Here is a 57,447-nt window from a genome sequence, read left to right as displayed (position 1 = left end):
AATCGGCCGCCGGTTGGGCGCAGCCCGCCTGCGCTCAGCCGTTCAGCCAGGCTTCCCGGGCGTTGCGCGCGGCGGCCGGCTTCGCGGCCGCGGTCAGCCGGTAGCGCGTGACGTCCGGGCCGTCGAGCTTCAGCTTCACGGTCCGCAGCTCGTCGCGCCGGAACGCGTGGATCTCGACCTTGTCGCCCGGCCGGTAGCGCGCGAGCAGCGCGTCGAGGTTCGTGCCGGTGATGCGCAGGCCGTCGAGCGCGATCAGCGTGTCGCCGGCCGACAGCCCTGCGCGGTGCGCGCCGCCGCCTTCGTAGACGGCCGCCAGCGTGCAGTCCGCGCCGCCGCGCAGGCGCGCGCCGATGCTCGGCTTCGCGGCCGCGCCGTTCGCGACTTCCGGCACGAGCGTCACGCCGAACGGCGCGAACAGTTCGGCGAGCGGCAGGTCGCGCGTGCCGTGCACGGCGTCGGCGAACAGGCGGCCGAGCGCGACGCCGGTGGCTTCCTCGATCAGCGCGTCGACTTCGTCCTCGCCGACGCCCGCCTGCTTGCCGCGATAGAAGTCGCGCCCGTAGCGCTGCCACAGCAGGCGCATCACGTCGTCGAGCGACTTGCGGTTGCGCGTTTGCGCGCGAATCGCCAGATCGAACGCGAGCGCGACGAGCGAACCCTTCGTGTAGTAGCTGACGATCGCGTTGGTCGCGTTCTCGTCCTGCCGGTAATACTTGATCCACGCGTCGAACGAGCTGTCGGCGACGCTCTGCTTCAGGCGGCCCGTGCCGCGCAGCACGCCGCCGATGGTGCGGCCGAGCGCGGCGAAGTATTCGTCCTGCGACATCAGCCCGCTGCGCACCAGCATCAGGTCGTCGTAATACGACGTGAAGCCCTCGAACAGCCACAGCAGCGACGTGTAGTTCTCGCGCCCGAGGTCGTACGGCACGAACGCGGCCGGCTTGATGCGCTTCACGTTCCACGTGTGGAAGTATTCGTGGCTGCACAGGCCGAGGTAGGTACGATAGCCCTCGGTCGTTTCCGGCCGTCCCTTCACCGGCAGGTCGGTGCGGTTGCAGATCAGCGCGGTCGACGCACGGTGCTCGAGGCCGCCGTAGCCGTCGCTGACCGCGAGGGTCATGAACACGTAGCGGTCCATCGGCGCCTTCTTCGACTTCGGCTCGAACAGCGCGATCTGCGCTTCGCACACGCGCTTGAGGTCGGTACGCAGGCGCTCCATGTCGAGCTGCGTCACGCGCCCGGCGATCACGATGTCGTGCGGCACGCCGTGCGCTTCGAACGTCGCCAGCGCGAATTCGCCGATCGTGACCGGATGGTCGGCCAATTCGTCATAGTTCGCCGCGCGATAGGCGCCGAACCCGTACCGCCGCGTGCCGCGCGCCTCGGGCAGCGACGTGCCGACGCGCCACGTGCGGAACGCCGGGCCGGCCGGCTTCGCGATGTCGACCTCGCACGGTGCGTCCTCGCGGCCGGCGACGCTCAGAAACACCGCGGTGGCGTTGAAGAAGCCGCCCGCTTCGTCGAGATACGCGGAGCGCACCGACAGGTCCCACGCATAGACGTCGTAGCGCAGCGTCAGCGCGCCGCTCACCGGCGCGGCCTGCCACGTGTTCTTGTCGGTCTTGGCGATCCGCACCTTGCGGCCGGCGTCGTTGAACGCGGCGAGCGTGACGATGTTGCGTGCGAACTCGCGCACGAGATAGCTGCCCGGAATCCAGACCGGCAGCGCGAAGCGCTGGCCTGCGGGATCGGGGTCGGCGACCGTCACCGAGACTTCGAACAGGTGCGCGGCAAGATCTTTCGGGGCAATCGAATAGCGGATCGGCTGGGTCATCGTGGCAATCGGTCGGAGATCGAACGGGATAAGGCGGCGAAAACGACGAGAGGCGCCGGCGGGTGTCGCGGGCGCCCCTCGCTGGCCGGGCGTTGCGGCCCGGCGTGTCGGTCGGTTACTTGCTCGACGCGAGCGCCTGGTTCAACTGCTCGGCCGAAACGGCGCCCGGCAGGCGGCGACCGTCCGGCAGGAAGATCGTCGGCGTGCCGGTGACGTTCATCCCGTGGCCGAGCGCGAGGTTCTTGTCGAGCGCGGTGGTGTCGCAGGTGCCGGCGCCGGACGGCGCGCGATGGTCGATCATCCAGCTTTCCCACGTCTTCGCGCGATCGCTCGCGCACCAGATCGCCTTCGACTTCGCGGTCGAATCCGGCGACAGCACCGGGTACAGGAACGTGTAGACGGTCACGTTGTCGATCGACTGCAGCGTCGTCTCGAGCCGCTTGCAGTACGGGCAGTTGGGGTCGGAGAACACCGCGATCTTGCGTGCGCCGTTGCCCTTCACGACCTTGATCGCGTTCGCGAACGGCAGGCTCGCGAAATCGATCCGGTTCAGATCGGACAGGCGTGCGTCGGTCAGGTTCTTGTGCGTCTTGGTGTCGACGAGATCACCGAGCAGCACGTAGTCGCCCGCTGCGTCGCTATAGATGATCTGCGAGCCGAGGTTCACCTCGTAGAGGCCCGCGACCGGCGATTTCGACACGCTCTTGATCGGCGCGTCGCTGCCGAGACGCGCCTGCAGCGTGGCTTTCAGCTTGTCGGTGGTTTGGTCGGCCTGCGCGGTACAGCCAAGCGTCGCCATCGTGACGGCGAGCGCCAGCGAGGCGATGCGGATCGTTCTTTTCATCGGGTTGGTCCTTCAGCTCAATCGAAGTGCACGTCACAGTGTACGCCGTAACGGGCACCTGTCCGACAGGACCGCCATGCGAGGGTTCGATCAGCCGAGCGCGGCCGACACCAGCCAGCGCTTCACGAGCGGCTGCGCGCCGACGAACGCCATGCCCGCGTTGCGCACCGCCTTCGCGAGCGGGCCGGGCACCGAGAACAGCCGCTGCAGCCCGTCGGTCGCGACCATCAGCGCGCGGATGTCCTCGCGGCGCGCGCGCTCGTAGCGGCGCAGCAGCACCGTATCGCCGAGGTTGCGGAAGCTCTCCTTGCTCGCGATCGCATCGGCGAGCGACGCGACGTCGCGCAGCCCGAGGTTCATCCCCTGCCCCGCGAGCGGGTGGATCAGATGCGCGGCGTCGCCGACGAGCGCGACGCGCGGCGCGATCAGCTTGTCGACCGTCTGCAGCGCGAGCGGGAAACCGGCCGCCGGCGTCACGCATTCGAGCGTGCCGACCTGACCGTGCGACACGCGTTCGACTTCGGCGGCGAGCTGCGCGGGATCGAGCGCGAGCAGCTGATCGGCGTGCGCGGTCTGCGCGGACCACACGAGCGACACGTGGCCGTCGGGCAGCGGCAACAACGCGATGATCTCGCCTTCGTGGAACCACTGGTACGCGGTCTCGCGGTGCGGCAGCGACGCCTTGAAGTTCGCGACGACGCCCGTCTGCCGGTAATCGCGGCGCTCGACCTTGGCGCCCATTTGGGAGCGCACCCACGAATGGGCGCCGTCCGCGCCGACCACGAGGTCCGCCTCGACCACGTGCCCGGACGACAGCGTCAGGACGGCCGCATCGTCGCGCACGTCGAAGCCCTGTGCGCGCGCGTCGAACCACGTGAGATTCGGCTGGAACCGCAGCGCGGCGTCGAGCGACGTCTCGATCAGCGACGATTCGACGATCCATGCGAGCTGCGGCACCGACGCCTGGTACGCGGAGAAATGCAGCTCCGCGTGGGCATCGCCGTACACGCGCATGTCGTACACCGGCGCGAGCCGCCCGTGGTCGAGCGCCTGCCAGACCCGCAGCCGTTCGAGCAACGCCTGCGAACTGGAGGACAGCGCGTAGATGCGCGTATCGAACGCGAGATCGGCGGGGCGCGGGGTCGCCGGCTGGGCGAGCAACGCGGTCTTGTAGCCGGACTGGGTCAGCGCGAGCGCGGCCGTCTTGCCGACGAGCCCGCCGCCGACCACGGCGACGTCGAAGGTGTGGTGGGCAGTCATGGCGCGCATTATAGCCGCGGGGCCGAGCCCTTACGCGGCCGGACTTTGCGGGAAATCAGCAGAATCGCCCGTGGCTGCGCCAATGCGGCGGCCGGTCGCGTCGGGGCGTTCCGGCCAAGGCCGGAAACCGGGGCGTCGGCACGGTACAATAGCGCCTTTGAACGTCGGCCCGCCGCGCCTCGCGCGCCGGCCGTCCCTATTTTCCCGCGCCGCCGCGCTCCGTCCGGCCGCGCCGCCCCACCCGTCCGAAGGATTCCATGAGCCTCAAATGCGGCATCGTCGGCTTGCCCAACGTCGGCAAGTCCACACTGTTCAATGCGTTGACGAAGGCCGGCATCGCCGCCGAGAACTACCCGTTCTGCACGATCGAGCCGAACGTCGGCATCGTCGAAGTCCCCGACACGCGCCTGAAGGCGCTGGCCGAAATCGTGAAGCCCGAGCGCGTCCTGCCGGCCGTCGTCGAATTCGTCGACATCGCGGGCCTCGTCGCCGGCGCGAGCAAGGGCGAAGGCCTCGGCAACCAGTTCCTCGCGAACATCCGCGAAACCGACGCGATCACGCACGTCGTGCGCTGCTTCGAAGACGACAACGTGATCCACGTCGCCGGCAAGGTCAGCCCGATCGACGACATCGAAGTGATCAACACCGAGCTCGCGCTCGCCGATCTCGGCACCGTCGAGAAGGCGCTCACGCGCTACTCGAAGGCCGCGAAGTCGGGCAACGACAAGGAAGCGGTGAAGCTCGCGGCGGTGCTCGAGAAAGTGCGCGCGCAGCTCGACCAGGGCAAGGCCGTGCGCAGCCTCGACCTGTCGGACGACGAGCAGGCGCTGCTCAAGCCGTTCTGCCTGATCACGGCGAAGCCCGCGATGTACGTCGCGAACGTCAAGGACGACGGCTTCGACAACAACCCGCACCTCGAAGCGGTGCGCAAGTACGCGGAAAGCGAGAACTCGCCGGTGGTCGCCGTGTGCGCCGCGATCGAGGCGGAAATCGCCGATCTCGACGACGCCGACAAGGAAGCGTTCCTCGCGGACATGGGCATGGAAGAGCCGGGCCTCGACCGCGTGATCCGCGCGGGCTTCAAGCTGCTGGGCCTGCAGACCTACTTCACCGCGGGCGTGAAGGAAGTGCGCGCGTGGACGATCCATATCGGCGACACGGCGCCGCAGGCGGCCGGCGTGATCCACACCGACTTCGAGCGCGGCTTCATCCGCGCGCAGACGATCTCGTTCGACGACTTCGTCGCGTACAAGGGCGAACAGGGTGCGAAGGAAGCCGGCAAGATGCGCGCGGAAGGCAAGGAATACGTCGTGCACGACGGCGATGTGATGAACTTCCTGTTCAACGTCTGATACCTGACCGCCGATGCCGGGCGAGCGCCCCGGCATCGCGCCACGCGGATCCGTCGCGAAACGCAAATGGGCCGATCGGCAAGTGCCGATCGGCCCATTTTCATCACGCGGCCTGCCCGCGTGCCGGCGGCGGGCAGCGCGCCCGCCATCCGGTCGTCACGTCGTCAAGTCGCCGACACTCGCCCGCCGGCCACCGCGCGCGCGTCACGCGCACGCTTGTTCAGCCACGAAGCGAACAGCACCAGCAGCGCCAGCACGGCCGTCGCGCCCACTTCCATCCGGTGCGCCTCGCTCACGAACATCACGGTCAGCGTGCCGCAGATGAACAGGATCACCGCCCACGTGAGCCACGGGAACAGCCACATCCGCAGCGCCAGGTCCGCGCCGGTCGATTCGAGCGTCTTGCGCATCCGCAACTGCGAGATCGCGATCACGAGATACACGAGCAGCGCGATCGCGCCCGAGGTCGCGAGCAGGAAGCCGAACACCTGCTCCGGCATCAGATAGTTCGCGATCACCGTCAGGAAGCCGAACGCGGTCGACGCCAGCACGGCCGCGCGCGGCGTGCCGGTCGAATCGGTGCGGTGCAGGAACGCGGGCGCGTCCTTGCGCTTGGACAGCGAGAACAGCATCCGCGACGCCGTGTACAGCGCCGAATTCAGGCAGCTCGCGACCGACACCAGCACGATCACGTCGATGATTGCCTTCGCGTTCGGCACGCCGATCAGCTCCATCGCACGCTGATACGAGCCGTGCTTCGGCAGCAGCGGATCGTTCCACGGCACGATGGCGGCGACGACGAGAATCGAGCCGAGGTAGAACAGCGTGATACGCCAGATCACCGAGTTCGTCGCGCGGACGATCTGGCGCTGCGGGTTGTCCGATTCCGCGGCCGCGATCGTCACGATCTCGGTGCCGAGGAACGAGAACATCGTCGTCAGCATCGCAGCCAGCACCGCGCCCGCGCCGTTCGGCATGAAGCCCTGATGCGCGAACAGGTTCGACACGCCCGACACCGCCGGCGCCGGAACGATGCCGAGGATCGCGGCACCGCCGATGCACAGGAACACGACGATCGCGACCACCTTGATCAGCGCGAACCAGAATTCGAATTCGCCGTAGTTCTTGACCGAAAAGAGATTGGTGATCGTCAGCAGCAGCGTGATGCCGAGCGCGAAGATCCAGGTCGCGACGCCGGGGAACCACGCATTGAGAATGGTCGCGGCGGCCGTTGCCTCGATCGGAATCACCAGCACCCAGAACCACCAGTACAGCCAGCCGATCGAGAAGCCGGCCCAATGGCCGATCGCGCGATCGGCATAGGTCGAGAACGAACCGCTGTCCGGATGCGCGACGGCCATCTCGCCGAGCATGCGCATCACCAGCACGACCAGCACGCCCGCGATCGCATACGCGAGGATGGAAGCCGGGCCGGCCTCCGCGATGGCGTGGCCGGAGCCCACGAACAAGCCCGCGCCGATGACGCCGGCAATCGACATCATCGTCACGTGCCGCTGTTTCAGACCCGTGCCGAGGCCTGTGTTGCTTCCACTCATATGTCTCTCTCCAAAAAACGGTGCCGGTACGACCGGTTGTGGCATGAAGGCGGCGAGGGAGTTGTCGTTGTTGTATCCGCTGCCCGCCGCGCATGCGTCGCATGCGGACCAGGAGCCGGATCGGCCGGTCTGGTCGGTGCGCGACGCAGTCTGCGAAGCTGCGGGTGCGATGCGGCGCTCAGCGCGCCGGCGCATCGCGTGCGCCCGTTCCGTCGGCCGTCGGTCGGCCGCCTTCGAAGCGAAGGAGTGTAAGCATCAAACGGTTCTGAACTAAGAACCAATTGAAGAATTTCGATGGAACCACTGGTTGCATCGATGGTCGTCGATGCAACGCTTGGTGTCGGTTCGGCGGCCGGGCGAGCGGCGCGAGCGCGCTATCGGGCGCTCGCCATGGGGCCGTCACCCTATCGTGCGGCAGACGGGCGACGCGAGCGTTGCCGCGTGCCGGTTCGCGGCAGCGGCGACGGCCTTCGCGTAGCATCGCGGCGTCGGCGCGCGGTCCGCGGCAATGCTTCGCGCCCCGCCCGCTCGACCTGCGAGCCGCCATCGACCACCTCATCCGGAGAACCACCATGCCCGCCACGCTGCGCCGCGCTACCCGCATCGCGACCGTCGCGGCCGCGCTGTTCGTCGCGTGCATCGCGCTGCCGCCCGCCGCACACGCGTATCGCGCGTCGCCCGGTTACGGCAGCGAAGCGGATCTCGACCGGCACGACACGTACCGCAATCGCGACGGCGACACCGTGCATGCGCCCGCGCATTCGAGATCGGGCCGCGTGCCCGACGGCGCGAGCGCACGTTGCCGCGACGGCACGTACAGCTTCAGCCGCCATCGGCGCGGCACGTGTTCGGGGCACGGCGGCGTCGCCGCATGGTTGTGAAGGCGGGTCGGCCGAATGGCCGGCGCCGCGCCAGCGGCAGGCGGCGGCGAAGTACAATACGCGCTCGCGCCGCCGCCACGCGGCGCCACGGCCGCGCCGCGCGCCGCGCGCTCCGTACCGACTCATCCGACGCCACGCTCGCCCATGCGCCGCGCGGCAGTCTCAACCCTCTGACTTTCACACCCAAATGGCCCAATACGTTTTCACGATGAACCGGGTCGGCAAGATCGTGCCGCCCAAGCGCCAGATCCTGAAGGACATCTCGCTGTCGTTCTTTCCGGGCGCGAAGATCGGCGTGCTCGGCCTGAACGGCTCGGGCAAGTCGACGCTGATCCGCATCATGGCGGGCGTCGACAAGGACATCGAAGGCGAAGCGACGCCGATGCCGAACCTGAACATCGGCTATCTGCCGCAGGAACCGCAGCTCGACCCGACGAAGACGGTGCGCGAGGCGGTCGAGGACGGCCTCGGCGACCTGTTCCAGGCGAACAAGAAGCTCGAGGAAATCTACGCCGCGTATGCGGAACCCGACGCCGACTTCGACGCGCTCGCGGCCGAGCAGGCCAAATACGAAGCGATCCTCGCGTCGAGCGACGGCGGCAGCCCCGAGCAGCAGCTCGAAGTGGCCGCCGACGCGCTGCGTCTGCCGCCGTGGGACGCGAAGATCGAACACCTGTCGGGCGGCGAAAAGCGCCGCGTCGCGCTGTGCAAGCTGCTGCTCGAAAAGCCCGACATGCTGCTGCTCGACGAGCCGACCAACCACCTCGACGCCGAGTCGGTCGACTGGCTCGAGCAGTTCCTGGTGCGCTTCCCCGGCACCGTCGTCGCCGTCACGCACGATCGCTACTTCCTCGACAACGCGGCCGAGTGGATTCTCGAACTCGACCGCGGCCACGGCATTCCGTGGAAGGGCAACTACAGCAGCTGGCTCGACCAGAAGGAAGAGCGCCTGAAGCAGGAGGAAGCGTCGGAATCGGCGCGCCAAAAGGCGATCAAGAAGGAACTGGAGTGGGTGCGCCAGAACCCGAAGGGCCGTCAGGCGAAGTCGAAGGCGCGGATCGCGCGCTTCGAGGAACTGAACAGCCAGGAATACCAGAAGCGCAACGAAACGCAGGAAATCTTCATTCCGGTCGGCGATCGCCTCGGCAATGAAGTGATCGAGTTCAAGAACGTCAGCAAGTCGTTCGGCGATCGCCTGCTGATCGACAACCTGAGCCTGAAGATCCCGGCCGGCGCGATCGTCGGCATCATCGGCCCGAACGGCGCCGGCAAGTCGACGCTGTTCAAGATGCTGACCGGCAAGGAGCAGCCGGATTCCGGCGAAGTCGTGCTCGGGCCGACGGTGAAGCTCGCGTACGTCGACCAGAGCCGCGATGCGCTCGACGGCTCGAAGACGGTGTTCGAGGAAATCTCCGGCGGCGCCGACGTGCTGACGGTCGGCAAGTACGAAACGCCGTCGCGCGCGTACATCGGCCGCTTCAACTTCAAGGGCGGCGACCAGCAGAAGATCGTCGGCAACCTGTCGGGCGGCGAGCGCGGCCGCCTGCACCTCGCGAAGACGCTGATCTCCGGCGGTAACGTGCTGCTGCTCGACGAACCGTCGAACGACCTCGATGTCGAAACGCTGCGCGCGCTGGAAGACGCGCTGCTGGAGTTCGCGGGCTCGGTGCTGGTGATCTCGCACGATCGCTGGTTCCTCGACCGGATCGCGACGCACATCCTCGCCTTCGAAGGCGATTCGCAGGTCACGTTCTTCGACGGCAACTACCAGGAGTACGAAGCCGACAAGCGTGCGCGCCTCGGCGAGGAAGCGGCGAAGCCGAAGCGTCTGCGCTACAAGCCGATCAGCCGCTGATCGGCACGGGGCGGCGTCCGGCGCGGTGCGCGGCAACGCGGGGCCGCACGCCCGCGCCGCCGCTTCGGGATCGCCAAAACGAAAGCGGGCCACTGGCCCGCTTTTCTATTGGCTCAACGCCCGACGCTCGCCTACGTGAGCGCGCCCAGCTCGCGCAGGCGCGCCTCGGTCGCCGCCGCGCTCGTGTGATGGATGCCGTGCCAGCCGAGCGCGGTCGCGGCCGCCGCGTTGTTCGCGTTGTCGTCGATGAACACGAGTTCATGCGGCGCGACACCCGGCAGATGCGGTTCGATCCGCGCGTGCATTGCGCGGTAGATCGCCGGATCGGGCTTCACGAGCTTCACGTGGCCCGACACGACGATGTCCTTGAAGCGTCGCAGCACCGGGAAGTTGTCCCACGCATACGGAAACGTCTGCGCCGACCAATTGGTCAGCCCGAACAGCGGCATGCGCTGCGCATCGAGCCGCTCGACCAGCGCCGCGCCTTCTTCGAGCACGCCGCCGATCATCTCGTGCCAGCGTGCGTAGAACGCGCGAATCAGCGCCTCGTGTTCCGGAAACTTCGCGACGAGTTCGTCGGTTCCTTCGTCGATCGTCTGCCCGCCGTCCTGGCGGACCACCCAGTCCATCGCGCACACGTGCGTGAGGAACCAGCGGCGCTGCGCTTCGTCGGGAATCAGTTGCCGGTACAGATACTCGGGGCTCCAGTCGATCAGCACGCCGCCGAAATCGAATACCACTGCCTTGATCGTCATGCGAACTCCGTTGCGAGCACGTCCGCGAGCGGACGCGGCGTCACCGCGTTGCCCGACAGCGTGCTGTTTTCCCACACGAACTGATGGTGCGCGACGATCTGCGCGGCCGACAGATGCGTGCGCTCGTTGGTCGTATGCAGGTCCGACACGACGCTCGTCCGGTAGCCGAGCAGCGCCGCGCGGCGCGCGGCCGCATCGACGCAGAACTCGGTCGCATAGCCGCAGATCAGCACCGACCGGATGCCGTGCCCGTCGAGCTGCGCGGCGAGCGGCGTGTCGTGGAACGCATCGCTCATCTGCTTGCGGATGCGCCAGTCGGCGGGGCCGACGCTCAGCGCGTCGTGCAGTTCCCAGCCGGGTGTGCCGGGCACGATGTCGTCGTCCGCGTCGCCGTCGTGCTGCACGAAGCACACGGGCGCATTCGCCGCGCGCGCGGCCGCAGTCAGGCGGTTGATGCCCGCCACGACGTCGTCGAGCCGGTACGCGGGCCGCGCCCGCTGCAGCAGCCCGCGCTGCATGTCGATCACGATTACTGCGGTGTCTGCCATCGCGTGCCCTCGGTGATGGTCCGGCCGCCGTGCGGCCGGTATGCGGCGTCTGCTTTGCCGTGCGTTGGGCCGGGTCAGATCGGTTGCGTGCGCACGTCGAGCCAGGCCTTCGCATCGCCGCTCACGTGCCGGCCGACCCGCTCGCGCACGCTCGCGTGATACGCGTTCAGCCAGGCGCGCTCTTCTTCGTGCAGCATCTCGATCAGCACGCAGCGCGTGTCGATCGGGCACAGCGTGAGCGTCTCGAACGCGAGGAAGTCGCCGAATTCGGTCTGCCCGGCCGCGCGATTCACGACCAGGTTCTCGATCCGGATACCCCATTTGCCGGGCCGGTACACGCCCGGCTCGATCGACGTGATCATCCCCTCTTCCATCGCCGTGTGCGGCTCGGCCGGCGCGTAGTGCGAAATGACCTGCGGCCCTTCGTGCACGTTCAGGAAATAGCCGACGCCGTGACCGGTGCCGTGGCCGTAGTCGAGCCCGGCCGCCCACATCGGCGCGCGCGCGATCGCATCGAGCATCGGCGAGCGAATGCCGCGCGGGAAGCGCGCGCGCGACAGCGCCATCATCGACTTCAGCACGATCGTGAAATCGCGCCGCTGCAGATCGCCGACCGTGCCGACCGGCACGACGCGCGTGATGTCGGTCGTGCCGCCCGTGTACTGTCCGCCCGAGTCGATCAGCAGCAGGCCGTCGCCGGCGATCGTCGCATGCGACGCGGGCGTCGCGTGGTAATGCGGCATCGCGCCGTTCGCGTTGAAGCCGGCGATCGTCGCGAAGCTCGGCGACACGTAGCCGGGACGCCGGGCGCGCGCGGCCGTCAGCTGCTCCTCGATCGTCAGCTCGGTGATCGGCTCGCGGTTCACCGCCTGCTCGAACCACGCGAAGAATTCGGCGAGTGCGGCGCCGTCGTGCTCCATCGTCACGCGCACGTGCTCGATCTCGGCGGACGTCTTGCGCGACTTCGCGAACGTCGACGGGTTCACGGCCTCGATCAGCTTCACGCCGGCCGGCACGGCCTCGAGCGTGCCGAACGTGACGCGGCGCGGGTCAATCAGCAGGCTCGCGCCGTCGGGCAGCGCACCGAGCGCCGCGCGCGCGGCGTCGTACGCGCGGACCTCGACGCCGTCCTGCGCGAGCGATGCGGCCAGCGCCGGCGGCACCTTGCCGTCGGCGACGAACAACGTCGCGCGCTCGGCGCCGATCAGCGCGTGCGCGACGAACACCGGGTTGAAGTTGACGTCGGCGCCGCGCAGGTTGAACAGCCACGCGAGATCGTCGAGCGTCGACACGAAGTGCCACTGCGCGCCCTGCGCGTGCATCGCGCGGCGCACTTCGGCGAGCTTGCTGGCGCGCGTCGTGTCGGCCTGCGGCGCCGTGTGCTCGAACACCGCGGCGCCCGGCAAGCCAGGGCGCTCGGGCCAGATCGCGTCGAGCAGGTCGAGATCGGTGCGCAGCGCGATGCCGCGTACGTCGAGCGCGGCCGTCAGCGCGCGGGCGGCCGCGATGCCGAGCACCGCGCCGTCGACGCCGACCGTCGCGCCGGCCGGCACGTTCTGCGCGAGCCAGTCGACGTGCGGCGCGCTCTGCTGGCCGCTCGTCATCTTCATCAGCTGAACGCCCGTGCCGGCAAGCTCGGCCTCTGCCTGCACCCAGTAACGGCTGTCGACCCAAAGCCCGGCGAAATCGGCGGTCACGACCAGCGTGCCGACCGAGCCGGTGAACCCGGACAGCCAGCGGCGCGCCTGCCAGCGCTCGGGCAGGTACTCGGACAGGTGCGGATCGGCGGACGGCACCAGATAGGCGGCCAGGTCCTCGCGGACCATCGCACCGCGCAGCAGCGCGAGGCGGGCCGGCACCGACGAGACTTCGGGGAGACGGGCATTCATGATTTCACCTGAGAGCTTTCAGCGACGGGCCGACACGGCGACCGTCACGGCTACGGCGAGGAACGCGACACCGGTGCAGACCGGCCATTCGAGCGTTTCGCCATCGTAAAACAGTCCGGAGAGGTTACCGGCCATGCGCGCGGCGGCGGCGGCCACGATGCCGACCAGCACCGCGATCCACCATGCCGGCCGGCCTGCGCGCCGCAGCGGGTGCAGCCACCGGCCGAACAGCCCGACGGCCGCTCCGAGAACGATGATTCCAAACCAGTTCATTCGACGCCTTCTATAAATTCAGATTCGTCCCATAGGCGTGAACGTTGCCAGCGGCTAGCATCGACTCATCCATCCATCGAAACCCCCGACCAGCCGGGCGCCGCGAACATTCGAGTGTAGGGGCCGACCTGACGTTATGGCAAGCGCGCACCGGCAGCCGTATTGAAGAAATCCTCATGCGAATTGCCCTGATCGATCCGGAGGCGCGCCATGCTGCGCTCCTGAACCGCCTGCTGTTCGCCGGCGGTCACCTCTGCCACGCGTTCGAGTCGAGCGCGGACTTCTTCGAGTGGCTCGCCACCGACACCTGCGACATGCTGATCACCGGCAACTGGGCCGGCGATCACCCGGCCGAGGAAGTCATCCCGCGGGCGCAGTCGATCCTGCCCGGGCTGCCGGCCATCGCCGTGATGCAGCGCGCGCGGGAAAGCGAAGTGGTGTCGTGCCTGCACGCGGGCGCGGACGACTGCGTCGTGCGCCCCGTGAGCGGCCCCGAGTTGCTGGCGCGCGTCAACGCGTTGAGCCGGCGCGCGGGCGTGCGGCGGCCGCCGAATCGCGCCCGCGAAACGTTCGGCGAATACGCGTTCGACGTGATCCACAGCGTCGTGCGCTTCGGCGATTCGGTCGTCGCGCTCACGCCGAAGGAATTTCGCTTCGCCGAGTTGCTGTTCGCGAACCTGTCCCGGCCGGTGTCGCGCGCCCACATCCTCGAAACGGTGTGGGCGCGTCACCGCGACATGAAGTCGCGCACGCTCGACACCCACGCGTCACGGCTGCGCTGCAAGCTGCAGTTGCTTCCCGAACGCGGCTACCGGCTCCTGCCTCTGTACGGCTACGGCTATCAGCTCAACCGCGTGCCGGTCGAGGCCCCCGCCTGCGCGCCGCCCGGCTGACGTACCCGCCACGCGCTGAGTGAGGAAATCGCCGAGACGCTATAATATGGGGCTAAACGATAGCCCCTGATATGCAACTCCTCACGATCGGAATCAATCACCACACTGCGCCTGTCGCCTTGCGCGAACGCGTGGCGTTTCCGCTCGAGCAGATCAAACCGGCTCTCGTCACGTTCAAGAACGTGTTCCTCGGCCCCCAGGCGCCGAACACGCCCGAAGCGGCGATCCTCTCCACCTGCAACCGCACCGAGCTCTATTGCGCGACGCATGATCGCGCCGCGCGCGACGGGGCGATTCGCTGGCTGTCGGAGTACCACCGGATTCCGGTCGACGAACTCGCGCCGCACGTCTACGCGCTGCCGCAATCGGAAGCGGTCCGGCACGCATTCCGCGTCGCGTCCGGCCTCGATTCGATGGTGCTCGGCGAAACCCAGATTCTGGGCCAGATGAAGGACGCCGTGCGCACCGCGACCGAAGCCGGCGCGCTCGGCACCTATCTGAACCAGCTGTTCCAGCGCACGTTCGCGGTCGCGAAGGAAGTGCGCGGCACGACCGAGATCGGCACGCAGTCGGTGTCGATGGCCGCCGCGGCGGTGCGCCTCGCGCAACGCATCTTCGAAAAGGTGGCGGATCAGCGCGTGCTGTTCATCGGCGCGGGCGAGATGATCGAGCTATGCGCGACGCATTTCGCCGCGCAAGGCCCGCGCGAGCTCGTCGTCGCGAACCGCACCGCGGAACGCGGCCAACGGCTCGCCGAACGCTTCGGCGGCCGCGCGATGCCGCTGTCGGACCTGCCGACGCGCATGCACGAGTTCGACATCATCGTGTCGTGCACCGCGTCGACGCTGCCGATCATCGGCCTCGGTGCCGTCGAGCGCGCGGTGAAGGCACGCCGCCACCGGCCCATCTTCATGGTCGACCTCGCGGTGCCGCGCGACATCGAGCCCGAAGTCGGCAAGCTGAAGGACGTGTTCCTCTACACGGTCGACGATCTCGGCGCGATCGTGCGCGAAGGCAACGCGTCGCGCCAGGCCGCGGTCGCCCAGGCCGAGGCGATCATCGAGACGCGCGTGCAGAATTTCATGCAATGGCTCGACACGCGCAGTGTCGTGCCGGTGATTCGTCACATGCATACGCAGGCCGACGCACTGCGCCGCGCCGAAGTCGAGAAGGCACAAAAGCTGCTCGCACGCGGCGACGATCCGGCCGCCGTTCTCGAAGCGCTGTCGCAGGCGCTCACCAACAAGCTGATCCACGGCCCGACGAGCGCGCTGAACCGCGTGAGCGGCGCCGATCGCGATTCGCTGATCGACCTGATGCGCGGCTTCTACCAGCACGCGCCGCGCTCGAACGACCAGTCCGGCCACTAGCGACGGTCGGCGCGACGCCGCTGGCGGCGCGCCGGCCTATCCTTTTCGAATACCCTTGCCCGGGAGCGCCGCTCCACACCATGAAGACGAGCATGCAACGCAAGCTCGACCAGCTGTCTGTCCGGCTGGCCGAACTCAATGATCTGCTGAGCCGCGAAAACGTCACGGCCGATCTCGACCAGTACCGCAAGCTGACGCGCGAACACGCGGAGCTCGGGCCGGTCGTCGAGCAGTACGCGCTGTGGCGCCAGTCGCGCAACGACGAAGCGGCCGCGCAGGAATTGCTCGCGGACGCGTCGATGCGCGACTTCGCCGAAGAGGAGATTCGCAGCGCACGCGAGCGCATGACCCGCCTCGAAGGCGAATTGCAGAAGATGCTGCTGCCGAAGGACCCGAATGACGATCGCAACATCTTCCTCGAAATCCGCGCCGGCACCGGCGGCGACGAATCGGCGCTGTTCGCGGGCGACCTGCTGCGCATGTATCTGCGCTACGCGGAACGCCAGCGCTGGCAGGTCGAGATGATGTCGGAGAGCCCGTCGGACCTCGGCGGCTACAAGGAAGTGATCGTGCGGATCGCCGGCCAGGGCGCGTATTCGCGGCTGAAGTTCGAGTCGGGCGGCCATCGCGTGCAGCGCGTGCCGGCCACCGAGACGCAGGGGCGCATCCACACGTCCGCGTGCACGGTGGCGGTGATGCCGGAAGCCGACGAAATCGGCGAGGTCGAAATCAATCCGGCCGACCTGCGGATCGACACGTTCCGCGCGTCGGGCGCGGGCGGCCAGCACATCAACAAGACCGACTCGGCGGTGCGCGTCACGCACATTCCGACCGGGATCGTCGTCGAGTGCCAGGACGACCGTTCGCAGCACAAGAACAAGGATCGCGCGCTGAAGGTGCTCGCCGCGCGCATCAAGGACAAGCAGTATCACGAGCAGCACGCGAAGGAAGCCGCGACGCGCAAGAGCCTGATCGGCTCCGGCGACCGCTCGGAGCGGATCCGCACCTACAACTTCCCGCAGGGCCGGATGACCGACCACCGGATCAACCTGACGCTGTACCGGCTCGAGGCGCTGATGGACGGCGACCTCGACGAACTGATCAGCGCGCTCGTCAGCGAGCATCAGGCCGAACTGCTCGCGTCGCTCGGCGACGCCGACTGAGGCCGCGATGCCCGAGCTCACCGCCGACGATCTGTTGCGCGCGTCGCCGCTCGACGCGGTCGATGCACGCGTGCTGCTGTCGCACGCGCTCGGCTGGACCCGCACGCAGCTGATCACGCGCGGCGATGCGCCGCTCGAGCCGGCGGCGATCGCACGCTACCGCGCGCTCGAGGCACGCCGCGTGGCCGGTGAGCCGGTCGCGCAGCTCGTCGGGATGCGCGAGTTCTTCGGCCGGCCGTTCGACGTGACGCCCGACGTGCTGATCCCGCGCCCCGAAACCGAGCTGCTGGTCGAAGCCGCGCTCGACGCGATCGACGGCCGGCCGCATCCGGCCGTGCTCGATCTCGGCACCGGCAGCGGCGCGATCGCCGTGTCGATCGCGGCCGAGCGGCCCGACGCCCGCGTATGGGCGCTCGATCGCTCGCCGGCCGCGCTCGAAGTCGCGCAGCGCAACGCCGCCAAGCTGCTCGACGCGCGGCGCCCCGGCGGCCCGCTGCACTGGCTGCAGAGCGACTGGTACGCCGCGCTCGACCCGGCGCTCGCGTTCGATGCGATCGTCAGCAACCCGCCGTACATCGCGCAGCACGATCCGCACCTCGAGCAGGGCGATCTGCGCTTCGAGCCGCGCGGCGCGCTCACCGACGATGCCGACGGCCTGAGCGCGATCCGCACGATCGTCGCGGGCGCCGGCGCGCATCTGAAACCGGGCGGCACGCTGTGGATCGAGCACGGCTACGACCAGGCCGAAGCCGTGCGCGCGCTGCTCGCGTCGCACGGCTTCGTCGCGGTCGAATCGCTCGCCGATCTGGCCGCGATCGAGCGTACGACCGGCGGCCGCCTGCCCGGCTGACGCCCGGCCCGCGCGGATGAAATCCGCTATCATTTCGATCTAACGCCCCGCAAACGCAAGGTCAGTCATGGACACCCAACAACGTATCAAGCAAATCGTCGACGAAAACCAGGTCGTGCTCTTCATGAAGGGCAACGCGCAATTCCCGATGTGCGGCTTCTCGGGCCGCGCAGTGCAGGTGCTGAAGGCCTGCGGCGTCGATCAGTTCAAGACGGTCAACGTCCTCGAGGACGACGAAATCCGCCAGGGCATCAAGGAATTCTCGAACTGGCCCACCATCCCGCAGCTGTACGTGAAGGGCGAATTCATCGGCGGCTCGGACATCATGATGGAGATGTACCAGTCGGGCGAACTGCAGCAACTGTTCGCCGCCGCGTAAAGCCCGTCCCGCATGGCATCTCCCAGCGCGCCGCCACGCCGGCTGATCGTCGCGATCACCGGCGCCACCGGCGCGGTCTACGGCCTGCGGCTGCTCGACATGCTGCGCGCAGCCGGCGGCGTCGAGACGCACCTGCTGGTGTCGAACGCCGGCTGGCTCAACGTCCAGCATGAACTGAAGCTGTCGAAGGCCGACGTCGAAAGCCGCGCGGACGTCGTGCATTCGGTGCGCGACGTCGGCGCGACGATCGCGTCCGGCTCGTTCGCCACCGACGGCATGGTGATCGCACCGTGCTCGATGAAGACGCTCGCGAGCGTCGCACATGGGCTGTCGGACAACCTGATCACGCGCGCGGCCGACGTCACGCTGAAGGAACGTCGCCGTCTCGTGCTGATGGTGCGCGAAACGCCGTTCAACCTCGCCCATCTCCGCAACATGACCGCCGTGACCGAAATGGGCGGCATCGTGTTCCCGCCGCTGCCCGCGTTCTACGCAATGCCGAAGACGATCGAGGAACTCGTCGATCAGACCGTCACGCGTGTGCTCGACCTGTTCGCGCTCAGCGCGCCGATGACGACGCCGTGGGCCGGCATCCGGGCCGCGCAATAAGCCGCGCGACGCGCTGTGTATCGGCGTCGTTCTCCGTGTAACGCCAAGCGATCTGCCCGCTAATCAGTCGATGTGGGCGGCTTGCGATCGCGCCGACACCGCCGCGCCAGGCTCCGCGCCGATTATCAACTCCAGCGATTCAATCAAATTCCGCCCCACCCGTTTATTGACGCGTGGTACACGCCTATAGTCATAGGCAATCCGTTCCTGAAGGCTGCCTCACCATGAACCGCTTGCCGTCGCTTTACCTGTCCCACGGTGCGCCGACGCTGCCGATCGATCCGTCGCTGCCGTCGGCGGCGTTTACGCACCTCGGCGCCGAATTGCCGCGCCCGCGCGCGGTGCTGATGCTCTCCGCGCACTGGGGCACGCAGCAGCCGGTCGCGAGCGTCGCCGCGCAGCCTGAAACGATCCACGACTTCTACGGTTTTCCGCGGGCGCTGTACGAGATCCGCTATCCGGCGCCCGGCGCACCGGAGGTCGCCGAGCGCGCAGCCGAGTTGCTGAACGCGGCCGGCATCGCAACCGCGACGACCGAGCACGGCCTCGACCACGGCGCATGGGTGCCGATGCTGCTGATGTTCCCGGATGCCGATGTGCCGGTCGCGCAGTTGTCGATCCAGCCGCGCGCCGACGCGGCCCATCATTTCGCGCTCGGCCGCGCGCTGCGGCCGCTGCGCGACGAAGGCGTGATGGTGATCGGCTCGGGCCAGATCACGCACAACCTGCGCGCGGCGGATTTCGGCGCGGCGCCGGAGGATGCGGACCCGCGCGTCGCCGAATTCACCGACTGGTTCGAGGCGCGCCTCGCCGCGCGCGATGTCGACGCGCTGCTCGACTATCGCCGGCAGGCGCCGCACGCGGCGCTCATGCATCCGACCGACGAGCATCTGCTGCCGGTGTTCGCCGCGCTCGGCGCGGCCGACGACGACTATCGGCTCGGCATCCAGTCGCTCGGCACGTATCAGCGCGTGCTGGCGATGACGAACTACGTGTTCGCGAGCGCCGCCGCCTGAACCCGACGCGGCGCTCGGCGCACCAACAAAAAGCCCGCCGGAGCGATGCTCCGGCGGGCTTTCGTATGTTTGCTGCCGCCGCCGAATCCGGCGGCAGTCGATCGCGTCAGGCGCCGATCCCTTCGAGGATCTCGTCGTGCGATTCGCGCTCGTCGAGGTACTGCGTCCGGTAGCCGGTATTCACGCCCCAGAAGTAGAACCCGAGCGAGATCACCGCGACGACCAGCATGTCCCAGCCGTACGGCAGCACGCCGTGACCGCCGAACTCCTTGCTGCCGATCAGCGACAGCACGGCCATCGTCGGCAGGTAGGCGACCAGCCACCACGCGGCCTTCAGGTCCGCGCCCCAGCCGCCCCAGCCGGCCTTCGCCTGGAAGAAGAAGTACACCGGCAGCGCGACGACCATCAGCAGGATGATTTCGCCGGTCAGCGGCCACTTCGCCCAGTACAGGATCAGCGACGCGCAGACGAACGCGAACGGTGCGATCAGCTTCATCAGCGGAATCGACAGCGGACGCTCGATGTCGGTAGCCGCGCGGCGCAGCGCCATCAGGCTGATCGGGCCGGTCAGGTACGAGATCACCGTCGCGACCGAGATCACCGCCGCGAGCGAGCTCCAGCCGCGGAAGAAGAACAGGAACACGAACGACACGAGCAGGTTGAACCACATCGCCTGACGCGGCACGCCGTAGATCGGATGCACGTTGCCGAACATCTTCGGCATCGTGTTGTTGCGCTCCATCGCGTAGATCATGCGGGTGGTCGTCGCCATGTAGGTCGTGCCGGTGCCGCTCGGGCTGATGAACGCGTCGACGTACAGCAGGATCGCAAGCCAGTTCAGGTTCAGCGCGATCGCGAGCTCCGCGAACGGCGACGAGAAGTTGAAGTGCGCCCAGCCCTTCGCGACGTCGGCCGGGTTGACCGAGCCGATGTAGGCCATCTGCAGCAGCACGTAGATCACCAGCGCGAGCAGGATCGACGTGATCACCGCGAACGGCACGCTGCGCGACGGATTGCGCGCTTCGCCGGCGAGGTTCACCGGGCTCTGGAAGCCGTTGAACGCGAACACGATGCCGCTCGTCGCGACCGCGGTCAGCACTGCCGACCAGCCGTACGGCGCGAAGCTCGCGTTCGACGCCGTGCCGAGGTTTTCCGAGTGGAAGCTCGACAGCATCAGCCCGAGGATCGTGAGGCCCGGAATCAGGAACTTGAAGATCGTGATCGCGGTGTTCGCCCGCGCGAACGCCTTCACGCCCCAGTAGTTCAGCAGGAAGTAGATGACGACCAGCACGGCCGACAGCAGCAGCCCCGGTGTCGATAATTCGCCGTTCACGAACAGCGCATGCGCCCAAGGATAGGGCCACGTGCTCATGTACTGAATCGACGCTTCGGCTTCGATCGGAATCACCGACACGATCGCGATCCAGTTCGCCCAGGCGCTGATGAAGCCCACCAGCGAACCGTGCGAGTAGCGCGCATAGCGCACCATGCCGCCCGACTCGGGGAACATCGCGCCCAGTTCCGCATACGTCAGCGCAATCGCGAGAATCACGACCGCACCGATGATCCACGCGCAAATCGCCGCCGGACCGGCGATCTTCGCGGCTTTCCAGGCGCCGAACAGCCAGCCCGAGCCGATAATCGAACCCAGCCCCGTCAGCATCAATGCAAACGGGCCGATGTTCCGTTGAATAGAACTCTTCACATCCTCTCCTGTGTCTCAAAAAGCATGGTCGGCCTGCGGTCCGGGATCGGCTCGGACAGCACCGCGCACGCATTCTTGGGGGGACGGGACACCCGATCGGGGCAACCCGTCCGCGCGGCGCGTAGTTTAACGGTTGCACCTGCCAGTTGGCGCCAAAATCGTTCGGCCCCTACAAAAAATTCGCGCCCCTTGCAAGTTTTGTAAACCTGAACTCCGCAATAACCCTGAGTGAATGGAAATACGGTTGACCGCGCGACCGATTAGCCGTATAAACAACGTTGCAGGATTTCAAGCGGCGAGTGAATTGGTTCTTTCGTAGTTCGCCCATCAACGGTACTCCGGTGGTCCTATTACCCCTTCCTTGATTTTCCGCACCCCATGGGCTTCGGCCCCGTTTTATCTTTTTAGGAACAAGTAACATGGCAACCGGTACCGTCAAGTGGTTCAATGACGCAAAGGGCTTCGGCTTCATCACCCCGGAAGGCGGCGGCGACGATCTGTTCGCGCACTTCTCGGAAATCCGCGTCGAAGGCTTCAAGACGCTGCAAGAAAACCAGAAGGTTGAATTCGAAGTGAAGACGGGCCCGAAGGGTCTGCAAGCTGCGAACATCCGTCCGGTCTAAGTTCGGCGCGATATTTCGTGTAGAAAAGCCCCGCTTCGGCGGGGCTTTTTGTTTTTCCGGCACGGCACGGCGCGGCAGCATGGCCGGGCCGCCGGCCGCTTCGCGCGGCCGGCTCGTCCCGTTCAGCCGAACAGGCGCTGCGCGTGAATGCCGAGCCCCGTCGCGACGCTGGCGAGGCGATCGCCGAACACCGGCTGCGCGTCCGGGAACGCACCGGCCAGCGCACTGGACAGAAACGCCAGCCCGGTCGAGCCGCCGGTGAAATACAGTGCGCCGACGTCGCGCGGCGCGACGCCCGCGAGCCGCACCGTTTCGCGCGCCGCCTCGACGATGCGCGCGGTGTCGTCCACGCTCGCGGCCACCAGACGGTCGGCGTCGAAGGCGATCTGCAGATCCTCTTCGACGTCGTTCAGGTCGATCATCGTCTCCCCGCCCGCCGCCACGCCGATCTTCGCCTCCTCCGCGCGCGCCATCAGCGCGTGCCCGAGCCGTTGCTCCACCACACGCAGCAGCCGCTCGTGCTGCCGCACGTCCAGGTAGAGGTGCTTCATCAGCTTCAATTCGCCCACGCGCTTCGGCGTGTAGACGGTGTTGATGAGGTGCCAGGTCGCGAGGTCGAAGTAGATCCGGTTCGGCAGTTCGCGGCCTTCGGGATCGAGCGCACGGTAGCCGAACGCGGGCAGGATCGCCGCCAGTTCGACGCGCCGGTCGTAATCGGTGCCCGCGACGTGCACGCCGTGGTGCGCCAGCACGTCGTCCTTGCGTTCGAGACGCGCCATCCGCTGCGGCCCGACCCGCACCAGCGAAAAGTCGGACGTGCCGCCGCCGATGTCGGCGACCAGCACGAGCCGCTCCGCCTGCTGGCGCGACTCGTAGTCGAACGCGGCCGCGATCGGCTCGTACTGGAAATGCACGTCGGAGAAGCCGACCGCACGTGCGGCTGCTTCGAGTTGATTCTGGGCAAGGCGGTCCGCGCGCGGATCGTCGTCGACGAAGAACACCGGCCGGCCGAGCACCGCGCGGCCGAGCGGCGCGCGCGCCTTGGCCTCCGCCTTGCGCTTCAGGTGCGTGAGGAAGCGCGCGATGATCTCGGTGTACGCGATTGCGCTGCCGTCGCCGAGGTCGGTCGTGGTTTCGGCGAGCGGCGAGCCGAGGATGCTCTTCATCGAGCGCATCAGGCGGCCGTCGAAACCGTCGATATAGGACGCGAGCGCCGCCCGGCCGAATTCGACGGTTTCCTCGTCGTTGTTGAAGAAGATCGCGGTGGGCAGCGTCAGGTGCTCGCCCTCGACGGGCGCGAGACGCATGCCGTCGCCGTCGGGCAGCGCCACGGCGGAGTTGGATGTGCCGAAGTCGATCGCGCAGTAAGTCATCGGAAGGTGCCGCAACGTGGCCGGCGCGAAAACGGAAAGGACGGGCTTTTTAACATGAAGCCCGCCGGATCACAACCGGGACGGGCATCGGTATCGCGCCGCGGTTCGATCAGACGAATCGGTGTGTCGGTTGTGACCGTGGTCGGCGCACCGGATTGGTGGTGCGGGCGGCGGCGGCGCGTTGGCCGGGCTGTTCGCACCGTCAGCGCCGTCACGCGCTCGCCACACCGGCGCGCGGCCGACGCGCGGCTCGCCCGCGCACCGAGCCGCGCTCGGCGGCTCAGGCCGCCGCGTCGAAGCCCTTCTTCCACGCGCCGGCATACGCGATCTCGCCGATCGCATGGCGCGTGCGCGGCGCCTTTTCGCGGTCGCGCAGCACCGGATCGAGCTTGTCGACGTTGCCGTAGTGGCCGAGCGAGATGATTGCCGGAATCGCGACGTCGGCCGGGATCTCGAACGCGTCGCGGAACGCCTTCGCGTCGAAGCCGCTCATCTGGTGCGCGGCGAGCCCGAGCGCGTGCGCCTGCAGCACCAGCGACATCGCGGCCGCGCCGGCGTCGTACAGCGCGGTCGGCGCCGGTTCGCCCTTCGGCGTGAACGTGTGCGCGGTGACGGCGATCAGCACCGGCGCCGGCGCGTTCCACCCCTGGTTGAACGGCACCAGCGTCGCGAACGCGCGTTTGAATGAGGCTTCGTCCTGCGTGCGATCGAACACGATGAAGCGCCACGGCTGCGCGTTGTACGCGGACGGCGCCCAGCGCGCGGCTTCGAGCACCGCGTGCAGATCGGCGGCGCTGATCGGCTCGTCCGAATACGCGCGCGGGCTCCAGCGGCCCGAGATCAGATCGTGAATCGAAACAGTGGTGGGGGCAGGTTTGACGGACATGCGGTTCCTCGCTGACATCGATGAAGGGGCGCGAACGCCCGGCGAACCGCAAGCATAACCGCTTGGGCGATCACGCGCCCGCACATCCCGCGCAATGCAAATCGACGATCCTGCATAGGCTCGCGAAGCCGGCCAGCGCGGGCCGCAACCGGCTTGCCGAGCATCGCGCGCGACCTCGGCCGGTCGATCTATACGGGGGCAGCCGCGCAACCGTGCGTGTCCCGGCATGGCCCTGCGTGCGCGGTGCGTGCCTCATGCGTGCCTGATGCACACCTCGTGCGCCCCCCTGGATACCCGTGCATGCTTCCTGCGTGCGCCGTGTGCCCCGTGCGCGCCTCGTACATGCTTCTTGCGCGCCCCGCGCGCAGGCGCCGTGCGCCGTGCGCCCCCGCCGGCCAACCACCCTCAAACAGCCGGCTGCGCCGCAGCCCGCGACGGGCCGCGGTTGATCCGCAGCACGATGAGCGCGCCCACGATGCACAGCCCGCCCGAGATCATCGAAGCAACCGTGTAGGTGCCGAGGCTCGCCCGCAGCAGCCCGGCGCCGAGCGCCGCGAAGGCCGCGCCGAGTTGGTGGCCGGCGACGATCCAGCCGAACACGACGGGCGCCGCCGCCTTGCCGAACACGTCGGTGGCGAGCCGCACGGTCGGCGGCACGGTCGCGATCCAGTCGAGCCCGTAGAACATCGCGAACAGCGGCAGCCCGAAGAAGTCGATGCCGAACGCATGCGGCAGATAGATCAGCGACAACCCGCGCAGCCCGTAGTACCAGAACAGCAGCACGCGATTGTCGTAACGGTCGGACAGCCAGCCCGACAGCGTCGTGCCGAACAGGTCGAACACGCCCATCGCGGCCAGCAGCGACGCGCCCTGCACTTCGGTCATCCCGTAGTCGCTGCACATCGCGATCAGGTGCGTGCCGACGTAGCCGTTGGTGCTCGCGCCGCAGATGAAGAAGCTGAAGAACAGCAGCCAGAAGTCGCGCGAACGGCTCGCCGTCAGCAGCGTGCGGAACGCGACCGCGAGCGGATTCTCCTTGGTCGCGTCGGGCGCGGCCGGCGCGTCGGCCGGCTCGCCGTACGGGCGCAGCTTCACGTCGGCCGGCCGCTCGGGCAGCAGGAACGCGACCAGCGGAATCACGAGCGCAGCTGCCACCGCGACGACCAGCACCACCGGGCGCCAGCCGTGGCGCTGCGCGATCGCGGCGAGCATCGGCAGGAATACCAGCTGGCCGGTGGCCGTGCTCGCGGTCAGGATGCCCATCACGAGGCCGCGCCGCGCATGGAACCAGCGCGTAACGAAGGTCGCCGACAGCGTCAGCGCGACCACGCCGGTCGAGCAGCCGACCATCAGCCCCCACACCACGACCATCTGCCAGCTTTGCGTCATCATCGACGACAGCGCGACGCCCGCGCTCAACGTGACCAGCGCGGTGAGGATCGTCGGCCGCAGCCCGAAGCGCTGCATCGCCGCCGCCGCGAACGGGCCGGTCAGCCCATACAGCGCGATGTTGACCGAAATCGCCAGCGAAATCGCCGCGCGGCTCCAGCCGAGTTCGCGCTCGAGCGGCACCATGAGCACGCTGGGCGTCGCCCGCGTGCCGGCCGCCGCCAGCAGGATCAGGAAAACCACCGCCGCCGCGAGCCATCCGTAGTGAAAGCGCCCGCCGATTCGTGTCACCGCCCAGTTCATCTCGTCGTTCTCCAGTTGGCGGCCCGCGCTCGCGCATGCGCCGCCACGTCACCGCCGGGCCACCTCCGCCGCACGCTGCGTCGGCTGACCCTGGCCGACACCTGGCATTTGTCCGTCGCTCCGATCAGCATTGTTACCGACTGGTCACAAGTGTGTTGCGATCGTAGTGACCAGTCGGTAACATGTCAAGCAATTCACCATGCAGTCGAGGGTCATCATGTCGGGCATCGAGGCGGCCAACAAGGCGCCGGCACGCCGCACGCGGCGGCCGGTCACCGCGGCCGCCGCGCAGGAGCATCTGCTGCGCGCAGCAGAGGAGCTGTTTTACAGGGAAGGCGTGCGGGCGGTCGGCGTCGAGGCGGTCGTGGAACGCGCGGGCGTCAACAAGATGAGCCTGTATCGCCAGTTCTCGTCGAAGGACGAGCTGATCCTCGCCTATCTGGAGCGGATGGATGCGTGCTTCTTCGAGCGTTTCGATACGAGCGTCGCGAAGCATCCGGGGCAGCCGAAGGCGCAGCTGATCCAGTATTTCGTCGATCTCGCCGAGCGCGCGACGCAGCAGGACTATCGCGGCTGCCCGTTCGTCAACGTCGCGGCCGAGTTTCCCGACGCGTCGCACCCGGCGCGCGAGCGCGTCGCGCAGAACAAGGCGCTGCTGATGAAGCGGCTCGTCGAGCTGTGCGAAGGCGCCGGCGCGCGCGCGCCGCAGGCGCTCGCCGATGCGCTCGCGCTCGTGATCGAAGGGATCTACGCAGCCAGCCAGACCTACCGGCACGGCGAAACGCCGATCGGCACCGCGCCCGCGCTGGCGACGCAGCTGATCGAGGCCGCGTGCGCATGACGGACGACGCAGGTCAGATTGCAGCGCGCGCCCGCCGGCTACAATGCGCCCCTCGCTGCCGCGCTACCCGACCGCCTTCGCCATGACCGACACCCGCCCCGGCCCGCACGATTCACACGATTCGCACGACGACATCCTCGCCGCCACGCGGCACTGGCTCGCGCGCGCGGTGATCGGGCTCAATCTGTGCCCCTTCGCGAAGAGCGTGTACGTGAAGGAGCAGGTGCGCTACGCGATCAGCGAGGCGACGACGCTGGAAGACGCGCTCGCCGATCTCGAAACCGAGCTGCGCGCGCTCGAAGCGGCCGATCCGCAGCGTATCGACACCACGCTGCTGATCTTTCCGCGCGTGTTCGCGGACTTCGTCGACTACAACGATGCGCTGTTCTTCGCCGACCGGCTCGTGCAGCAATTGCGGCTCGGCGGCGTACTGCAGATCGCGAGCTTTCACCCGGCGTACCGGTTCGAAGGCAGCGAAGCCGACGACATCGAGAACTACACGAACCGCGCGCCTTACCCGATGCTGCACCTGCTGCGCGAGGACAGCATCGCGCGCGCGGTCGACGCGTTTCCGGACGCGTCCGCGATCTACGAGAAGAACCAGCAGACGCTGCGCCGCCTCGGCCACGATGGCTGGCGCGAATGGATGGAGCGGCCGGGCGACGACGTCTGACCCGTCGCGCGCCGGCCGCCGGCGCATGTCACACCCGCGGCGTGCCTGACGTACGCCCTGCGCGTCAGCCCGCGTGATCGGCCGCAGGCTGCGCGTCCGGCGCCGCGGCCGCCGGCACGAAGAAGCGCTCGTTCAGCTCGGCGAGCCCGAACATCGCGAGGATTTCGTTCAGCCGCTCGCTGGGCTTGCGGCGCGGCAGGTTCTTGTATTGCGCGATGATCAGCTCGTTCTTCATCGAGTGCTCCCAGCCGACCAGCTCGGTCACGCTCACCTGATAGCCGTGCGCCTCGAGTTGCAGGCAGCGCAGCACGTTGGTGATCTGGCTGCCGAATTCGCGCGTATGCAGCGGATGCCGCCACACTTCCGTCAGCGCATTCGCGAGCGACTTGCCCTTGTTCTTGCGCAGCACGCCGGCGACTTCCGCCTGACAGCACGGCACCAGCACGATGTGCTGCGCGCGCTTGGCGAGCGCGAAGCGGATCGCATCGTCGGTGGCCGTATCGCACGCATGCAGCGCGGTGACGACATCGACCGTCTCGGGCAGCTGCGGCGACGTGATCGAATCGGCGACCGACAGGTTCAGGAACGACATCCCGCCGAACCCGAGCCGCGCGGCCAGCTCGGCCGAGCGCGTGACGAGCTCCTCGCGCGTCTCGATCCCGTATACGTGGGACGCGAACGCCGGCGTGCCGTGTCCCGGCTGCTGCTTGAAGAACAGGTCGTACAGGATGAAGCCGAGATACGACTTGCCGGCGCCGTGATCGACGAGCGTCACGCTGCCCTTGTCGGCCTGCACGCTCGCGAGCAGCGGCTCGATGAACTGGAACAGGTGATACACCTGCTTCAGCTTGCGACGGCTGTCCTGGTTCAGCTTGCCGTCGCGGGTCAGGATGTGCAGTTCCTTGAGCAGCTCGACGGACTGCTCCGGACGGATTTCGTAGGTCTTGTTCGACATCGTGAAGCGGCGCCGGGCCACGGTCGGTCGACCACGGCCCGGCGGCGGGGATTCGTGAGGAATGGCGACAGTTTACCGAAAATGCGCGCTCAGGCTCGCGCGCCGAGCCGCCAGAGCGACGTGACCTCCGCGCGGCGCGCCGCGTGGAGCGGGTCGTCCGCGTCGGCGGCCTTCGGATGCGCGGGGCGGATGTCTTCGCGGCCGAGCACGACCAGCCCGGCTTCGTCGATCCATTGCAGCAGCGTGTCGCGCGAGCGCAGGCCGAGATGCTCGGCAAAATCGGACAGGATCAGCCAGCCTTCGCCGCCCGGTGCGAGATGCGCGGCGAGCCCGGACAGGAAGCCGCGCAGCATGCGGCTGTCGGGATCGTAGACGGCGTACTCGATCGGCGCGCTCGGGCGAGCCGGCACCCACGGCGGATTACAGACGACGAGCGGCGCACGGCCGGCCGGAAACAGATCGGCCGCGACGACGTCGACGCGATCGGCATGGCCGAGCCGCGCGACGTTCTCGCGCGCGCATGCGAGCGCGCGCGGATCCTGGTCGGTCGCGACGACGTGCTCGACGCCGCGCGCCGCCAGCACGGCCGCGAGCACGCCGGTGCCGGTGCCGACGTCGAACGCGAGCGAGGTGGCCGGCAGCGGCGTGCGCGCGACGAGTTCGACGTATTCGCCGCGCACCGGCGAGAACACGCCGTAATGCGGATGGATCGGCGCGCCGCCGAGCGCGGGAATCGGCACGCCCTTCTTGCGCCATTCGTGCGCGCCGACGAGGCCGAGCAGTTCGCGCAGCGACACGACCGACGGCGTGCCGCCCGGCCCGTAGGCTTCCTCGCACGCGGCGCGCACGTCGGGCGCGCGGCGCAGCGGGATCGTGTAGTCGGCGTCGAGCGGAATCAGCACCATGCCGAGCGTGCGGGCGCGCTGCGACTGCGCGAGGCGGTGCAGGTTGAACGCGTCGACGCCGGCCGCGGCCTTCGCCTTTTTCGGCTTGCGTTCGACGCGCCGCGCCAGCGCCTGCACGAGCTGGCGCGCGTTCTGGAAGTCGCCCTGCCAGACCAGCGCGGTGCCCTCGCACGCGAGGCGGTAGGCGGCGTCCGCGGTGATGCGGTCGTCGGCCGGCACGGCGCGCCGCGGCGGCTGCACGCCCGCTTCGGAGCGCCAGCGCACGGCATGTTCGACGCCGTCGGCGTCGGTCCAGTGGAAAACGGGGAAATCGGTCACGCGAGCTCGGCTACGGTTGGCTTCAGACAGGCGGTGCAGACGCACCGCGCGGACGACACCATACCGCGCTTTGCCCGTCCCGGCAAAACGGCGGCCGGCTAGCCGCCCCACGCCGGCAGCGCCGGCATGCGCAACGTGCCGGCGTCGCGAAAGTGCACGGCGCCGAGCGCGCCGCCCGCGAGCCGCCCGCGCAGCGCATACGGCAACTCGCCGCTCGCGGCCGCGCCGGGCAGATTCCACGCCTGGCGCGCGGCAGCGAATGCCGACACGGACACCGGCACGTCGATCACGGCCTCGCCGAAGCGCGGCACGACGCCCGAGCGATCGCTGACGCCGCTCGCGAACGGCGAGCCGTTCACCTCGAGCGCGACCGAGATGCCGTCGTATTCGATCGGCGTGTCGTTCGGGTTCTGCACGCGCAGCTTGAGGGCGAAGCGCATCTCGAGGCCCTGTCCGGGCAGCGGATCGAGCCCGGCGACCGTCACGGACACGGGCTCGCGCGTGAGGCCCGCGCAACCGCCGAGCATGAACAGCGCGGCGAACAGCAACAGCGCGGCGCGCAGCGGTGCGATACGGAACAGGGCGCGGGTCATCGGCAGGCCTCCTTGGCGGCAATCGGCGGAATGGATCGTCGCTGCATTGTACCGACCGCGCCCCGATTCGTAGTTTCCACTTCGCGGCGAGATCGTTAATAGATTAAAACTACGGAAACGACTGAAGCCTCCAAAAGCGAATTAATACCGACCGGCATTCAATGCCATGCAAAAAATTCTAGATATACGCTTTCTAATTTTTTCGTTTCCTTTACCCAAAACCATCAAGTATATTTACGCATCCTTCGAGCAGGCCGACAAACCTCGAAGCCGCATGACGGCGATTTTACGGAACGGCGACATGCCGTCCTGCCGTACTGCGGCCCGGCGCGGTCCGCCCCGTGGGTCGTCGTTTCAAAGGGAATCAAGGGAATGCGCGCCCGCGCAGGGCGCGCGGCCCCGTGTCGTGTGCGCGAAATCAATTCAGTACAACCCGCGCACGGCCATTTTGAACCGGCAAGTCAACCGATATCCGGAAACACAGAGGGGGCAGTAAACCATGATTACCTTCACGTAGTCGGCCGCCGTCTTTTTCGAATAAACCGTCATTGGCATCCGTCATCGCCACCGATTAACGGCGAGGGATTTCCTTTGCCGGCGTTTTCGCAGCACTGAACGATTCTTTCAACAATCGAGGTTTCAGTCATGCCGATCAACATTCAGAAGATGCGTTATCTGCCGCTGGTTGCCGCACTCGCGCTCGCGGGCTGCGGCGGCGACGACGGCGGCTCGGGCTCCGCTTCCGCGCTCAGCTCGGCCGGTGCGCCGCAATCGAGCTCGTCGCCGGCGGTCGCCACGGCGCCGAGCGCGTCCAACGTCGACAAGAGCGTGTCGCCGGTCGAACTGCCGGACACCGTGGTGCCCGTCAACTACCGGCTGTGGTTCCGCCCGAACGAAGCGCTGAACGCGTTCGACGGGCGTGCGGACGTCGAAATCAAGGTGCTGAAGCCGGTCAACAACATCGTGATCGCCGGCCACCGGATCAAGTTCACGAACGGCCGCATCACGCTGCAGCCGGGCAACATCCAGCTGATCGCGACGCCGCAGGACAAGGGCGACTTCTACCAGCTGCGCCCCGCTGCCGGCACGATCGCACCGGGCAACTATTCGCTGCACATGGAGTGGTCGGGGATCATCAACTTCAAGTCGTACGACGATCCGGTGAACCACACCGGCGGCAGCTGCGGCGACGATCCGTATCCGGGCTGCTCGGCCGCCGAAGGCGTGTTCCGCGTCGACCTGAAGAGCACCGACGGCACGACGAGCGGCGCGATCCTCACGCAGGGCGAAACCAACCTCGCGCGCCAGTGGTTCCCGGGCTGGGACGAACCGGCGTTCCGCCCGACCTATGAAGTGACGGCCGAAGTGCCGCAGAACTGGCGCGTCGTGTCGAACGCGGCGGAGAAGCCGTCGACCAACGTCGGCGGCGGCTACAAGCTCGTGCAGTTCGAGAAGACGCCGCCGATGCCGTCGTACCTGTTGTTCTTCGGCGGCGGCATGTTCGACACCTACGAGGACAACTTCACGAGCCCGCTGCCGGGTGCCAAGGGCAGCCTGCACCTGCGCGTGTTCACGCCGCCGGGCATGAGCGACTGGGCGAAGCCGGCGATGGACCGCACCAAGCAGGCGCTCGACTTCTACTACCGCTACACGGGCATCCCGCTGCCGCTGACGAAGTTCGACACGGTCGCCGCGAACGACGCGTTCAAGGAGCAGAAGGACCTGAACTTCGGCGGGATGGAGAACTGGGGCTCGATTCTCGAGTTCGCCGACGACATCCTGCCGCAGCCGGGCCAGCCGATGTCGCATTACGGTAACGAGGTGCTGACGCACGAAGTCGCGCACCAGTGGTTCGGCGACCTCGTCACGACCGACTGGTGGGACAACGTGTGGCTCAACGAGTCGTTCGCGACGTTCTTCGAAAACAAGACGACGATCCAGTTCTTCCCCGACGAGTTCAGCTGGCTCGACCAGGTGAAGAACAAGTACCGCGTGATCAACCGCGACATCGGCCCGAACGCGTTCCCGGTCGCGCCGAACTTCAACGACTGGGCGTCGAACGACTTCGTGCTGAGCGCCAGCGCGTTCACGTACGACAAGGGCGGCCATGTGCTGAAGACGCTCGAGAACTATCTCGGCGAGCAGACCTTGCGCAAGGGCCTGCAGCAGTACCTGGTCGACTATTCGTTCGGCAACGGTACGCCGAAGCGCCTGTGGGACGAGCTGTCGAAGGCGAGCGGCCAGCCGGTCGGCCCGATCGGCGACAGCTACGTGCGCCAGACCGGCGTGCCGCTGGTCACGCTCGACACGCAGTGCGACATGACGAAGAACCAGACGATCGTCACGCTGAAACAGCAGCCGTTCCCGAACACGAACGCGTATCCGGGCCTGCAATGGACGGTGCCGATCACGCTCGCATACGGCCAGGGTCTCGCACAGCGCACGACGCTCGCACTGAAGGACACCCAGGCGCAGACGCGCGTCGACGGCTGCACGGGCGTGGTCGCCGATCCGAGCGGGCTCGACTACTACGTCGTGAACTACAGCGACGCCGCGTGGAGCGGCCTGCTCACGCAGGTCAACAGCTCGACCGATCCGGTGCTGCTCGCGAACCTGAAGAGCGAGGCCGCGCTGCTCGTCGCGAACAACCTCGCGCCGGCTTCGCGCTCGACGTCGATCGGCTCGGTCGCTTCGCCGGCCGCGATGAAGCTGCGTCAGACGCCGAGCTTCGGCGGCATCGCACCGACGACGAAGGAGCGTCCGTCGCTGCGCTACCAGGGCATGTTCAAGCCGCGCAGGACGCTGGTGCAGTAACGGCGACGGCGGCGCTCGCCCGGCCGGGGCCGCCGCATGCGCGGCGCCGGCCGGCGTTCGAACCGTCTGGTCCGGCGCCGGGCCCCGCATGCGGGGCCCGTTTTTTTTGCGCGCCGCTAGCGCTCGCCGCGCCGGCGAAACGCCCACCATGCGGCGAGTGCGGTGAAGCCGGCCACCAGCAGCACCATCAGCCAGAAGCCGTGCTTGTTCTCCGCGAACGGCACGCCGCCGACGTTCATCCCGAAGAAGCCAGCGACGATGTTGATCGGCAGCGCGATCACCGTGACGAGCGTCAGCGTGAACAGCGTCCGGTTGTTCTGCTCGTCGAGCCGCGAGCCGATCTCCTCCTGCAGCAGCTTGATGCGCTCGTTGAGCCCCGACAGATCGCCGAGCACCAGCGAGAACTCTTCGGTCGACTCGCGCAGCTCCTGCACGTCTTCGGCATGCAGCCATGCGGGCGGTTTCGCGAGCAGCCGGAAGATCGAGCCGGGCTCGGGCGCGAGCATGCGCTGCAGGCGCGTCAGCGTGCGGCGCAGCGCGCCCAGCTCGACGCGATTCGACGTGAGCCGCTGCGACAGGAAGCGATCCTCGATGCGGTCGACGTCGACGCTCGTGCGCCGCATGATCTGAATCAGCAGGTCGGCCTGGTCGCGCAGCAGATGCACGAGCAGCTCGGCCGGCGACCGGAAGCGCTCGCCGTCGCGCACGCACGCGCGCAGCGTGTCGACCGAGCGCAGCGGCTTCATCCGCGCGGTGACCATGATGCGCCGCTCGACGTGGACGAACAGCGTCGCGATCTCCGACGGCGTCAGCTCGAGGTTGAACATCACGTCGTTGACGATCGCGCGCAGTGCGCCGTCTTCCTGCTCGATGCGCGTCGAGCGCGAGCCTTCGTGCAGGAACGCGAAGAAGCTGTCGGGCAGGCCGAGGTGCGTGCGCATCCAGCGCTCGCTCGCGCCGTGCGCCAGATTGAAGTGCAGCCAGACGAAGTCGTCCGCGGCGGACGCATCGCGCGCGCGGCACGTGCGCAGCCATGCGGCCGCTGCCTCGGCATCGAGCATCGCGCCCGCTCCGCCCGGCGTGAAACGGAATCCGCACACCATGCCGGACGTATCGGCGCCGTAAGTCTGTACGATCAGGTCCATCGTGTCGAAGGTCGTGCCGCGTCGGTCGCGCCGGAAAATGAAAGGAAACGTATGCCCGACGCATGTGACGCGCGCGTGACGCGCTCGCCGTCACCCGCTGCGGGCGCGGCGGCGGCCCAAAAGCAATGCGCCGCCCGGAGGGCGGCGCATTGGCGACGAACCGATCGGCGTGAAGCCGTTTACTGCCGCGTCTCCGACGACTGCGCCGCGCTCGGGCACGCCGGATCCTTGCCCCAGTGACCGTCGCACACGCGCCAGCGGCACAGCTGATCCTCGAAGAAGCCGCGCTGTTCGCATTCCTTCACGCGCGCGGCGAGCGAACCGCCGGTCGTCGCGGCCGTCTTGGTCGGTGCGGCCTGCGCCTTCTGCGCGGCGGCCTTCTTGTCGGCCGGCTTGGTGCGTGCGACGAGCGCGGCCAGCAGATCCGCATCCGGATCGTCCTTCGCCGAGGCCTTCGCGTTCGCGGTGCGCGCCGTCGCGTCGCGCCGCTTCTTCGCCTGTGCGAGCTCCGCCTGCTGCTCCTTGTGGCGCTTGCGCGCTTCCGCCCTGGTTTCGGTCTTCGTGTCTGCCTTCGCGTCGGCCTTGCCGCGTGCGGCGAGCTTGTCGCTCTTCGCGCCGTTGGCCTTCGCGCTCTTCGTCGCAGCGGCGGCGGCCGTCGCGGCGGCGACGCCGGTCGCGGCCGTGCCCGATGCGTCGGCGGCGCCGTTCGCGAGCGCGCGCGACAGGCGGCTGTTGTCCGCGCCCGACGCCGCGGACGATGCGGATGCAACGGTTTGGGATGCGGCGTCGTCATTGACGATCGTCGCCGGTTGCGCGGCCGAGGCGGCATTCTGCGCGACCTGCGCGGCAGCGCCGCTGGCGGGCTCGGCCTTCGCGGGCGCCTGAGCAGGCGCGGCCGCCACGACGGCGGGCTCGGCTGACTGCTGCTGCCAGCGCCACGCGCCCCAGCCGCCCACCGCCACCACCAGTGCGGCGATCGCCGCGATCGGCGCCTTCAGCGAACGGCGCGGCGCTTCGGCCGGCGGCGTGACGCGTCCTTCCAGATTCGCGAGAATGCGCGACTGCTGCGGCCCGCCCTCGCCTGCCGGTTTGGTGTCGGACAGGAGGCTAGGCGGGGTTTTCGAATTGGTATTTTCCGGCGCACTCATTCAGCGTCTCATTGAATCCTGGTTTAATTCACCGCGATAATATAGCCCGGCCTCTCAAGGCAGCCTGATTCTAAGAGCAAGCATTGCAAAACACAATCAATTCCAATTTCCGGGGATATCGTTGATTGCCGTCGCCCTCGTCGCCTATTTCGCCCTCGCCGTCGCGGTCGCGGCACTGTTGCTTTTACCGGGTATCCGCGCGGCCGTTTTCGATTCGGTCGCGCAATTTCATGGCCGCCTGACGCGCCGCGCAACCGATCGCGCCGCCCGCACGCGCAGTCAAATTGTTAAATCGGCAAGCGTTACGCGCGGCGCATTAAGCGATGTGCAAAATTTACTGATTCGACGGCGCTTGATGATTATGGTATCGGCAGGTATTCTTGCGACGCCGCCATTGGTGGCCATTGCGTTACGCGGTCGGCAATTGTTTCAGTACGACGACACCGCGCGCGTGCCCGACGAGAAGATCGCCGCGCTGTTGCAGGGCGAGCAGCTCGTGCCGCCGCCGCCGTTGCCGCCTGAAGTGTTTGCGACGCGGGAGGTCGAGCAGGTGCGGCCCGCGCTCAAGGATGCGAGCCGCGACTGGAACCTGCTGGATCCCGATTTCCGTACGCGTTTGCTGCTGGTCTACAAGATCATGCACGAACAGTATGGTTACGAGATGGCGCTGCTGGAGGGTTATCGGAGTCCGGAACGTCAGAACCGGCTCGCGCAAATGGGCACCAACGTGACCAATGCGGCCGCTTTCCAGAGCTATCACCAGTTCGGGCTCGCAGCGGACAACGCATTCCTGCGCGACGGCAAGCTGGTCATTTCCGAGAAAGATCCGTGGGCGATGCGCGGCTACCAGTTGTACGGGCAGGTTGCCGAGCAGGTCGGCCTGACGTGGGGCGGCCGATGGAAAATGATGGATCTCGGACACGTGGAATACCATAAACCCGGTTTTAAACTGGGACGCGGCAGCTAGTCATGGCTGCCGGACAAGAAATAATGAGGGCGGCATGGGGCTTTTCAAACACCCGGCAGGAAATGATTTGGGCGGCGCAATCGATCGGGCATTCCGTTGCGCGATTTTTTCGGGCGCCCGCTTCCGTTTTAATTCTCACGGCATCCTTTCATTAATGCGCGCGCCTTCTCCGATGCCGCGGGCGCATTGATGCCAGCCCTTTTCATCCCGCCTGACAGCGCGGCGACACATCGCGGCGCCACGCTGTCCGCTCGGCGCGCCCGCGTCGCCTCACCGAATCGCACCGGAACCTGAACGTCCTATGCAACGCATCCTCAACGTGCTGACTCATCCGCGTACGCTCTCGATCGTCGGGATCGTCGCGCTAGCGGCGATTCTCTTCATCGTCGCCGACATGCTGCAGCTGCCGCTGCTGTGGGCCGCGCTCGCGTTCGCGGCGATCCTCGTGCTGTGGCTCGCCGTCGCGTTGTGGCGCCGCTGGCGCGTGAAGCGCGCGAACCAGCAGCTCGGCCAGGTGCTCGAAGAACAGGCCGAAACCGGCAAGATCACGGCGCCCGCCGCGGCCGCGCTCGCGCCCGACACGAAGACCGCCGACCTCGACGTGCTGCGCACGCGCCTGTCCGATGCGGTGAAGACGATCAAGACGTCGAAGATCGGCCAGGTGTCGGGCGGCTCCGCGCTGTACGAACTGCCGTGGTACATCGTGATCGGCAACCCGGCCGCGGGCAAGAGCAGCGCGGTGCTGAACTCCGGCCTGCAGTTCCCGTTCGCCGACAAGAACAGCGCGGTGATCCACGGCATCGGCGGCACGCGCAACTGCGACTGGTTCTTCACGACCGAAGGGATCCTGCTCGACACGGCCGGCCGCTACTCGGTGCACGAGGAAGACCGCAGCGAGTGGCTCGGCTTTCTCGGCCTGCTGAAACGCTACCGGCCGAAGGCGCCGATCAACGGCATCATCGTCACCGCGAGCATCGCCGAGCTCACCGGCAACCGCCCCGAGTTCGCGATCAACCTCGCGAAGAACCTGCGTCAGCGCGTCCAGGAGCTGACCGAAAAGCTCGAAGTGTTCGCACCGGTCTACGTGATGTTCACGAAGGCCGACCTGATCACCGGCTTCACCGAATTCTTCAGCAGCAGCGACAAGCACGAATACGACCGCGTGTGGGGCGCCACCCTGCCCTACGAACCGGACGAGAAGCGCGACGTCGTCACGCTGTTCGACGAGCGCTTCGAGGAGCTGTACGAGGGGCTGAAGGAGATCAGCGTCGCGCAGCTGTCGCTGTCGCGCGGCAACCAGCTGTCGCCGGGCCAGCTCAGCTTCCCGCTCGAATTCTCGACGATCAAGCCGGCGCTGCGCGCGTTCCTCGCGACGCTGTTCGAGAACAACCCGTTCCAGTACAAGCCGATCTTCCGCGGCTTCTACTTCACCAGCGCACTGCAGGAAGGCGAGACCAACAGCGCCGCCGCGCAGCGCATCGCTCAGCGCTTCGGCCTCGACGCGAGCGCGCTGCCGAAGCCGCACAGCGCATTTTCGAAGAACGGCTTCTTCCTGCGCGACCTGTTCTCGAAGGTGATCTTCGCGGACCGCCAGACCGTGCGCCAGTTCGCGAGCCCGACCAAGACGCGACTGCGTTACGCAACCTTCTTCGGCTTCGTCGCGGCGCTCGCGCTCGCGCTCGGCGGCTGGACCTGGTCGACGATCGGCAACCAGCAGCTCGTCGCCAACGTGCAGGCCGACCTCGACAACGTCACGCGCCTGCAGCAGGGCCGCAACGACCTGCAGTCGCGGCTGCAGGCGATGGACATTCTCGAAGACCGCATCGAGCAGCTCGAGCAGTTCCGCCGCGACAAGCCGATGTCGGTGTCGCTCGGCCTGTACCAGGGCGACCGCCTCGAGCAGCATCTGCTGACCGAGTACTACAACGGCGTGCGGCAGATCCTGCTCGCGCCGGTGTCGCAGAATCTCGCGTCGTTCATGAAGGACGTGAACGCGCACCCCGAGCAGCTCGTGCCGATGACGCGTCCGCCCGAATCGGGCGCGGTGCAGGGCGGCGCGATGCCGGTCTCGACCAATCCGCCGGGCGCCACGCCGCTCGCCGGCGCCGCGCAAGGCGCGTCGGCCACGCCGGCCGCCGCGCCGCAACAGCCGGCGGCACCGCAGGGCGGCCTCTACAGCGACGCGTCGCCGACCAACGTGCAGGACGCGTACAACGCGCTGAAGACCTACCTGATGCTCGCCGACAAGCGTCACGTCGAGCAGGCGCACCTGACCGACCAGCTTGCGCGCTTCTGGCGCGGCTGGCTGGAGACGAACCGGGGCAACATGCCGCGCGACGAGATGATCAAGAGCGCCGAGCGGATGATCTCGTTCTATCTGTCGCGCGTGAACGACGACGACTGGCCGATGATCGACGCGAACCTCGCGCTGGTCGACCAGACGCGCGAGAACCTGCGCCGCGTCGTGCGCGGCATGCCGGCGCGTCAGCGCGTCTACGAGGAAATCAAGGCGCGCGCGTCGACCCGCTTCGCGCCGATGACCATCGCGCGCATCGTCGGCGACGGCAACCAGGGGTTGATCGCCGGCAGCTACGCGATTCCGGGCACGTTCACGCGCGAAGCGTGGTTCGACTACGTGCAGCCGGCGATCCGCGACGCGGCGACCAAGGAACTGCAGGCGAAGGACTGGGTGCTGAACACGTCGACGCAGGACGACCTGACGCTCGAGGGCAGCCCCGAGCAGATCCAGAAGACGCTGGTCGGCATGTACAAGACCGAATACGCGCAGCACTGGCAGAAGTTCATGCAGGGCATCGCGGTGCAGGGCTTCACGAGCTTCGGCCAGGCCGTCGACGGGATGAACCGCCTGGGCGACCCGCAGGATTCGCCGATCCGCAAGATCCTCGAGACCGCGTACGACCAGACCTCGTGGGACAACCCGTCGCTCGCGAACGTGACGATCAAGAAGGCGCAGACGGGCGTCGTGAACTGGGTGAAGCAGTGGTTCACGCGCTCGCAGGCCGGCCAGATGGCGGCCGCGAACATCGACATCAACGGCAATCCGGCCGAGGTGCCGATGGGTCCGATCGGCCAGGAGTTCGTCGGGCTCGCGCGGATCGTCGCGACGCACGACGGCACGTCGATGCTCAAGGGCTACATGGACACGCTGTCGAAGGTGCGCACGCGCTTCAACGTGATCAAGAACCAGGGCGACCCCGGCCCCGGCGCGCGTCAGCTGATGCAGCAGACGCTCGACGGCAACGGCTCGGAGCTGGCCGATTCGCTGAAGTTCGTCGACGAGCAGATGCTGACGGGCCTCACCGATTCGCAACGCAAGTCGCTGCGTCCGCTGCTGGTGCGGCCGCTGATGCAGGCGTTCTCGGTCGTGATCCAGCCGGCCAGCGCGGAAGTGAACAAGGTGTGGAACGCGCAGGTGTACCAGCCGTTCCAGAGCTCGCTCGCGACCAAGTACCCGTTCGCGCCGAACGCGAAGGTCGAGGCCGGCGCCGGTGAAATCGCGCAGGTGTTCGGTCCGGACGGCGCGATCGCGAAGTTCGTCGGCACGACGCTCGGGCCGCTCGCGGTGCGCCGCGGCGACACCCTCGCCGCGCGCACGTGGGGCGACATGGGCATCGGCCTCACGCCGGACTTCACGAACGGCTTCGCGCGCTGGGTCGCGCCGCTCGCGGGCGGTGCGGCAGGCGGCGCGGCCGCCGCGTCCGAACCGCAGACCGTGTTCCAGATCCTGCCGCAGCCGAGCACCGGCACGACCGAATACACGATCGCGATCGACGGCCAGCAACTGCGTTACCGCAACACGCCGCCGCAGTGGACCAACTTCGTGTGGCCGAACCCGCAGGGTTCGCCCGGCGCGACGCTGTCCGCGACGACCTTCGACGGCCGCACGGTGCAGCTCGTCAACGAGCCGGGCCGCTACGGTCTCGAGAAGCTGATCAACTCGGCGCAGCGCAAGCGCCGCCCGGACGGCACGTTCGATCTGACGTGGGTCCAGGGCAGCGTGAACGTGTCGGTGACGATGCGCATCATCAGCACGTCGCAGCCGACCGGCGGCGGCGGCGACCAGCCGCAGCAGCAGAGCCTGCGCGGCCTGCAGCTGCCGTCGTCGATCGCCGACGCGAGCGCCGGCGCCGCACAGAACGCGACGCAGGCGGGCGCCGGCGCGCCGGCCGCGGCACCGGCCGTCGCGGCCGCCACCGCAACGAATGCACAGGGGGCGCAATGACGCAAACCGTTCAGGCGCAGATCGCCTACTTCGGCAAGATTCCGTCGCGCGGCGACTTCGTGAAGAGCCCGCACAACCCGCAGCTGCTGCAGACGCTCGATCGCTGGATCGCGCAGGCGCTGGAGCTGCTCGCGGAAGATCCGCGCTGGAAGATCGTCTACGAGGATGCGAAGCCGATGCATTTCGCGTTCCTCGGCTCGCGCAGCAAGCTCGCGATCGCCGGGCACATGGTCGCGAGCCATGACGTGTCGATGCGCCGCTTCCCGTTCCTCGGCGCGACCGCGCTGGAGGTCGAGCGGCCGCTCGCGTTCCTCGCGCGCAGCCCGCTCGCGTTCGCGCGGCTGTGGTCGCGCGTCGCCGCGCAGATGCCGGCGCTGCTCGCGAAGGAGGAGCCGCCCGGCGCGCTGCAGGCGCTCGGCGACACGCAGGTGCCGATCGACGTCGGCGGCCCCGGCACGTCGCACGACGGCACCTTCAACGACTTCGTCGAACACCAGTCGCTGTACGGCCTGCAACAGATGCTGCTCGAGAGCGGCCATCCGGTGCGGCTGCGCGGCGCGATGCTCGCGCTCGGCTCGCTGCTGCGGCCGGTGATGCAAAGCGGCTCGTCGCACATCGAGCGCGGCCTGACGCTGCCGCTGCCGGTCGATCCGTTCTATCGAAGCCTCGTCGCCGCGTTCTGGCTCGAACTGATTGCACCGTTCGTCGCGCAGGCCGATTTCGAGCTCGCGATCTTCATCGGCACGATCGCCGAGCGCGAACGGCTGATCGTCGGCTTCAACGGTGCGTCGTCGAAGACGCTGCTGAGCGTCGTCGATCCGCAGACCTACGCCGCCCACAACATCGACATCGACGATCCCGAGTGGATCGACGCCCATGCGCAAAACGACCACCGGATCAGCAAGCTCGTCAGCTACCTCGACCAACCGCAACTGTCGCTGCGCGTCGCCATCGACGCGTTCCGCGAAGCGTTCATCGGAGGCTGACGCGATGCAACGCACGATTCACGCACGGCGCACGCGCCTGCTGCCGTTCTTCGCCGCGCTGGCTGCGGCCGGCCTCGTCGCCGGCAGCGCCTACGCGCAGAACACGGGCGGCGCGACCGTCACGCCGGTCGGCAACGGCACGGTCGCGACGACGGCGCTGCCGTCTACGCCGAATGCGAGCGCCGCACCGGGGGCCGCGCCCGGCACGGCGTCGGGCACGGTCGTGCACGGCACGGCCGGCACGATCACGCCGCCGCCGGCGAACGCGACGCCCGGCCAGGTGGTGGCCGGCGGCAAGGTGCCCGACGAGGCGACCAAGGCTGCCGTGCTGCAGAAGCTGCGCGACACGTACGGCGCGGCGAACGTGGTCGACCAGATCGAGGTGGGCGACGTCGCGACGCCGCCGAACTGGAGCGCCAACGTGCAGAAGCTGCTCGGCGCGCAGCTCAAGCAGATCAGCAAGGGCCAGTTGAAGATCAACGGCACGCAGATCGAGGTGAAGGGCGAGGTGCACAACGAAGCGCAGCGCCAGCAGCTCGCGAGCGACATGGCGAATTCGCTGAACCCGACCTACACGATCAAGAACGGGCTGCGCGTGTCGGCGTCCGAACAGGGCGTGCTCGACCAGACGCTCGCGAACCGCACGATCGAGTTCGAGACCGGCAGCGCGACGCTGACGCCGCAAGGCAAGCAGATTCTCGATCAGATGGCGGCGGCGCTGGCGAAGATGCAGAACCGCACGGTCGACATCATCGGGCACACCGACAACTCCGGGAACCGGACCTCGAACATCGCGCTGAGCCAGGCGCGCGCGGATGCGGTGAAGGGCTATCTGATCACGAAGGGCATCCAGCCTCAGCAGATGACGACGACGGGCGTCGGGCCGGATCAGCCGATCGCGCCGAACGATACGGCGGACGGGCGGGCGAGGAATCGGCGGATCGAGTTCCGGGTCGGGCAGTAGACGCGCGGGTGTGGGCATGGCGAGCCGACGGCAGGACGCCGGTGAACGCAGCCCGTGGATCGCGCGGGCGCGATCGATGGGCCGCGTCCTGGCCAATGCGCCGGTCCGCTGGTCGGTCGATCGTTCGATCCGGCCGTTCCCGTGAAAGACGCACTGCGCTGCCTGCGGTCGGCCGTTCTGCTGCTCGTTGGCGCGACGCTCGTGCTGATGGGTGCGGCGGACGCGATCGATTCCGCCATCCTCGTTCGCGCCCGTGCGTGGCCTCGCGTGCCCGCCGTCGTCGAGCGATGCGAGTTGTCGCTCCGGTATGGGAAATCCGCCGTGACCTGGGAGGCGCGCGCCGTGTTCCGGTATGGCGCGGAACATACGCGGCAGTACGACACGACGTGGCGGCCGGCCGGATCGCCGGTGTATTCGCGTTCGGAAGCGTCCAAGCTCAGCCGCGAACAGTTCGGCGCATTCACCCATACATATTGCAGCGCGGCCGCGACCGACGGGCTGCGCGTTTCGCCGATGTTTCCCGGCGTTGCTCGGCGTAACGATGCGGTTGTTGGCGGAGCATGGGTGCGTGAAACCGGATTCGCGCTGTTCGGTCTGGTTGGCGGGTTGATGCTGTGTGCGGTGAGCGTTTCGCTGTTGCCGTGGGGCGAGGATCGCAAAAAGCAGGCGGTGAAACACAAGGCACGGCGAGCGCGGAGTCGCGTCAGCGGTTTATGACGCAACGTGCGAGCTCGCCGATAGCGTATCGGCGAGTACGTAAAACCGCATCGCGCTACTGCGTCGTCTGTACGTGTGGCCGAGGTTTTCAGTGTCTCGAGGAACGCAGGCCACTCCGGCTCGCGTGGATTCGGTTCTGCTCCTGCCAGTACCGCATGTCGCTGCGGAACCTGAGGCTCTCAGGCCAAACGATCATCGCTCACGACTGCTCGTCGGGCCTCACGCCGAGCAGCTCGCGGATATGCGACAGCGATCCGTCGTCCTTCACGACGCTCTCCAGCCACTTGTGCAGCGGCATGTCGGCCCATTCCGCGGCCTTGTCCGCGAGATACGCGACCGGGCTGTGCGGCTCGGTCTGGCGGAAGTAACGCGCGACCGCGCGCAGCTGGTCGACGGCCTGCGCGCGGTTCTGGATGCCGGCGATCATTTGCGCCACCGGCGCACGCGAAGCGGTCTGCGTCTGCACATGGGTCTCCTCGGTGTGGAACGCGTCGCCGAAGCTCGGTTCGACGCGCTCCGGCTGCGCTTGCTGCGCCGACGGCGCGTGCGGTGCGCTGCCCGTATATCCCTGCTCGCGCGCGAAACGCTCGACGAGCCGATACACGGTCTCGAACGCATCGCGCGTCTGCCGAAAGCTCGGCGCCGAATCGCCCGCGCGTTCGACCAGCCGCTCCTCGAACGCGTCGAGCGCGAACTCGAACGCCTTCAGGTTCGCGAGCAGCGCCGTGTAGAACGCGATCGGCGTCACGCGCCGCGATGCATCGATCTGCTCGACCGACGGCTTGCCGCGCGCGATTTCCTCGGCGTGTTCGGGATCGCGCTTCACGGCCTGCGCCACATGCTGCGCGACCTCCCAGTCGAGCGTGGTGAACGCGTTCGACGCGCCGTCGGTCACCGCGACGCCGCGCAGCAGCTCGGCCGTGCGCCCCGACAGCCACGCGACGTTGCCGAGCCGGTATTCGACGTCGTCGCCTTCGGGCAGCGGATGCACGGTGTCCCAGTAGTCGCGGCACAGGCCTTCCAGCAGCGCATAACCTTCGGTGAGGCCGGTGATGCCGTCCTCGAGCGCCAGCGCCTCGGTCAGCCACACGGCGAGCCGCAGGTCCTTGGTGCGCGTGCGCAGCAGCTCGCCGGCATGGTCGACGACGAAGCCCCAGTCGGCCTCCTTGATGTCGGTCACCCATTCGCCCTGGTCGAGCGTCGGATCGTCATGGCGCCGCGCATCCTGGATCGCGTCGAATTCGTTCGAGAACAGCAGGTCGTCGCCGCTGGGCGACGCATCGCTGATCGGCGTCAGCAGCTCGGGGAGATTGATCGGCATGGTGGGTTCAGTTCGTCATTGCAGAGAGCGCGGCCGCGCTCATTCGACGGTGTACGCGAATTCGCCCGAGTCGTCGGCGCGCACGGCGATGCGCGCGATGGCCGCACCGTCGGCGATCCGGCCGAGCACGTGGCCGGCGATCTCGGGCAGCAGCGTGCCGTTCAGGATATGGTCGACGTTGCGGGCGCCCGAATCGACCTCGGTGCAGCGCGCGAGCACCGCATCGACGAGCGATTCGTCCCATTCGAACGCGGCCTTGTGGTTCGCTTCGATGCGGCGGCGAATGCGCTCGAGCTTCAGCTCGATGATCTCGGCCAGCACGTCGTCGGAAATCGGGTAGTACGGCACGACCTTCATCCGGCCGAGGAACGCCGGCTTGAAGGTCTTGTACAGCTGCGGACGCAGCGCCTCGGCGAGCGCGTCCGGGTCGGGCAGCTCGTCGGCCGTCTTGTTCAGGCACGCCTGCATCACCGCGGCCGACCCGACGTTCGACGTCAGGATGATCAGCGTGTTGCGGAAGTCGATCTCGCGCCCTTCGGCGTCGTCCATCGTGCCCTTGTCGAACACCTGGAAGAACATCTCGAGCACGTCCGGGTGCGCCTTCTCGACTTCGTCGAGCAGCACGACGGAGTACGGATTGCGGCGCACGGCCTCGGTCAGCACGCCACCCTCGCCGTAGCCGACGTAGCCCGGCGGCGAGCCCTTCAGGCCCGACACGCTGTGCGCCTCCTGATACTCGCTCATGTTGATCGTGACCATCTTGCGCTCGCCGCCGTACAGGATGTCGGCCAGCGCGAGCGCCGTCTCGGTCTTGCCGACACCCGACGGCCCGACGAACATGAACACGCCGCGCGGCTTGTTCGGATCCTCGAGGTTCGCGCTCGCGGTGCGCACGCGCTGCGCGATCGCGTCGAGCGCGTGATCCTGGCCGATCACGCGCGCGCCGAGCAGCGGCTGCAGGTTCAGCACGGTGTCGATCTCGTCCTTCACCATCCGGCCGAGCGGAATGCCCGTCCATGCGGCGACGATCTCGGCCACGACGTGCCCGTCGACCTGCAGCGGCACCATCGGCTCGCCGCCCTGCAGCGCATGCAGCGCCGCGACGCGCTCGGCGAGCTTCTCGCGCGTGGCCGGCACGTCGACCGGCTCGCCGTCTTCCGATGCGTGGCGCGCGCGGTCGAGCGTCTCGCGCAGCTCGGTGATCTCGGCGACGATCGCGCGCTCCGCTTCATAGCGCGCTTCGTCGTCGCTCAATTGCGCGAGCGCCGTGTCGCGCGCACCGCGCAGCTCGCCGAGCCGCTCGTCGTGCGACGCGCCGCCGGCCGCTTCGCGCTCGAGCGACGCGATCTCCGCGTCGATGCGCTCGATGCGCTTCTTCGTGTCGTCGATCGCCGCCGGCGTCGCGCTGTGCGCGAGCGCGACCTTCGCGCATGCGGTGTCGAGCACGCTGATCGCCTTGTCCGGCAGCTGGCGGCCGCTGATGTAGCGATGCGACAGGCGCACGGCCTCGGTGATCGCATCGTCGAGAATCCGCACGTTGAAGTGCTTCTCCATCAGCCCCGACATCCCGCGCAGCATCGCGGCCGCGAGCGGCTCGCTCGGCTCCTCGACCTTCACGACCTGGAAGCGCCGCGCGAGCGCCGCATCCTTCTCGAAGTACTTCTTGTATTCGCTCCACGTCGTCGCGGCGATCGTGCGCAGCTCGCCGCGTGCGAGCGCCGGCTTCAGCAGGTTGGCCGCATCGTTCTGGCCGGCCTGGCCGCCCGCGCCGATGATCGTGTGCGCCTCGTCGATGAACAGGATGATCGGGTGCGCGCTCTTCTTCACCTCGTCGATCACGCTCTTCAGGCGGTTCTCGAACTCGCCCTTCACGCTCGCGCCGGCCTGCAGCAGCCCCATGTCGAGCACGTGCAGCGCGACGCCGCGCAGCGGCGGCGGCACGTCGTCCGCGGCGATCCGCAGCGCGAGCCCCTCGACGACCGCCGTTTTGCCGACGCCGGCCTCGCCGGTCATGATCGGGTTGTTCTGGCGGCGGCGCATCAGGATGTCGATCGCCTGGCGGATCTCGGCTTCGCGGCCGATCACCGGGTCGATCTTGCCGTCGCGGGCGCGCTGCGTGAGGTTCGTCGTGTACGTGTCGAGCGCGGGCGTCTTCGACGGGCCGGCCGCCGACGCGCCCGGCGCCACGCCGGACACCGCATCGCCGCCGTCGTCGCCATCGGGCTGGCGCGGCTCGGCTTCGCTCGAGCCGGCCATGATCTCGTCGAACTTGTGCTTCAGGTCGGTCACGTTCATTTCCGCGAACCGCGCGGACATCCGCTGCGCGAATTGCGCGAGATCGGGCGCGGTCAGCAGCGCGAGCAGCAGATGGCCCGAGCGGATCCGGCCGAGCTGCGAATCGAGCGACGCGATCAGCCATGCCTGCTCGAACAGCGCGATCAGATGCACGGAGAACACCGGCGTGCGCGTGTTGCCCGTCTTCAGCCGCGTGAGTTCGCGCTCGAGATCGGCACGCAGCGCATGCGGATCGACGCGGCTCGCGCGCAACGCGAGCGGCAGATCGCCCGTCGCCTCGTCGAGCAGCGCGATGAACAGGTGCTCCAGATCGACCTCGTAATGGCCGCGCGCCAGGCACGCGCTCGCCGCGCGTTCGGCCGCGTGCCGGCACAGCGGGTTCAGTTTCGTGATCAGGGTCTTCAGGGGCGTGCTCATGGCGTCGATCTCAGGTTCGATTGCTTGTTTGTTGTCAGTCAGTGAATCACGTGCAGCTCGTAGCGGGCGTCGGAGCGATCCTCGGCCGCGTCGCGCGTGCAGAGGAACGCGTCCCAGCCGAGCCGCGAGCCCGCGCCGAGCACGCTCGCGCCCACTTCCGTGCGCTTGAGCACGAGCTTGACCTCGTATTCGAGCGTGACGCCGGCGAGCAGCGTCAGCATCCGTTCGAGCGCGATCGCGTGCGGGCCGCCCGGCAGGAACGCTTCGTAATCGCGCTTGGACAGCGGGCCGACGACGATCCGCGCGCGCATGTCGCGCTGCCACACCCGTTCGCCGACCAGCGCCGTCGCGCCGAGCACGGCGTTGACTTCGCCGAGCACGCTCAGCTGATCGGGCGGCACGTCGTACCACTTGCCGACGAACTGGTCGATCTTCACCGGCACGCGGAAGTAGTCGGACAGCGTGCGCTGCAGGTACGCGGCCGACATCGGCCGATGCCGCGCGGCCAGCGCGTAGCCGGCGACGGCTTCGTCGAGCACGCCGCCCGCGCCGGCCGCGAGACTGTCGCGCACCTCGTCGCTCGGCACGCCGGCGATCGCGAGCAACAGCGGCAGATAGCGCTCGTCGCGGTCGAGTTCGTAATGGAACGGCAGCCGGTACTTCTTCCACGCGGCGTAGAACAGCGCGGTCGCGCGGTTCGAGAACACGTCGAAGAACGCGCGCGCCGCATGGTCGCGCTTGAGATGCTCGCGCGCGACGATCTGCTCGGTGTAGTGCAGCGGCAGCGCGCCCTGACCGCCGAGCAGCCCGAAGAACGCGGGCGTCAGCTGGACGCGGCCGAGCTCGCCGGCGGCGAGCGCCGCGCCGCGCGCGTCGCCCGAATCGAGCGGCGTGCCGTCGTCGTCGAACGAGCGCGCGCCTTCGATTTCGCTCGGCGGGAAGCCGATCGACAGCGTGTTGCGGAACTCGATGCGCTGCGCGACGACGTCGCCCTGCCGCCACGCGCCCGGCGCATCGGACGCCTGCCGCGCGAACAGCCCCTCGAGCACGCGCACGGCCTGGAAGAACTCGAAGCGGTGCGGCTCGTCGAGCAGCGCGTCGACTACGCCAGGATCGATTCGCCGGTTCGGGGCTTGCATCGGATGATCTCCTCGCCGGTGCGCTTCGACACCACGACTAGTTGAACGAAACTGTTGAGGTGCACGTACAGCCCGAAGAAGCTGTCGAGCACGCGCACGAACGACGCGAGGCTCGCGCCGACGAAATGCTCCTCGTCGATGGTCAGGCGAATCTCGATGCCGCGCACGAAGGTGGCGAACGGCTTGCCGGGCAGCCACTGCACGGCGCCGCGCTGCTCGACGCCGGCGAGGCCGTCGATCTGGCGCATCGACACCGCGGTGCGCCGCAGGTCGTACAAGGTCAGCATTTCCTTGAGCGGCGCGAGCCCGTGCGCGACCAGCGACACGTGGTTCAGCGCGAGATGCGACACGAGCCGCCAGTGCGCGGCGCGGCCGCGCTCGAAGCGCACGCTCTGCGTCGGACGCCGCAGCATCGCGATGCCGCTCGTCTGCGCGCCGCCTTCCTGGAACAGGTCGCCGCCTTCGAGGCCGAACGCGAGCATCGCCGGCAGGTCGCGGTTGGTGCAGGTGAGGTCGAGGCTCAGCGTGTCGGTTTGCGGCGACGTCGGCTCGAAGTCGATGTCGACGATCGAGATCTCCGTTTCGTAGCCGGGGCTCTTTTGCGCGACCCAGTCGTTGCGGCGCGCGAACCAGTAGTGGCCGATCCGCGCCGATTCGCCGTGATGCAGCGAGTAGAACGGCCGGAACTCGATCACCGATTCCTCATGCGCCTGCTGCCTGACGAGCTTCACCGAATCGATCGAGTACACCTCGTACGCGAACGCGCGCCGCGCCTCGGCGATCACCGGATACGACACCGCGCGGTGCGTGATGCGGATCGGCTCGCCGTGCTGGCGGAACAGGTTGACGATCGGCGTGCAGAACAGCCGGAAATGGCTGGCCGTCAGCAGCTCGAGCAGGCGCGCGACATGCGAATCGCTGCGCACGTCCTGCAGCACGAGATGCAGCGTCGCGCGCTGGCAGCGGCCCGCCGCGCGCGCGATCGCCGCGACGTCGAAATCGACGAAGTCGAACTTGTCGGGAAACGCGAAGTATTCGGTCAGCAGCCGATAGGCGGGATGCGACTTCGCCGGGTAATCGATCAGCGCGTCGTCTTCGTCGAAGCCGGCCTGCGCGATCGGCAGGTTGCGCAACGCGGTCCAGCGGCCATTGCGCTCCGGCTCGACGTACGCGGCCAGCACGTTGACGAACAGGCAGTCGGTCAGCGCGGCGACGAACGACTGCTCGCCGTGCAAGTGCGCGCGCAGCGACGGCAGCTTCAGCGCGCCGAGGTCGAGCTGCGCGGCGAGCGATTCGAACGTGATCGAGATCACGCCCGTCGCGTTGGACGGCAGCACCGTCGCGCTCGGCGCGAGCGCGACCGGCGTGAAGCGTGCCTCGGAGATGCGGATCGGCGCGAGCGTCACGTCGTAGGCGGTGCGGAACCGGCATTGCACGCCGCGAATCGGGCGGCTCTTCAGCTCGGTGCCGCGCTGGATCACGACCGGTTCGGTCTGCTGGCCGGGCGAGGCCGGCGTGAACTGCGCGATCGAGCACGACGGGAACGGCCGCAGGTAGTGCGGATACAGCACCTCCAGCAGCGCTTCGGTGAACTCCGGGTAGTCATCGTCGAGCTTCTTGTTGATGCGCGCGCCGAGCAGCGCGAACGACTCGATCATCCGCTCGACGTGGGGATCCTCGCAATGCTCGCCCGACAACGCGAGCCGCGCCGCGATCTTCGGATAGCGTTCCGCGAAATCTTGCGAATAGCGCCGCAAAAACGATAATTCGCGCTCGTAATACGGCAGCAATTCTTCCATCGACGACCCCGAAGCTCAATCTTTCCTGCCGGACCCTGGTCCGCCACCGGGCGGTCCGGCCCGCTCGGCAGCTTGATTTACTGCATTCTGGCCGCGCGTGCGCGCGTGACCGAATACTGCAGCGTCGACGGCTGCAGCATCGCGTCGAAATTCACCGGCTCCTCGGCCGGATGCACGACGAGCAGCGCCTGGATCGCGAAGTACAGCGCGTTGGTCGACTGCTCGTTCAGCTCGAACGTCACCTGCACCTGCTGCAACCGCGGCTCGTGGCGTGCGATGGCCTGCTGGATCGACTTGCAGATGAACGCGCGGTCATAGTGACTCGCGAGGCTCAGGCCCGCGAAGTCGTTCAGCCCGTAGGTAAGCACCGATTTCTGGCATTCCGGCAGCGCCGCCAGCTCGAGTTCGGTGTGCGCGATACGGGTGTTGAGGATCGCCTCGACGTCGCGGGCGACCGTGTTCTTGAGCTCGTCCAGCGACAATTGCCGCATCGCTGCCGAGGCCGGCAGGTGCGGTTCGTCGTCGAACAGCTTGTCGAGAAAACTGGGTTCGAAGCGTTTCATCGGTCGGCGTTCACAGCGAAAACGGCAACGGGACGCCCAGCGCCCCGTTGCCGCAACCGACCTTAGACCGCGTAGGTCTTGTCGTTCTTCGTCAGACTCCAGGCGCCCTGCGTGTTGCCGCCCTGGTTGCCGCCGATCTTCTGCTGGGTTTGCTTCCACTGCACGGCTGCGTACTTGAGCGAGAACGTCTCGATCGGCAGACCTTCTTCACGCACGCTCGGCGCGATGCTCGAGATGATCACGTACTTGAGCTTCACTTCCAGATACTGCACGCGCTTGCCTTCGCCGTCCGCGCGCGAGAAATGGACCGTGACTTCGTCGAACGTGGTGCCGCCCGAAGCGTGCTGATACAGCAGCGGGCTCGACGAATCGATCTCCTTCGTGAAGATCATGTCGCCGTGCTCGCAACGCGTCATCGTGTGACCGCCTGCGGTCGATGCCGTTGCCGAACGCGGCTGAACGATCGAGTGATCCCACGATTTCAGTTCGATCCAGCCCTGATGGTCCTTGTCGGCGGACTCGCCCTTCACCGCCGGACTACCAAACTGCATGTGCATATGTAACATGGCCCTTCGACTCCCCAAAGAGGTGGTTTTAACGTCCTACCCAGGCGGCCCGCCCGGGCGAATTGCTCGCTTATGAATTTGCCGGTTTGGGCAGATCAGCGACAAGTCGCAGAGAAATCGAGAGTTCGTCGAGCTGAAAGTGCGGGCGCAGGAACGCGACCGAACGATACGAGCCCGGCTTGCCCGGAATCTCCGATACTTGTATGGATGCCTCGCGCAGCGGAAATTGCGCTTTCTGCTCCTGCGATGCGTTGTCGTCGAGCAGAACGTATTGCGAAATCCACCGGTTGAGGAAAGTCTCCACGTTCTGCGCCGATGCGAAGCTGCCGATCTTGTCCCGCATCATCGCCTTCAGGTAGTGCGCGACGCGCGATACCGAGAAGATGTACTGAAGCTGGGCAGACAGGACGGCGTTCGCATTCGCGCTGTCGGTGCTGTACTTTTTCGGCTTCTGCACCGATTGCGCGGCGAAGAACGCAGCGTAATCCGAGTTTTTGCAATGCACGAGCGGGATGAAGCCGAGGTCGCTCAGCTCCTTCTCGCGGCGATCGGTGATCGCGATTTCGGTCGGGCACTTCAGCGCGACTTCACCGTCGTCGGTCTTGAACGTGTGGGTCGGCAAGTCCTCGACGAGGCCGCCGCCTTCGACGCCGCGAATCGCCGCGCACCAGCCGAAGTCGTCGAACGCGGCTGTCAGGCGTGCCGCGAAGGCCCACGCCGCGTTGCACCACAGGTATTTGTCGTGCTCGGTGCCGTCGACGTCCTCGACGAAGTTGAAGTTCTCTGCGGTCTGGCCGTCCTTCGGATTGAACGGCAGGCGACCGAGGAAGCGCGGCAGCGTGAGGCCGACGTAGCGCGAATCTTCGGCATCGCGGAACGACTTCCACTTCGCGTATTCGACCGTATCGAACACCTTGCCGAGGTCGCGCGGCTTGCCGAGATCGGCGAACGACTCGAGGCCGAGCAGCTCCGGCGACGCCGATGCGATGAACGGCGCGTGCGCGGCAGCCGCGACGTGCGACATCTGCTCGATGAAGTACATGTCTTCCGGCTGGCGCGAGATCTCGTAATCGCCGATCAGCGCGCCGAACGGCGAGCCGCCGAACGTGCCGAACTCTTCTTCGTAGACCTTCTTGAACAGCGCGCTCTGGTCGAACTCGCTCGCGCCCTTGAAGTCGCGCACGAGGTCGCGCTTCGGCGCGTGCAGCGCCTTGATCTTGATCGTCTGGCCGGTGTTGCTTTCCTTGACCAGATAGTCGAGGCCGCGCCACGTGCTTTCGAGGCGCTGGAACTCCGGCGCATGCATCACCGCGGACAGCTGCGTGGAGATCAGGCGGTCGAGCTCGGCGACCCGCGCGTCGATCGTCGCCGACAGGTTGTCGGACACGATCACCGTGCCGTCGAGCACCTGATGCACGAGTTCGCCGATCAGGTCCTTCGCGCGCGCATGCTCGGAATCGGATTTCGCGACCTTGCTCTTCTCGACGATGTCGTCGAGCAGCGAAGTCCCGGCGGCGTATTCCGCGCCGCTCGCTTGGGCCGCAGCCGTTTGCTGGTTCATCTCAACACTCCGTCGTCATTCGCCGTCTTTGTCGCCGCCGGTGCCCTTCGCGAGCTCCTGCAGCTGCTGTGTGTTCGTCAGCACCTCGGACAGCAGATCCTCGAGCTTGTCGTTGCCGGCAAGCTTGTTGCGCAGATCGGCGAGCTTGGAGCGCGCCTCGAGCAGGCGGCGCAGCGGCTCGACCTGCTCGACGACTTCGTCCGGGCTGAAATCCGACAGCGAGCGGAACTTCAGGTCGACCGCGAACTTGCCGCCGTCCGCGCTCAGGCGGTTCTCCACCTGAAACGCGGCGCGCGGCTCGATCGCCTTCATCACGTCGTCGAAGTTGTCGCGGTCGATGTTGACGAACTTGCGGTCGCGCAGCTTCGGCTGCTCGACTTCCGACTGGCCCGCCAGATCGCCGACGACCCCGACGACGAACGGCAGTTCCTTCACCTCGATCGCGTCGCCCTTCTCGACCTCGTAGGTCAGCTGGACACGCGGCGGCCGTATCTTCTGCAGACTTTTCTGAATGCTCTCTTTCTTGGCCATCTCGACGGCTCCCAGGTTAGTTGTGGTTATCGCGTCAGTTGCGTGCTGTTGCGCTCAGTTGCGCAGCGCGCTGAACGGATCGGCGCCGCCCTTCTGCGCGGCGGCGGCCTGCGGCGGAGCCGACTGCGCCGGCGCTGCAGCCTCGGCGGCCGGCGCCGCGCCGGCCTTCGGACGATGAATGATGCGGCGCGACGTGCGCGGCTTCGCGACGCGTTGCTCCGGCGGGAACAGCGCGGATTCGCCGAGCGTGTCGCGCAGCTGCTTCGCGAGCGCCTGCGCGTCGGACTTCGCGTCGCCCGCGAGCGATGCATCCTGGCGCAGCTCGCCGAGCGACTGCGTCGCGATCCGCAGGCCCGCCACCGCGAGCACGCTCTTCGCCTGACGGTCGGTCGCATCGCGCTGCAATGCTTCCTGCGCGGCGACGATCGCCTGGCCGTAGTGATTCTGCGCGAACTGGATCTGCGCGATGCGCGACCACGGCTCTTCGCGCGTCGGGTCCGACTTCGCCAGTTGCTGGTACAGGCCGAGCGCCTTGTCCTGATCGCCCGACTTCGCGACGGCATCCGCATCGGCCAGCGACTTGTTGAATACCTCGGCGCTCGGCGGTGCGGACGGCTGGGTCGCACAACCGGCGATGACGCCGCAGGCCAGCACTACCCCAGAAAGTTTTGCGAAGAGACGGTCTTTCATCGTTATATCCACCGGCGCGTGAGTATTAAATTCGTTGAGAATCTGGTTCTTTTGCTTTGCAAGAAGCGCGCGGGTATAGTACCGATCAATTTTTCATAATTCAATCGTTGCGTGCAGAGTAATTCCTTTTAAAAGTGTGCGCCCCCCCTCGAAACGCCTTCCGCAATGGGCCGCGGACAGCCTTTCCAGCGAAGGGAATGCGCAACTTTTACTTGCTCCGTGGCGTGGCGCACCGAGGACGGAAAAAATTTCCGAAACACGCTGCGGCGCCCGCATGTTTAATAGTTGAAGGCCGATAAGCCGGGCATGCGCGCGATGCGCAGCAATACCGGCAGTTTTGACAGGGGAGTTAAAGGCGGCACGCCGGAAACACGATGAAATCGACCATGATTCGCTATGCGCTGCCGCTGCTCGCGAGCGCGCTGCTGGCCGGATGTGCGGCCGCCCCGTTGCTCGGCTCGGCCGCGAGCGCCGTGATGCAGGCCGCCGGCATCGGCAAGCCCGAGCTCCCGGATTCGCAGAAGCCGCCGCGCAACATCGGGCTTACGCTCGCGGCGGCGTCGAACCTGAACGCCGCGAACGATCGCAAGCCGCTCGCATTGGTGGTGAGACTCTACTCGCTGAAGGACCCGACTTCGTTCCAGCAGGCGCCGTTCGACGCGTTCACCGATCCGACCAAGGAAAAGGCCGCGCTCGGCGCCGATCTGCTGAACGTGCGCGAGATCACGCTGATTCCGGGCCAGCGCTATACGGCGACCGAAAAGGTGTCGCGCGAAGCGCAGGCATTCGGCATCGTCGCACTGTTCCGCGATCCGGCCATCCAGCGCTGGAAACTGACGTTCGACCCGGCAAAGTCGGAGAAATCCGGCATAATCATCGGCCTGCATAATTGCGCGATGACGGTCACCGATGGCACCGTGATCGCACCGCAACAGGGTGCGCCTTCGCAACCGCTGAATTTGCTTTCGTCGGTCACCTGCGGATAAGCATGACGCACGAATGTCAATTAACAAGAGTTAACAAATTGGCGATTAATTCGGGCACGACCAAATCGATTAGATCGCAACGCTACATTAACCGGATTTGACATGAGTTATTCGGCCAAGGTGCTGTGGGGGGAAGGGCTGTTCCTCCGGCCTCAACACTTTCAACGGCAGGACGCCTATCACGAGGCGCGCCTGTTCGAATCGATCCAGGCGATCCAGCCGTACAACTGGGGCTTGCGCTCGGTGCGCATCGATCGCGATGCGCTCGGCAGCAACGTGCTGCGCGTGGCCGAGCTCGCGCTCGTGTTCCCGGACGGCGCGCTGTATGCCGCGCCGCAGGCCGACGACCTGCCGCCGCCGATCGCGCTCGACACGCTGCCCGACGGCATCAACGAATTCGTGTTCTACCTCGCGCTGCATCCGCTGCGCGAGAACGGCACCAACTACAGCGACGATCCGGCGTCCGGCTTCACGACGCGTTTCGTCAGCGAGCAGACGAGCGTCGCCGACAACTTCACCGACGCGGCCGAAGCCGACATCACGTTCCTGAAGACGCAGGTGAAGCTGATCGCGCACAGCGAGCCGCGCGACCAGTTGCTGTCGGTGCCGCTCGTGCGCGTGCGGCGCACGGCGACGTCCGGCTTCGAGCTCGACGACAGCTTCGTGCCGCCGTGTCTCGCGATCGAAGCGTCGCCGATCCTGCACCAGCGGCTGCGCCAGCTGGTCGACGCGCTGCAGGCGAAGGTCAATGCGCTGTACGGCTTTCACCGCGAGCCGTCGAAGAACATCATCGAGTTCCGCTCGGGCGACATCGCGTCGTTCTGGCTGCTGCACACCGCGAACGCTGCGTTCGCGACGCTCGCGCATCTGCATCAGCATGCGGCACTGCATCCGGAGCGGCTGTTCCAGGAGCTGCTGCGCCTCGCGGGCCAGCTGATGACGTTCTCGAAGGGCTACACGCTCGCCGACCTGCCCGTGTATCGCCACGACGATCCGGGCCCGAGCTTCGCGCGTCTCGACCTGATGCTGCGCGAGCTGCTCGACACCGTGATCTCGACGCGCTACTTCGCGATCACGCTCGACGAAGTGCGTCCGTCGTTCCACCTCGGCCGCCTCGATTCGGGCAAGATCGACGACAAGACCGAGTTCTATCTGGCCGTGTCCGCCGACATGCCGAACGTCGAACTCATCGACGCGGTGCCGGCCCGCTTCAAGGTCGGTGCGCCGGACGACGTCGACAAGCTCGTGCTGTCGGCGATGCCCGGCGTGCGGCTGTCGTACATGCCGCAGGTGCCGCCCGCGATTCCGGTGCGGCCCGGTGCGTGTTACTTCCAGCTCGACTCGCGCGGCGCGCTGTACGAGCGCATGCTGCAGGCCCAGTCGGCGATGATCTATGCGCCGACTGGCATCAATGACCTGAAATTCGAACTGATCGCGGTCACATCATGAGCTACGCGCCTTCCCTGTTCGGCGACAACGCGCCGGCCCCGTTGCATACCCCGGCGTCGACCGACGCCGCGTTCCAGGCCCGCTCGCTGCTCGACCTGCTGTACGACGGGTTCTTCATGCTGTTCCTGCTCAAGAACGGCCGCGCGCCGGACAGCGCGAGCGAGTTCAGCACGAAGATTCAGGAATTCCTGTCGGACTTCGAACGCGGCGCGAAGAAGCTGAATATCGCGGCGGAGGACGTGTATGCGGCGAAGTTCGCGTATTGCGCGGCCGTCGACGAGATGGTGCTGTCGTCGCAGTTCAAGATCCGGGCCGACTGGGAACGCCGGCCGCTGCAGCTGGTGCTGTTCGGCGAGCAGCTCGCGGGCGAGAAGTTCTTCCAGTATCTGGAGGAATGCCGGGCGCAAGGTGCGGCGCGGCTGCAGTCGCTCGAGGTGTTCCACATGTGCCTGCTGCTCGGGTTCCAGGGCAAGTATCTGCTCGAGGGGCCGGAGAAGCTCGCTTATCTCACCGCGCGGCTCGGCGACGAGATCGCGCATATGAAGGGCAAGCGCGCTGCGTTCGCGCCGCATTGGCCACTGCCGGATCAGATTGCGCACCGGCTGAAGCGCGAGGTGCCGGTGTGGGCGATCGGTGCGGTGTTCGCGCTTGTGGCGCTGCTCGGGTATCTCGGGCTCAACACCTATCTGAAGGACAAGACGCTGCAGGCGCTCGCGCCTTATTCGCAGGTGATCAAGGTCGGGCCAGAGTCGGCGAATTTGACGATTTCGTTGCCTTGAGCTTGCGGTGAGCGGACGTTGTCGCGTTGGAGGGAAGGACCGCTTGGCGGTCCTTTTTTGCTGTGGCGTGGGGCGTGGCGTGGCGGGCGCGTTCAGAGAAGAATGAACTCGTCGTTGTCGACGTAGAACACGAACGCGTCGAGCAATTGCGCGATGCTTGGTTCGTCGACCTGATCATGCGCGTTGATGACGATGTCCTCGATCGTCGCGCTGTTCAAGGTCACGCGCCAACCTTCTAGTGGAGCGGTGGCGGGTGGCGTCGCGCCTTCGGCGTGAGCGGTGCCTTCGGCGAACTCGCCCTCCGTATCGAGCGTCCACGGCATCTGCGGCAAGCAGAGCCACCCGTGGAAATCGCCAGGGTGTTCAAGAATGTGCTTCAGCGACACGGTGGTCGCGGTGATCGTTGACATGGATGTTGCGGTGGTGACGGGAGTCGAATCGATGCGTTGGGCGATCGGGAAGGGGCGCGTAGGGGC

General features: G+C 67.4%; 49 protein-coding genes. 22 read left to right on the top strand and 27 right to left on the bottom strand.

Going from position 1 to position 57,447, the window contains the following annotated elements:
• Positions 1–34: 34 nt before the first annotated feature.
• The 3 genes from C3Y15_RS16825 to C3Y15_RS16815 form a co-directional block, all read right to left on the bottom strand.
• On the bottom strand, positions 35–1,834 hold the full coding sequence (locus C3Y15_RS16825) for a PDZ domain-containing protein (protein ID WP_011883147.1): 1,800 nt from the start codon (positions 1,832–1,834) through the stop codon (positions 35–37).
• Positions 1,835–1,949: 115 nt separating this feature from the next.
• On the bottom strand, positions 1,950–2,678 hold the full coding sequence (locus tag C3Y15_RS16820) for a DsbC family protein (protein ID WP_034193974.1): 729 nt from the start codon (positions 2,676–2,678) through the stop codon (positions 1,950–1,952).
• Between the two features lie 90 nt (positions 2,679–2,768).
• Entirely contained in the window at positions 2,769–3,947 is a 1,179-nt protein-coding gene (locus C3Y15_RS16815) for a UbiH/UbiF family hydroxylase (RefSeq protein WP_011883145.1), read from the bottom strand.
• A gap of 248 nt (positions 3,948–4,195) precedes the next feature.
• Between C3Y15_RS16815 and ychF the strand changes: the two genes are divergently transcribed.
• Positions 4,196–5,290, top strand: coding sequence for a redox-regulated ATPase YchF (gene ychF / locus C3Y15_RS16805; protein WP_011883144.1), 1,095 nt, complete (start codon positions 4,196–4,198; stop codon positions 5,288–5,290).
• A 164-nt stretch (positions 5,291–5,454) separates the two neighbouring features.
• Here the strand turns inward: ychF and gabP are convergent, their stop codons facing one another.
• Positions 5,455–6,846, bottom strand: coding sequence for a GABA permease (gabP, locus tag C3Y15_RS16800; protein WP_011883143.1), 1,392 nt, complete (start codon positions 6,844–6,846; stop codon positions 5,455–5,457).
• Positions 6,847–7,418: 572 nt separating this feature from the next.
• Here gabP and C3Y15_RS16790 point away from each other — a divergent pair.
• Complete coding sequence (locus tag C3Y15_RS16790; protein ID WP_011883142.1) at positions 7,419–7,727, top strand: DUF3761 domain-containing protein; 309 nt, start codon at positions 7,419–7,421, stop codon at positions 7,725–7,727.
• A gap of 187 nt (positions 7,728–7,914) precedes the next feature.
• Positions 7,915–9,582 carry an energy-dependent translational throttle protein EttA gene (gene ettA, locus C3Y15_RS16785; RefSeq protein ID WP_014722364.1) on the top strand — a complete coding sequence of 556 codons (1,668 nt, stop codon included), beginning with the start codon at positions 7,915–7,917 and terminating at the stop codon, positions 9,580–9,582.
• Positions 9,583–9,713: 131 nt separating this feature from the next.
• Here the strand turns inward: ettA and C3Y15_RS16780 are convergent, their stop codons facing one another.
• From C3Y15_RS16780 to C3Y15_RS16765, 4 genes are all read right to left on the bottom strand, one after another.
• Entirely contained in the window at positions 9,714–10,337 is a 624-nt protein-coding gene (locus C3Y15_RS16780) for an HAD-IA family hydrolase (RefSeq protein WP_011883140.1), read from the bottom strand.
• On the bottom strand, positions 10,334–10,885 hold the full coding sequence (locus tag C3Y15_RS16775) for an isochorismatase family protein (protein ID WP_014722362.1): 552 nt from the start codon (positions 10,883–10,885) through the stop codon (positions 10,334–10,336). The genes C3Y15_RS16780 and C3Y15_RS16775 overlap by 4 nt, the downstream gene beginning before the upstream one ends.
• Positions 10,886–10,959: 74 nt before the next feature.
• The gene (locus C3Y15_RS16770) at positions 10,960–12,774 is read right to left on the bottom strand and encodes an aminopeptidase P family protein (protein WP_069246129.1); all 1,815 of its coding nucleotides are present in this window, start codon (positions 12,772–12,774) and stop codon (positions 10,960–10,962) included.
• An 18-nt stretch (positions 12,775–12,792) separates the two neighbouring features.
• Positions 12,793–13,047: a hypothetical protein gene (locus C3Y15_RS16765; RefSeq protein WP_011883137.1), complete on the bottom strand. Its 255-nt coding sequence runs from the start codon at positions 13,045–13,047 to the stop codon at positions 12,793–12,795.
• A 176-nt stretch (positions 13,048–13,223) separates the two neighbouring features.
• Here C3Y15_RS16765 and C3Y15_RS16760 point away from each other — a divergent pair, with 176 nt between their 5' ends.
• From C3Y15_RS16760 to C3Y15_RS16730, 7 genes are all read left to right on the top strand, one after another.
• A complete protein-coding gene (locus C3Y15_RS16760) occupies positions 13,224–13,940 on the top strand; it encodes a response regulator transcription factor (RefSeq protein WP_011883136.1) in 717 nt (238 codons plus the stop codon).
• A 71-nt stretch (positions 13,941–14,011) separates the two neighbouring features.
• Positions 14,012–15,310 carry a glutamyl-tRNA reductase gene (gene hemA / locus C3Y15_RS16755; RefSeq protein WP_011883135.1) on the top strand — a complete coding sequence of 433 codons (1,299 nt, stop codon included), beginning with the start codon at positions 14,012–14,014 and terminating at the stop codon, positions 15,308–15,310.
• 80 nt (positions 15,311–15,390) lie between these two features.
• Positions 15,391–16,473 carry a peptide chain release factor 1 gene (gene prfA / locus C3Y15_RS16750; protein WP_059463882.1) on the top strand — a complete coding sequence of 361 codons (1,083 nt, stop codon included), beginning with the start codon at positions 15,391–15,393 and terminating at the stop codon, positions 16,471–16,473.
• A gap of 7 nt (positions 16,474–16,480) precedes the next feature.
• Complete coding sequence (gene prmC, locus C3Y15_RS16745; protein WP_011883133.1) at positions 16,481–17,323, top strand: peptide chain release factor N(5)-glutamine methyltransferase; 843 nt, start codon at positions 16,481–16,483, stop codon at positions 17,321–17,323.
• A gap of 67 nt (positions 17,324–17,390) precedes the next feature.
• Positions 17,391–17,702 (top strand): Grx4 family monothiol glutaredoxin, encoded by a 312-nt coding sequence (gene grxD / locus C3Y15_RS16740; protein ID WP_011883132.1) that lies wholly within the window; start codon positions 17,391–17,393, stop codon positions 17,700–17,702.
• Between the two features lie 12 nt (positions 17,703–17,714).
• A complete protein-coding gene (locus C3Y15_RS16735; protein ID WP_059475561.1) occupies positions 17,715–18,311 on the top strand; it encodes a UbiX family flavin prenyltransferase in 597 nt (198 codons plus the stop codon).
• 224 nt (positions 18,312–18,535) lie between these two features.
• The gene (locus C3Y15_RS16730) at positions 18,536–19,327 is read left to right on the top strand and encodes a class III extradiol ring-cleavage dioxygenase (protein WP_034193979.1); all 792 of its coding nucleotides are present in this window, start codon (positions 18,536–18,538) and stop codon (positions 19,325–19,327) included.
• A gap of 106 nt (positions 19,328–19,433) precedes the next feature.
• Here the strand turns inward: C3Y15_RS16730 and C3Y15_RS16725 are convergent, their stop codons facing one another.
• The gene (locus C3Y15_RS16725; RefSeq protein WP_011883129.1) at positions 19,434–21,032 is read right to left on the bottom strand and encodes an APC family permease; all 1,599 of its coding nucleotides are present in this window, start codon (positions 21,030–21,032) and stop codon (positions 19,434–19,436) included.
• A 419-nt stretch (positions 21,033–21,451) separates the two neighbouring features.
• Here C3Y15_RS16725 and C3Y15_RS16715 point away from each other — a divergent pair, with 419 nt between their 5' ends.
• Complete coding sequence (locus C3Y15_RS16715) at positions 21,452–21,655, top strand: cold-shock protein (RefSeq protein ID WP_006477070.1); 204 nt, start codon at positions 21,452–21,454, stop codon at positions 21,653–21,655.
• Positions 21,656–21,777: 122 nt separating this feature from the next.
• Here the strand turns inward: C3Y15_RS16715 and C3Y15_RS16710 are convergent, their stop codons facing one another.
• From C3Y15_RS16710 to C3Y15_RS16700, 3 genes are all read right to left on the bottom strand, one after another.
• Complete coding sequence (locus C3Y15_RS16710; protein ID WP_045578561.1) at positions 21,778–23,028, bottom strand: Hsp70 family protein; 1,251 nt, start codon at positions 23,026–23,028, stop codon at positions 21,778–21,780.
• A gap of 280 nt (positions 23,029–23,308) precedes the next feature.
• The gene (locus C3Y15_RS16705) at positions 23,309–23,914 is read right to left on the bottom strand and encodes a nitroreductase family protein (RefSeq protein ID WP_011883127.1); all 606 of its coding nucleotides are present in this window, start codon (positions 23,912–23,914) and stop codon (positions 23,309–23,311) included.
• Between the two features lie 405 nt (positions 23,915–24,319).
• Positions 24,320–25,606: an MFS transporter gene (locus tag C3Y15_RS16700; RefSeq protein WP_011883126.1), complete on the bottom strand. Its 1,287-nt coding sequence runs from the start codon at positions 25,604–25,606 to the stop codon at positions 24,320–24,322.
• A 217-nt stretch (positions 25,607–25,823) separates the two neighbouring features.
• Between C3Y15_RS16700 and C3Y15_RS16690 the strand changes: the two genes are divergently transcribed.
• The gene (locus C3Y15_RS16690) at positions 25,824–26,447 is read left to right on the top strand and encodes a TetR/AcrR family transcriptional regulator (protein ID WP_011883125.1); all 624 of its coding nucleotides are present in this window, start codon (positions 25,824–25,826) and stop codon (positions 26,445–26,447) included.
• A gap of 82 nt (positions 26,448–26,529) precedes the next feature.
• A complete protein-coding gene (locus C3Y15_RS16685; RefSeq protein WP_043291635.1) occupies positions 26,530–27,120 on the top strand; it encodes a DUF1415 domain-containing protein in 591 nt (196 codons plus the stop codon).
• Between the two features lie 64 nt (positions 27,121–27,184).
• Here the strand turns inward: C3Y15_RS16685 and C3Y15_RS16680 are convergent, their stop codons facing one another.
• From C3Y15_RS16680 to C3Y15_RS16670, 3 genes are all read right to left on the bottom strand, one after another.
• Positions 27,185–28,075, bottom strand: coding sequence for an SAM-dependent methyltransferase (locus C3Y15_RS16680; protein WP_011883123.1), 891 nt, complete (start codon positions 28,073–28,075; stop codon positions 27,185–27,187).
• Positions 28,076–28,164: 89 nt separating this feature from the next.
• Positions 28,165–29,298 (bottom strand): class I SAM-dependent methyltransferase, encoded by a 1,134-nt coding sequence (locus tag C3Y15_RS16675; RefSeq protein ID WP_014722352.1) that lies wholly within the window; start codon positions 29,296–29,298, stop codon positions 28,165–28,167.
• A gap of 98 nt (positions 29,299–29,396) precedes the next feature.
• Positions 29,397–29,891 (bottom strand): LEA type 2 family protein, encoded by a 495-nt coding sequence (locus C3Y15_RS16670; protein WP_011883121.1) that lies wholly within the window; start codon positions 29,889–29,891, stop codon positions 29,397–29,399.
• Positions 29,892–30,536: 645 nt separating this feature from the next.
• Between C3Y15_RS16670 and C3Y15_RS16660 the strand changes: the two genes are divergently transcribed.
• Positions 30,537–32,705, top strand: coding sequence for a M1 family metallopeptidase (locus C3Y15_RS16660; RefSeq protein ID WP_011883119.1), 2,169 nt, complete (start codon positions 30,537–30,539; stop codon positions 32,703–32,705).
• Between the two features lie 116 nt (positions 32,706–32,821).
• On the opposite strand, the gene C3Y15_RS16655 is transcribed toward C3Y15_RS16660, so the two are convergent.
• Together C3Y15_RS16655 and C3Y15_RS16650 are read right to left on the bottom strand one after the other, a co-directional pair.
• Positions 32,822–33,850, bottom strand: a complete 1,029-nt coding sequence (locus C3Y15_RS16655) for a transporter (protein WP_046423567.1) — start codon at positions 33,848–33,850, stop codon at positions 32,822–32,824.
• Positions 33,851–34,029: 179 nt separating this feature from the next.
• Positions 34,030–34,998 (bottom strand): hypothetical protein, encoded by a 969-nt coding sequence (locus C3Y15_RS16650; RefSeq protein WP_011883117.1) that lies wholly within the window; start codon positions 34,996–34,998, stop codon positions 34,030–34,032.
• A 121-nt stretch (positions 34,999–35,119) separates the two neighbouring features.
• Here C3Y15_RS16650 and C3Y15_RS16645 point away from each other — a divergent pair, with 121 nt between their 5' ends.
• The 5 genes from C3Y15_RS16645 (at position 35,120) to C3Y15_RS16625 (ending at position 42,875) form a co-directional block, all read left to right on the top strand.
• Positions 35,120–35,965: a M15 family metallopeptidase gene (locus tag C3Y15_RS16645; RefSeq protein WP_014722348.1), complete on the top strand. Its 846-nt coding sequence runs from the start codon at positions 35,120–35,122 to the stop codon at positions 35,963–35,965.
• A gap of 301 nt (positions 35,966–36,266) precedes the next feature.
• Positions 36,267–40,208, top strand: coding sequence for a type VI secretion system membrane subunit TssM (tssM, locus tag C3Y15_RS16640; protein ID WP_011883115.1), 3,942 nt, complete (start codon positions 36,267–36,269; stop codon positions 40,206–40,208).
• A complete protein-coding gene (gene tagF, locus C3Y15_RS16635) occupies positions 40,205–41,194 on the top strand; it encodes a type VI secretion system-associated protein TagF (RefSeq protein ID WP_011883114.1) in 990 nt (329 codons plus the stop codon). The genes tssM and tagF overlap by 4 nt, the downstream gene beginning before the upstream one ends.
• Positions 41,195–41,198: 4 nt before the next feature.
• Positions 41,199–42,158 carry an OmpA family protein gene (locus C3Y15_RS16630; RefSeq protein ID WP_069246127.1) on the top strand — a complete coding sequence of 320 codons (960 nt, stop codon included), beginning with the start codon at positions 41,199–41,201 and terminating at the stop codon, positions 42,156–42,158.
• A gap of 141 nt (positions 42,159–42,299) precedes the next feature.
• On the top strand, positions 42,300–42,875 hold the full coding sequence (locus tag C3Y15_RS16625; RefSeq protein WP_045578564.1) for a hypothetical protein: 576 nt from the start codon (positions 42,300–42,302) through the stop codon (positions 42,873–42,875).
• Positions 42,876–43,074: 199 nt separating this feature from the next.
• Here the strand turns inward: C3Y15_RS16625 and tssA are convergent, their stop codons facing one another.
• The 9 genes from tssA to C3Y15_RS16575 all read right to left on the bottom strand — a co-directional run bounded on the left by tssA (position 43,075) and on the right by C3Y15_RS16575 (position 53,757).
• Positions 43,075–44,196: a type VI secretion system protein TssA gene (gene tssA, locus C3Y15_RS16615; protein WP_011883111.1), complete on the bottom strand. Its 1,122-nt coding sequence runs from the start codon at positions 44,194–44,196 to the stop codon at positions 43,075–43,077.
• Between the two features lie 39 nt (positions 44,197–44,235).
• Complete coding sequence (gene tssH, locus C3Y15_RS16610) at positions 44,236–46,908, bottom strand: type VI secretion system ATPase TssH (RefSeq protein ID WP_069246126.1); 2,673 nt, start codon at positions 46,906–46,908, stop codon at positions 44,236–44,238.
• A 38-nt stretch (positions 46,909–46,946) separates the two neighbouring features.
• Complete coding sequence (gene tssG, locus C3Y15_RS16605) at positions 46,947–48,047, bottom strand: type VI secretion system baseplate subunit TssG (protein WP_011883109.1); 1,101 nt, start codon at positions 48,045–48,047, stop codon at positions 46,947–46,949.
• Positions 48,011–49,846: a type VI secretion system baseplate subunit TssF gene (tssF, locus tag C3Y15_RS16600; RefSeq protein ID WP_059463913.1), complete on the bottom strand. Its 1,836-nt coding sequence runs from the start codon at positions 49,844–49,846 to the stop codon at positions 48,011–48,013. Before tssF ends, tssG begins: the two co-directional genes overlap by 37 nt.
• Before the next feature lie 77 nt (positions 49,847–49,923).
• Entirely contained in the window at positions 49,924–50,409 is a 486-nt protein-coding gene (gene tssE, locus C3Y15_RS16595) for a type VI secretion system baseplate subunit TssE (RefSeq protein WP_011883107.1), read from the bottom strand.
• Between the two features lie 62 nt (positions 50,410–50,471).
• On the bottom strand, positions 50,472–50,975 hold the full coding sequence (locus tag C3Y15_RS16590; protein ID WP_011883106.1) for a type VI secretion system tube protein Hcp: 504 nt from the start codon (positions 50,973–50,975) through the stop codon (positions 50,472–50,474).
• Between the two features lie 70 nt (positions 50,976–51,045).
• A complete protein-coding gene (tssC, locus tag C3Y15_RS16585; protein WP_011883105.1) occupies positions 51,046–52,536 on the bottom strand; it encodes a type VI secretion system contractile sheath large subunit in 1,491 nt (496 codons plus the stop codon).
• Positions 52,537–52,551: 15 nt separating this feature from the next.
• Complete coding sequence (gene tssB, locus C3Y15_RS16580; RefSeq protein WP_011883104.1) at positions 52,552–53,067, bottom strand: type VI secretion system contractile sheath small subunit; 516 nt, start codon at positions 53,065–53,067, stop codon at positions 52,552–52,554.
• A 54-nt stretch (positions 53,068–53,121) separates the two neighbouring features.
• A complete protein-coding gene (locus tag C3Y15_RS16575; RefSeq protein ID WP_011883103.1) occupies positions 53,122–53,757 on the bottom strand; it encodes a tetratricopeptide repeat protein in 636 nt (211 codons plus the stop codon).
• Between the two features lie 386 nt (positions 53,758–54,143).
• On the opposite strand from C3Y15_RS16575, the gene tssJ reads away from it, so the two are divergent.
• The 3 genes from tssJ (at position 54,144) to icmH (ending at position 56,971) form a co-directional block, all read left to right on the top strand.
• Positions 54,144–54,743: a type VI secretion system lipoprotein TssJ gene (gene tssJ / locus C3Y15_RS16570; RefSeq protein WP_172820452.1), complete on the top strand. Its 600-nt coding sequence runs from the start codon at positions 54,144–54,146 to the stop codon at positions 54,741–54,743.
• Positions 54,744–54,845: 102 nt separating this feature from the next.
• Entirely contained in the window at positions 54,846–56,192 is a 1,347-nt protein-coding gene (tssK, locus tag C3Y15_RS16565; protein ID WP_011883101.1) for a type VI secretion system baseplate subunit TssK, read from the top strand.
• A complete protein-coding gene (gene icmH / locus C3Y15_RS16560; protein WP_011883100.1) occupies positions 56,189–56,971 on the top strand; it encodes a type IVB secretion system protein IcmH/DotU in 783 nt (260 codons plus the stop codon). Before tssK ends, icmH begins: the two co-directional genes overlap by 4 nt.
• Before the next feature lie 92 nt (positions 56,972–57,063).
• Here icmH and C3Y15_RS16555 read toward each other — a convergent pair whose 3' ends face one another.
• Positions 57,064–57,381, bottom strand: a complete 318-nt coding sequence (locus C3Y15_RS16555) for a hypothetical protein (protein WP_014722338.1) — start codon at positions 57,379–57,381, stop codon at positions 57,064–57,066.
• Between the last annotated feature and the right edge of the window lie 66 nt (positions 57,382–57,447).

It is taken from the genome of Burkholderia sp. B10, from assembly GCF_004368385.1.
Lineage (GTDB): Bacteria > Pseudomonadota > Gammaproteobacteria > Burkholderiales > Burkholderiaceae > Burkholderia > Burkholderia vietnamiensis.
Note: the sequence above shows the minus strand (reverse complement) of the source record. Positions and strands in the feature narration are given on the sequence as shown.

Coding starts and splice junctions, on each gene's coding strand:
- tssA (WP_011883111.1), bottom strand. CDS start 44,196: ATGCCGATCAATCTCCCCGAGCTGCTGACGCCGATCAGCGATGCGTCG.
- C3Y15_RS16590 (WP_011883106.1), bottom strand. CDS start 50,975: ATGTTACATATGCACATGCAGTTTGGTAGTCCGGCGGTGAAGGGCGAG.
- C3Y15_RS16825 (WP_011883147.1), bottom strand. CDS start 1,834: ATGACCCAGCCGATCCGCTATTCGATTGCCCCGAAAGATCTTGCCGCG.
- tssM (WP_011883115.1), top strand. CDS start 36,267: ATGCAACGCATCCTCAACGTGCTGACTCATCCGCGTACGCTCTCGATC.
- C3Y15_RS16780 (WP_011883140.1), bottom strand. CDS start 10,337: ATGACGATCAAGGCAGTGGTATTCGATTTCGGCGGCGTGCTGATCGAC.
- tssF (WP_059463913.1), bottom strand. CDS start 49,846: ATGGAAGAATTGCTGCCGTATTACGAGCGCGAATTATCGTTTTTGCGG.
- C3Y15_RS16705 (WP_011883127.1), bottom strand. CDS start 23,914: ATGTCCGTCAAACCTGCCCCCACCACTGTTTCGATTCACGATCTGATC.
- C3Y15_RS16555 (WP_014722338.1), bottom strand. CDS start 57,381: ATGTCAACGATCACCGCGACCACCGTGTCGCTGAAGCACATTCTTGAA.
- gabP (WP_011883143.1), bottom strand. CDS start 6,846: ATGAGTGGAAGCAACACAGGCCTCGGCACGGGTCTGAAACAGCGGCAC.
- C3Y15_RS16680 (WP_011883123.1), bottom strand. CDS start 28,075: ATGTCGAACAAGACCTACGAAATCCGTCCGGAGCAGTCCGTCGAGCTG.
- prmC (WP_011883133.1), top strand. CDS start 16,481: ATGCCCGAGCTCACCGCCGACGATCTGTTGCGCGCGTCGCCGCTCGAC.
- tssG (WP_011883109.1), bottom strand. CDS start 48,047: ATGCAAGCCCCGAACCGGCGAATCGATCCTGGCGTAGTCGACGCGCTG.
- C3Y15_RS16730 (WP_034193979.1), top strand. CDS start 18,536: ATGAACCGCTTGCCGTCGCTTTACCTGTCCCACGGTGCGCCGACGCTG.
- ychF (WP_011883144.1), top strand. CDS start 4,196: ATGAGCCTCAAATGCGGCATCGTCGGCTTGCCCAACGTCGGCAAGTCC.
- C3Y15_RS16660 (WP_011883119.1), top strand. CDS start 30,537: ATGCCGATCAACATTCAGAAGATGCGTTATCTGCCGCTGGTTGCCGCA.
- prfA (WP_059463882.1), top strand. CDS start 15,391: ATGAAGACGAGCATGCAACGCAAGCTCGACCAGCTGTCTGTCCGGCTG.
- tssK (WP_011883101.1), top strand. CDS start 54,846: ATGAGTTATTCGGCCAAGGTGCTGTGGGGGGAAGGGCTGTTCCTCCGG.
- C3Y15_RS16775 (WP_014722362.1), bottom strand. CDS start 10,885: ATGGCAGACACCGCAGTAATCGTGATCGACATGCAGCGCGGGCTGCTG.
- C3Y15_RS16655 (WP_046423567.1), bottom strand. CDS start 33,850: ATGGACCTGATCGTACAGACTTACGGCGCCGATACGTCCGGCATGGTG.
- C3Y15_RS16670 (WP_011883121.1), bottom strand. CDS start 29,891: ATGACCCGCGCCCTGTTCCGTATCGCACCGCTGCGCGCCGCGCTGTTG.
- C3Y15_RS16650 (WP_011883117.1), bottom strand. CDS start 34,998: ATGAGTGCGCCGGAAAATACCAATTCGAAAACCCCGCCTAGCCTCCTG.
- grxD (WP_011883132.1), top strand. CDS start 17,391: ATGGACACCCAACAACGTATCAAGCAAATCGTCGACGAAAACCAGGTC.
- icmH (WP_011883100.1), top strand. CDS start 56,189: ATGAGCTACGCGCCTTCCCTGTTCGGCGACAACGCGCCGGCCCCGTTG.
- C3Y15_RS16735 (WP_059475561.1), top strand. CDS start 17,715: ATGGCATCTCCCAGCGCGCCGCCACGCCGGCTGATCGTCGCGATCACC.
- C3Y15_RS16575 (WP_011883103.1), bottom strand. CDS start 53,757: ATGAAAGACCGTCTCTTCGCAAAACTTTCTGGGGTAGTGCTGGCCTGC.
- hemA (WP_011883135.1), top strand. CDS start 14,012: ATGCAACTCCTCACGATCGGAATCAATCACCACACTGCGCCTGTCGCC.
- C3Y15_RS16630 (WP_069246127.1), top strand. CDS start 41,199: ATGCAACGCACGATTCACGCACGGCGCACGCGCCTGCTGCCGTTCTTC.
- tssC (WP_011883105.1), bottom strand. CDS start 52,536: ATGAACCAGCAAACGGCTGCGGCCCAAGCGAGCGGCGCGGAATACGCC.
- C3Y15_RS16765 (WP_011883137.1), bottom strand. CDS start 13,047: ATGAACTGGTTTGGAATCATCGTTCTCGGAGCGGCCGTCGGGCTGTTC.
- ettA (WP_014722364.1), top strand. CDS start 7,915: ATGGCCCAATACGTTTTCACGATGAACCGGGTCGGCAAGATCGTGCCG.
- C3Y15_RS16685 (WP_043291635.1), top strand. CDS start 26,530: ATGACCGACACCCGCCCCGGCCCGCACGATTCACACGATTCGCACGAC.
- C3Y15_RS16700 (WP_011883126.1), bottom strand. CDS start 25,606: ATGAACTGGGCGGTGACACGAATCGGCGGGCGCTTTCACTACGGATGG.
- C3Y15_RS16770 (WP_069246129.1), bottom strand. CDS start 12,774: ATGAATGCCCGTCTCCCCGAAGTCTCGTCGGTGCCGGCCCGCCTCGCG.
- C3Y15_RS16760 (WP_011883136.1), top strand. CDS start 13,224: ATGCGAATTGCCCTGATCGATCCGGAGGCGCGCCATGCTGCGCTCCTG.
- tssB (WP_011883104.1), bottom strand. CDS start 53,067: ATGGCCAAGAAAGAGAGCATTCAGAAAAGTCTGCAGAAGATACGGCCG.
- tssJ (WP_172820452.1), top strand. CDS start 54,144: ATGATTCGCTATGCGCTGCCGCTGCTCGCGAGCGCGCTGCTGGCCGGA.
- tssH (WP_069246126.1), bottom strand. CDS start 46,908: ATGAGCACGCCCCTGAAGACCCTGATCACGAAACTGAACCCGCTGTGC.
- tagF (WP_011883114.1), top strand. CDS start 40,205: ATGACGCAAACCGTTCAGGCGCAGATCGCCTACTTCGGCAAGATTCCG.
- C3Y15_RS16820 (WP_034193974.1), bottom strand. CDS start 2,678: ATGAAAAGAACGATCCGCATCGCCTCGCTGGCGCTCGCCGTCACGATG.
- tssE (WP_011883107.1), bottom strand. CDS start 50,409: ATGAAACGCTTCGAACCCAGTTTTCTCGACAAGCTGTTCGACGACGAA.
- C3Y15_RS16790 (WP_011883142.1), top strand. CDS start 7,419: ATGCCCGCCACGCTGCGCCGCGCTACCCGCATCGCGACCGTCGCGGCC.
- C3Y15_RS16690 (WP_011883125.1), top strand. CDS start 25,824: ATGTCGGGCATCGAGGCGGCCAACAAGGCGCCGGCACGCCGCACGCGG.
- C3Y15_RS16815 (WP_011883145.1), bottom strand. CDS start 3,947: ATGCGCGCCATGACTGCCCACCACACCTTCGACGTCGCCGTGGTCGGC.
- C3Y15_RS16715 (WP_006477070.1), top strand. CDS start 21,452: ATGGCAACCGGTACCGTCAAGTGGTTCAATGACGCAAAGGGCTTCGGC.
- C3Y15_RS16710 (WP_045578561.1), bottom strand. CDS start 23,028: ATGACTTACTGCGCGATCGACTTCGGCACATCCAACTCCGCCGTGGCG.